Raw genomic sequence first — 57,671 nt, forward strand, 5'->3', positions numbered from 1 at the left:
TTCGATTATGTAGAGATGTTTTATAATGCTAAACGCCGCCACAGTGCCTGTGAGGATCAACCCCCTGCAGTTTATGAAAGTGCCTGGTTCATGAGGCACGGAACCGTCTAGGAAATCCGGGTCTATTCAATATTAATAAGCCAACACTTATAGATGGAAGGATTCAAGCCAAAATAGAAAAGCTTGGTAAAGATATGCCTAACGGAAATATGGCAACGGCTCATGCTGAAGTAGGAGTGATCCAACAGGCTTATGAAAAGGGTATGACTCTAGGTCGTGAGATGACCATGACTGTGTCAAAAGAACCTGTCTGTGGCTTCTGTCGCGGAGATGTAGCTGCAATGGCTGAACAATCTGGATTGAAATCGCTCACTATATATGAAGAGCAGACAGGGAAAGTTCTGTATTGGCAGCCTGGAATGAAGTCTCTGAAGGTGAGGGAGTAATTATGATTTTTTTATCTAGCTGGACATTGCATGGCAAGGGTGGAAATAAAAAAACTTCCCAATGGGAGGATATATCGCTTCTATTAAAAGGGCTTAAGGATGAAGCTGGGACATTAACACTTGATCGGATAAATACTGATAATACAGGCCCTGAAATGTTACAAGTTAGAACTGAGAAAGGTAATTATCTACTGATGTTGGGGGAAACAACAGAAGATGACTATGAGGTACGTTCTTACTGGGATAAAAGCCTGCCAGAGGAAAAGATAGATATCTTGGGTGATTATTGGTCAGCAAGGCAGGTAACAAAGGACTTTGATCTTGTTGTCAGGGTCTTTAAAGAGTTCTTCGATACTGGCAATGTGTCGACGGATCTTCTGAATTAAAACAGTAACCCCGGCCTGGGTCGGACGCGATGGCGCATGCGGTGCTGGGTGCGGTGACGGCGCAACTGAACAACCAGTCGGCAGTCGCCGGCGGGTTGGGTGCCGGCGGCGGCGAACTGGCAGCGCGGGTTATCGCCAGTCAGCTGTTCCCAGACAAGAAACTGGACCAACTGAGCGAAAGCGAGAAACAGCAGGTGAGCGCCCTGAGCCAACTGGCCGCAGGACTTGCAGGCGCTCTGGTGACGGGCGATACTGCGGGGGCAGTGACAGGCGCTCAAGCTGGCAAAAATGCGGTTGAGAATAACTTGTTGGCGGTTCCAGTGCCGGTTCCGCCACCAATTGCCGTGCCTAATACGGTCGTTAACGGAGCCGGAGGTAATGAGGCATGGGACGCGGATGATGGCTCAGATCCGAGTAAGTCGCGTGAAGAGAATGCGCGCAAACCGAATATAGCCAAAGATCTGACGGATGAAGATAAAGCGGATTTGGGTGGTTCGGGATCAGGAACGCCGGGTGGCTGGGAGCCTCAGGATGAGGAGAATGCGCGGAATAACGAAAGTGATCAGACTAAAGGCAACCAAATCGGTAAATGGACTGTCGATGAATTATCCGAAGGTGCGAAACATACTGATCCAGCTTCGAAAAAAGGGGACCTAACATTAGCCGGTCGTGCTCTCCAAAAGCATGGTAGTCGTGAAGGAAGTTCATTCCCTTCCGCTAAGGGAAACCCGTCTGCTATCAATGAGCAAGGCCAGAAAATTGTAGATAGCATCTTGAATGACCCAAATAAGACTGTAATTCAAAATAATACGGGGCGTTATGGGCAAGTAACGGATGTGATCTCGTCCAGTGGACGTGGATTACGTTATGACGCACAGGGCAAACTTATAGGTTTCTTGGAACCACCAAAATGATGAATAAATTAACAGCACAAATAGTGAGTTTACCGGATCGAGAGAATGTTGTTTATGAGATCTACTCTGGAACTAATCAGGTCGCAGAAATATCAAATGAGCCTGATATTGGCTTGCGAATAGAGATTTTTAATAGCGCTGATGGGAGTTGGAATTTTAACTTTAATGAGTTCCGTGCTCTTGTTGAACAAGCGGAAAGAAACCTTACTTAATTAATCCCCGGCCATCGAGCCGGGGTTGTTACTTCTAAGCCCTAAAAACTCCCCCTTCCCGCCGTTGCAACCGGAGCACTCCAGGTGCGGCGGTGATCTCCAGCTGTTCCGCGTCAGTGATCCCGGAATCAATGAGCCAATCCCCGCCGATAATCACCTCGCCGTACTCCCGTACCCAGTCCGCTCCCAAATCTTGCCGCTGCTGACTGGCTTCGCATACGGCTTCCCAAGTGGCGTCATCGGTGACGACGGCGATCTACAGGCCATCGGATCTGAGCGTAAGCTGCAACGGTTCACCGAGTCCAAAACCCAGTTCAGCCAGCATAGCGCCTGCGATCGTCAGCTCCGGGATAGGTTCTGAGGTAAAGGTGATGTTCATCCAGCATCCTCCGGGGTCGGCTCAAGCACCCCCCAAATATTTATTGATGTAGGTAGAGCCGGGTTGAGCTCCGGAGACAATAATGAGCATGTAATCCAGTGAATACGGGGGTTTAGGAGAGTGTGGGAGGTATGGATTGGCGGAAGATCACAGGAGTGATAAATTAACTATATCATATTGATATTGATTGTATTTTTTAATACAAAAATCCATTTTATACATCTCGCTATACACAAACACTGCCATGAACAATTTTGACTCACCCCCTGCAACTCACCGCTGGTCAGAAAAAGATTTATGGCAAAACAGGTCACAGTAGTCACTTTTTTATTTTTTCAAAAAAAATCATTAAGTTATGACGTGAACGGTTATTTAAAACTATACATAACCGTTCACTTTAGAGTGAACAGCGGCAGTCAGCATCCACCTACCCCACAGACCAATTTGCTCCCTTCATACGCTTATGAAGCGCCCCATATTGCCTGGTTTAAGGCTCAGACAACCCGACCATTATGCAAATGTTAGGAACAACACCACTAGAGATAGCTATTGTGATAATAACCATGAGAATAAAAATATATCTAAATAACCTGACACCACGTCTCCGCAGTTCCGACTTATAGCCTATTGCAAAGTTTCCAGATGAAAACCTGGGGTCGGGATTTTTTCCTGATATATTTTCCACTTACTTTATCCAGCATCCAGGATACATTACCCCTCTTACCACTGTTTACTCTGGCATGGTAACGTTGCTGAAGAACAGGAGCATATTTTTTGTTGGCGGCCGGAGAATCCGGCAGCACAACATTTTCTGACTTGGCTCCATTAACACGAAAGAACCGACTTTTGCGTCCCCCCAGATAAACAGAATGTTATTGATATCCCAGAACAACAACACCGCTTCCGCTGTAGTTACCGGCTATCGGTTTTGCGTCCGAAGAGAGTGTAGATGTTATAGGAAAAGATTGGCTCCCTTGCGAAACCGAAATTTTAGCCCCCGTAGATAAATCAGTATCATTGATGAATAATTTGGAGGCTATCCCCCCACCTAGCGTTATACTCCTCTCCCCGACGAGGGTAATAATAATATTCGCAGTAGCAGAACACTGCACATTAATATATTCAGTTTTACTTGAGCCTTGCACAGCCCCTGCAGAGATAGAGCCGTAATCGAAAACTACATCCCCCATCAACTCACACTTAGTAGTCGGAGGCGGTGGTTTGCCACAGTAAGAGCCTGGGATCACTAAACCAGTATAATTTCCATTATTGCTGCCTTGCCAATACAAAATTCCAAAACAAGTACTTGGATCATATAATACCGGTGTTATGGTACTCCAATTACCGCTATTGCCATTTTTATTCACAAATGCAATATGGGCATCCTTCACAGTAGCATTACGAGGTATTACAACCCTTGAAGAAGTCGCTGACGGGTTCACACATTTTTCTGATGCAGTCGCTGAATAATGGCATACAGCCACAGAACAATCAGCAGCATTGCAAATTACCATATCGCTTTCTTCAGTAGGCCATGAAAAATCTCCTAGGTATCCATTGCTGGTCCTTGTGTGAGGAGAAACCCATGCGCTAGCCTCTGTATACGGACTCCAAAACAAGTAACCGATAGTTACTATAAAAGTCACAAAGAGGATTAAAGCCGAACGCACTGATAAATATACGCGACCATCCAACATATAATACCCTTGAATATCTTTCATTTCACCTCTCAAAATTCCCCCTGTTATAAAACCACTCCCATAAAAAATATTTTTTACACTTGTAGTTTATTTTCAACATTTCATTTCGGTAACCAATTTAACCTATGACAGGAAAACTATTCACTGTTGTTATGTATTTTTATTGGGATAATTAATGCTTACTCATATTCCAGGTGGAAGGTCGCCACCGCACTGAAGGGCCCGCGTTCGATACGCTGCTCCCTAAGGGCGTCCGGCTCACCCTGCACATAGGCCTTCAGCGCAATACTGTTGCTCCCTTCCTGCAGCAGGGATTTATTACTCGCCTGATTGAGCGGCAGCGGTTGGGCCGACGGCGTCTCAAGCCCGATGGCAATCCCCGTGGCCTCACTGCCGCCGTCCAGGGCCAGCAGGCCCGGCAAGGCAGTGCTTTCCGTGCCGGTAAAGCGCACACTGACCGTCTTGCCCAGCGTCAGGTCGCATTCCTCCAGGTGTATATCGAAGGCTTGCCCCAAAGTGCGCGTGTTCAGGTACAGGTACTTGTCAATGATGGTGCCAAAATCCAGCGTGATGTCTTCATCGCCCGGCAGTATCACACAGGGCTCTGCGACCAGGGCGCCGTGCAGGTGCACGTTGTTGTCATCCGCCGCCAGGCTCGGTAGCGGTATCGCAATCAGCGCCTGTGCCAACAGCAGGGCTACCGCCTGGGTGCGTGGATGCCCTGAACGCGCACGCGTGCCCGATTTTCCTTTCATCTCGCGCTCCTTATTCATAGTCGGCACGCAGCGTCGCCCAGGCCTCAAAGACCCCTTCGGTTAGCGTGGCACCGGCTTGTTTTATCGGCACCGCGTCCAGACGCGGCGGGTTGGCCAGGCTTATCTTCACCGTGCTGTTCGGGGTGAAGGGTTTGTCGTTCTGGTACACCCGTATGCCGAGGCTGGCCTTGTCCGTCAGCAGGGCGTCATTGTCGAACCCGGCCGCACTGCCACTCAGGCTGAGCGTCAGCGCCCAACTGCCGCCGACGGCTTTGTCACAGGTGATTTGGTAATTCAACGGCTGGCGGTAGTTCAGCCCGTCCACCTTGTTGATGCCCACCCGCTCGCCGAAGTCGACATCCACCTGATTACCGTCGTTTATGGTGCAAGGCGGCGGCTCTATCAGGGTACCGTGAAACGTCATGTCCGCCTCACCGTCCTTGGCCTGTGCCGGGGTAATGCCCGCCATCAGGCCGCAGGTCAGCAACAGGACTCCTATCGTTCTGGTCATGCTCCGCTCCCGTTACTGGTAAGCCACTTCCATCGTGGCACCCGCACTGAATTCGCCCCCCGTCAGGGTTGCGCCACGTTGTTTCACCGGCACCGCCCACAGTTCAGGCTTGTTCGGATAGGTGAAGTTTAGCCAGCCGTTGACCGCCAGCTTGCTGTCGCCCTGGCGCAGTTCGATGCCGAGATCTGCCTTGTTGCTCTGCAGCACCGTGGAGTCAAACGCCGCACCCGTACCCTTCACCTGCAGCTTCATCGCATTGGAAGGCGCGCCGGGGCATGACAGCATGTAATTGACCGGCATCTTGTAGTTGTCGCCGTCCACCCGGGTGGTCATCACGTCACCGAACTCCACTTCAATCGGGCGGTCATCGTTTATCACGCAGGGCGGCGGGGCCACCACGGTCACCTTGACCGTGACCGTGGCCGAGCCCGCAGCCCATGCCAGTAGCGGCAGCGCGGACAGTAAGGCGGACAGTGTCTGCCAGGCCTGTCGCTGCCGTATCAGGGTTTCCTTCATCGTCCTGCCCACCTCAGTCATAACTCAGATGAAAGTCCACCACGGCCCGATAACTGCCAGCCATCAGGGGAGCGGGGGTGCGTTCCGGGGTCACGGTGTAGCTCAGCGTGTTCTGCCCCGGCGTCAGCAACAGCGGCTTGCCCTGGCTGCCCAGGCGTACGTCTTCGCCCTGCGCGTTCTCCAGCCGAAGTCCCAGCCCCGAGACGCCCTGCGCCTTCACCAACTGCGGGTTATCGGCGTCACGTGGTGCGTTAAAACTCACCGTCACCGCTGGCTGATTATCTGCCCAGGTCAGACCGCCGGTGCGCACGTCACGGCTGCCCGCCGCGCTGCGCAGGCAATCCGCCAGGCGCAGTTCGACCCGGACCGGTTCTCCGCGGGCGCCAAGGGTCTGCAGGCGCCCCGTCCCCACCTCGCCCAGCGCAACATCCTGATGGGCGCTGGTCATGTCCAGCCGACAGGCGCTTTCCGTCAGTGCGCCGTGTACATACAGAGAGCCATTGGCCCCTTCAACATCCCAGTTATCTGCCTTCGCCTGCGCACCGGGCAACAGCCACAGCATGGTGCCCAGCGTCAGCGGCACCATCAGCGCCAGCCCGCCCAGCGTGGCGTAGTACTTCAGCTCGGTTGCCCCACGCGGGTCCTGCCGGTGTCTGCCTGTCTCGTGTGTCATGCCCATATCCTGTCTCCCTTCGCTTCGCCGATGCCCGGCACCACCCGCCGATACTGTTCTGCTACGCCTTCTTCGCCGGTATCACGGTGCAGGTGCTGCCGTTGCAGCTGAAACTCAGCTGCGGTCGGCCGCCGTAGTCGTTGACGTAGGTGAGCACTGGGCTGTTGCCCACCGCCGCCGCACTCACCGTCAGCGGCAGGTTACCCTTGGGCGGCACCATCATCGGCTCGAAGTTTTTGATGCCCGGGCCGTCTTTCTTGTTGCTCGCGTCAACCAGGGTGACGTAATACGGCGTCGGATTGTTCACCACATACTTGTCGCCCTGTTTGCTCAAAGTCAATTGCTCCTGTGGCGGAGATGCGCTCTTGTCCATCGCAATGGCCGTCGGGCGGTAGAACAACTTGATGCGCGTCTGCAGCGCGATTTGCAACGTGTTCGGCTTGGTGCTCTTCGGTGGGATTTCCCGCAGGTTGAAGTAATAAATCGTCTCGCGGTCCTGCGGCAGCATCTTCACCACCGGCAGCGCCTGGATTTTCACCTGGCTCGGCTTGCCCGGCTCAATACGTTGCACCGGGGGCAGCACCGTGAGGGGGCTCTGGATTTTGTTGCCCTGGTCGTCTTCTATCCAGCCCTGTGCCAGGTACGGCAACTGTTTGTTCTGGTTGCTGACGTTCAGGCTCACCGACGTCTGGCTGCCGTCAAAAATCACCCGAGTACGGTCCAGGGCTATCGCTGCCTGAGCCTGCTGGGCCACCATGCCACCCAGCAGGGTGACAGTCAGCAGCGCGGTCGTGCCGGCGCTGCTGCGTGAAGGGATAGTCGTTTTTAATAAGTCGTTTCGCATTGTCTCTTTCCCGGCCTCAGGGCCTGTGAAATAGGTTAGTTAACACCGCATACCGCTCTCGTCACTCAGCGGTACAGGCTTGTGTTGTCACGCCGTGGGTTTATCTCCGTCAGGCTCTGGGGCGCCGGCGCTCACCGGATGGCACGGCAACAGCAGCGTATTCATCAGCATGTCCGCAGGCAGGGGGGTCGGCATCCGCACCTCGCACTGCGCGCCACCGTTCCAGTGCACCGTCATGGCGTCACCGGCGTTAATGCCGCTCAGGTAGACGCTGCCGCCGTCGTTGACCAGGCCAGTCTCCTGTTTACGCGCATTCATCACCGTCGCGCCAAACGGCGGCTCGCTGCCATCGGCCAGTTTGATCACCGCCATCGCCTTGGCGCCGGCAATCACGTCGAATTGACGGTAACCAATCGCGCCTTCGGTCAGCGTCGCCTGGACCACCGATTTGGTGGCTTCGGCATTGTCACCCAGTTGGTTCACATCGATGCTCGCCTTGTTGCGGTAGTAGCTGTTCACATCGCCGATGACCGCCTTGCCCCAGGCGTTGGTCCGGCTGGTGCTGCCATAGCCGCGCACCGGCACGTCCGCCACCCCCTGGGTATCAATCAGCATCCGGGTGCCGCCCGCCGTGCCGGCACGGTGCAACGCGCCCCCGTTCGCCGTCAGCGTCATTCCGCCCTGCATCGACATCCCGACGGCGCTGTAGCGCCCTTCCTGGTAGCTGGCATTGCCGCTCATGCGCGCCGTGTCGCCTTCATGGTTGTAATACCCGCTCACGTTCACCCCGCTGCGCGAGGTCCCGGTGCTCAGTTGGTAGTTGTTGTGTTCGTCAATCCGGTCGTAATACCCCACCCGGTGGGTGGTGTCGTTGCGGTTCACCGTGGTGTTGTAACTCACCGTAGAATTGTCACCCCACGGCATCGACAGCGACAGGTAAGCCCCGTCGTCTTTGGTGCCGTTATATTCATTGCGGTACGCCGACAGCGACAGGCTCAGGTTTTTAAACCGGCCCACGTCGAAATAACGCGACACCGTCAGGTTGTAACGATCGTTGGCCGGCCGGTCCCAGTAGGTCTGATGGCTGTAGTTGATGTAGCTGCTCAGCCCCCAGTCGCGGAAGTGCTTGTTGAAGGTGACGGTATACATCTCCTTACCGTTGCCGGTCCGGGTACCGTAGTATTTCGCATCCAGGTACTCGCTCATGCTCATGAAGTCCTGCTCCGAGAAGCGGTAGCCGGCGAAGGTCACCTGGCTGTCGTACTCGTCAAAGTTCTTCGAGTAACTCAGGCGATAAGAGCCGCCACTGAGCGTGCCCTCTTCCTGCGACAAGCGCGCCCGGGACTGCGTGGCGTCGAACGACAACGCCCCCAAGAGCATCAGGTCACGCCCGATACCCAGTGACAACGCGTTATAATCCCCACCCGCCAGCGCGCCCCCGTACAGCGACCAGCCGTTGCTGATCCCCCAGGAAAACTCACCGGTGCCGAACACCGGGCCGCGCGAATGATGCTGCCAGTCCGACGGCTTACCCGCCGCCAGCTTGAAACGTACCGCCCCCGGCCGCGTCAGGTACGGGATGTTCGCGGTGTTCACCACAAACTCCTGCACGCTGCCGTCCTGCTCTTCCACCCGCACGTTCAGCTCACCGCTGACCGCATCGTTGATGTCCTGAATGCGGAACGGCCCCGAGGCCACGGTCGTCTCGTACAACACCCGCCCCTGCTGGCTGATGACCACCTTAGCGTTGGTCTTCGCCACGCCCACTACTTCCGGGGCGTACCCACGCAGGTTAGGCGGCAGCATGTTGTCGTCCGATATCAGACTCGCCCCGGTAAAGCGGAAGCTGTCGAACATGCCCGAATCCAGGTAGCTCTCCCCGACTGTCAGCTTCGAACGCAGCGACGGCACCGCCCGGTAGGCGTAATACCGGCTCCAGTCCAGTTGCTTACTGGTCGATTGCCCCGCCCCGGTCTGATGGTTGAGGTTGGCCTGCCAGTCCGCCCGCAGGCGCCAGGCCCCCAGGTTCACCCCGGTCGTGCCGTTGCCACTCAGGTTCTGTGTGCTGCTGCCACCTTGCTGCTGACGCTGGCTGCGGGCATTGACGTTGTAGTCAAACAGCAGACCCGGAATACCCTCGTCCCAGCGTGACGGCGGGTCCCAGTTCTCGTCGCTGTACTCCAGGAAGGCCTGCGGGATGCTCAGGTACAGGGCATTGGTGGCCAGGTCACCCCGCACCTCCATCCCCGGCACGCTGCTCTCATCCAGACACTCACCGTCATGCCACCAGGTCAGATCCTTGAACACGCCTTCCTTGAACCCCAGCTCATTCGACAGCGCTTTGCTGATACAGGCCCGGCTGCCGTTCGGGTCATCCTTTGGTGCATAAAAAGGCACTTGCTGCTCCGGTAGGTCATTTTTGTTGACATGTACCACCATGCCGTAGGTACCCGGCATGATGTAACCACCACGGGAAAACTGGCTCAGGTCAATATTTTTTCGGTCGTTGACGTCCAGCACATCCGTATTGAACTGAATGTCGTCTGCCGCGTAGACCACGGTCATCGGCGTGCCCAGTGCCAGCGAGACGCACAGTCCCACCGCCTGGAGTCGAACCAGTTTTCCTGTTGGTGACAATCCCATATCCTTACCTTTTTATTTTAAATAATCGTTTCCGACGCAGTGCCCGAGGTATTCAGAAATAATCCAGTTTGAAACGAATTGACGAAAAATAATCACCGGACTTCAAAGCGTGATTATTCGCCACCAGTTTCAGGGAGTAATTCAATTGCATGCTGCCGGGAATAATATCGACAAACGGCAAGACTTTTCCGGGTAACGCAATATTCCCCGAGCCATCAGAAATTTGCAGTCCCACGCCGGACGCGCCGCCGCGAACACCAAATAAATCCCCTTCCGTGTCACCGTCGAAGGTCACCTGGAATTGTTTCCAGTCCTCTTTACCCGGGCGCTCAAGCACACAATCAACCAGATCGATGGAAAAAGGTTTACTGCGCCCCTGACCATCACGAATAATATCGGCCACGGGAATAACTCCCATATCGATACTTTGCTCACGACTGTCCACCGCAATAGCACAGGCGGTATCGATAATACTTCCCTGCATATTAACCCGTCCCCACCCCGCCAGGTCACCGGCGGCATACGCAGAAAATAATACAGGGGGAAACAGGCAGGAAAATACGATTAACGTTTTTCTATTAATGTGCATCTTCCATTATTCCTTTGGGCGACTCGCATAAAAAAGGCATGCGGGAACCCCGCATGCATAGACACACCAATATTTAAAATAAAGGGAATAAAAGGGGCTTAGTTGTACGCCAGGGTGAAGTCAGTCACAGCCTGGAAGTCACCTTCAGTAATGGTCGCTGACGCGCCATCACCCTGCATGTAAGCAGCGAACCTCAGCGTGTTGTTACCGTCCTGCAATGTATGTTCTTTGGTAGCCTGACCCAGTGTGATGACTTGACCATCAGCCTGGGTGATAGCGACGCTGGCGCCCTTGGCATTACCGGTGATCCCCAGCAGACCGTTACCCGCCACAGATTCCATGCCGGTGAAGGTCACTTGTACCTTGTTCTTGGCAGCCGGGGTGCCGAATGAGCAATCTTCCAGTTTAATATCAAAGTTTCTTGGTGTGGACTGGCCACTGTCTTTCAGCGCAGCATTAGAAATCTGCCCCATATCAACGGTCTGATCGATAGACTCCGGTGCGATAGAGCAAGGTGCATCGATAATAGAACCGGTAAAGGTGACTTTGCCGTGACCCTGGTCAGCGGCATGTGCCATAGAAGCTGAACCAAACGCAATTACGGCAGCCAGAAGTGTCTTATTCAGGTTCATTTGTAAATTTCCTAATGATAATTAATGATTAAAGTTTTATTTCCGGACCCCGGACTGCACAATCCATTACGCAAAAACAATAACTCAAAAAGAGATAAAATCGACTCACGTTAAAACAACATGCAGATCCAGAATAAGAACAAAGGACACCCTCGTTCTGAAATTAATTATTGCAAAAAAAATATTAAACTGAGAGCTTTTTTATCAAAACCAAATAAAAAAACAATATAAAACTAGCAACCTTTTTTTTTGAGGTAAAAATCAAAATATACGATCGTGAAAAACACTATTGCGACATAATCAACTGAAATTATATTGATATGCGATTTTATAGATCGCCAAAACACAAAATTGCACTACAATGAACCACTAAAGGGGCGCATTCCCACATTCAGCGACACATAACGGCATTGGGTGTGGATGGGATCATGGAGCGAATACAATGGCGGAGCTAAAGGTCACACGCAGAGAAAGCCTTCGGCTACAGCACGCGTTACTTATCGCTTTGCAACAGTTAGCACCGCCAGTAACAAACAATAGGTTACCACCGCAGGCGAGCTGGCCTTCTACGCGGCAATTGGCGATGGCTCTTGATATCGGGATTTATCGAGCACGTTATTTACTACTCGATATGGTTAGAAAAAATCATGTCGTCGTCAGTAATAGAGCAGTAAACAATTCGCTACGCTGGTTTCCGATAGAGAAAATCATCCCCTCTCCAGTCGATAATTTTTTACAGGCAAAAGCCATTAATAAATAATAAATAGCGAGGAGTTAATATTGGCCTTCTATGTCAATATTCTGATATGTCTGGGACTGTCCCTGGGGTTGTTTGGCTTTTGGTTTCGGCGTGCCGCAAATTATCGCGCGATTATAGTCTCACCTGCCTTGGCCTATTTTACTGCGGGAGTTGTCGTATTGGCCTTCCCGTTAACCTATACAACAGACATGCGAGTTACGGGTGCCGCCTGGCGGGTTGGCGGTACCGTACTTGGACTATTTTGGTTTGTTTCGTGCCTGCAAATACACTGGCGCCGATGTACGGTGCTTGCGGCACTCTATGGCTTACTCTTTTTGGTTGCTGTACAGGCCGTTATTGCCGGACAGCAGTGGCTTGTGCCTGATAATGCCTGGGTCCCTCTCTATGGCAACCGTGTCTACGGCTCATTCTTTCAGCCGAACGTCCTCGCCAGCTTTATCGCTACCGGCGTTACCCTGACCCTTGCATTGCTGCTGCTGCCTGGACTGGCCTCAAAACGAGCCAGGAATGAGCACGCACGCCAGTGCGGCTTGCTGATCCTACTGGCGATGCTTTCTGCCGTTCTGATTTGCATTCAGTCCCGGGCTGGTTGGTTAGGTGGCATCGCCGCAGTATTGCTCCTTTTTCGTTTTGGTCGTCTCAACTCGCCACGAACGGTCCGTGCCATTGCAGCACTGACCGCTGGTGTAATCCTGGGTGGTACATTGCTGCTCTTGGGGCAATCCCTTGTTCCCCTGGTCGACCACTCTCACAGCAACCTGTCTCGCTGGACCATGTTACGCGATACGCTCGCCATGATTGCTGACAGACCCTGGCAGGGTTGGGGGTATGGCGGGTTCGAGTATGATTTTCAGCACTTTCGCGTTTCCCAGGCTTCGCCCACTCAGGTGACCGAAATTGCTCGCCATCCGCATAACGAAATATTGCTGTGGGTCGTTGAGGGTGGCCTGATAGGGCTAACTGGCATGACGCTGGTTCTTATCGGCATAGGGACTATTGTCAGGCAGGCTATAAAACGGGACCGTTCTGCTCTAATGGCCGGTCATCGCATGGCCGGGGTGACGACAGCGCTGAGTATTGCCGCATTGCCCATGGCTATCCACAGTCTGCTGGAGTTTCCGTTCTACCTCTCGACGCTGCATTTCGTCATATTCCTGCTTTTGCTCGCCATGGCGGACCGCCTCAGCACAACAGAGGCAACCCTAAGCACCTTGCCGAACATCTCAAGCAGAATACTGAATCGGACCCTGACTGTTCTGGCGCTGGGTATTACCGTGCTGACCAGCTTTACCCTTAAGGGAGGGCTTACTCTCACGCAAGTGGAAAGGTTTGGCATGGAAGATGTCACCCCCTTAAAGACGTTACCCTCTCTGACTCGTCAACTGCTTCAGGAACGTATTACCTTTGATGAGCAGGTCGGTGCCCTGATGACATACAACCGGACGCGTGATGAACGTCTACTGGAAGACTACAGCCAGTGGGCACAAACCTACCTGCAACAACGCATCGATAAGAACGTTTACGCCAACCTGATCCCCGTATTACTGCACCAGAAACACCCAGCAACCGCAGAGCGTTATCGCCGTGAGGCGGCATTGTTTTTCCCGACCGATATTCGTTTCTCCCTCCCTTCAGTCGATAGCACTGCAACGCAAAATAACCAGGAAAGGCGATGAAAAAAAACCACGTCAATATCTTTATACAAGACCCCAATCAATATTTTGCACAGGGCCTCAGTGCCCTGTTGCAAATGGAGGAATTGTCTAGGGACACAACAGTCACCTTTTTAACTCATCAGAATCGCTATCTGGCCGACCTAATAATAGTAACGGATGAGCCCTCCACGTTCTTCAAGGCCTATTCGACAGCCATGATGAATGCCCGGCGAAATGTACTTCTGATCCAGGATAACCTCCGATACCGGGCAGTTTCACAAACGCTGTACCGGGCCAGCATCATCAAACGCCGCGACAGCATAAACACCGTGCGGCAGTTAATTGAGACGGCATTCAAAAAACACAATGACAGCGCTACCGCTGATGCCCTGTGCAAAAATCCGCCACTAACGTTCCGAGAAGGCCAAATTTTGACCGCCATTGCGCAGGGGCTGCAGCCTAAGCGAATAGCCATGCAGCTCGGTGTGCACATCAAAACGGTCAGCGCCCATAAATGTGCCGCCATGCGCAAGTTGGGGCTCTCTCGTAATTACGAATTGTATCTCTGGTTGTGCAACCAGAACGGGCTGCCGCAGAGCCTCATCGAGGCCCAATCACTGTCTCCTCCTCGGAAGAGTAACGCCAATCAAGCCACACCTCGGTAACGAGTTATATCATCATGATAAATGAAGAAAAAACCCACTCAACAGGATGCGCACCAAGAATGAACAAATCGGTCAGTCACACAATTCGTATGGGCATCGTGTTCCTTATGGTCCTCGGTTCTATAGCCTGCCAAACGCAAAAATCAGGCAAGCCAACCACCAAGGACCCTGCCACCACAGAACAAAACATCACCGAAGATGCCCAGCTCAAGCACCGTGAGATCGAGCGATTAACGCTGTGCCAGGAGCAATTAGGCGCGTTGATTAAAATTAACCCAAAACAGCATCAGCAGTACAAACAGGCCTTCGACAACCTGATGAATGGCGCCTCACAGTATGCGAGTCTGCGCGTTCAGGTGAACAACAATACCCAGGAAACGGTAGATGCTCTATATCGTTACAAGATCAACTACCTGTGCGCCGGAGTCAGTCAAGCCGTGTTGACTGGCCTGGCTGAGCGAGCGGAGCAGGTTAAAGAGGAAACGGTGAAATGAGTCAACGAAAATGGCTGTTCACCCGAAGTTACACGGCATTAGCAGCCCTTATGATAACCGGCAGCGTCTCAGCGGATGACGGTGTGCCTGCGTTATTACAGTTTGCCGAACAATATCAACAACAGGTGCTTGAAAAGCCGGCGACCACAGAAAAAGCGTCGACGTCAGGCGTCGCCGTATCGACGAAAAATCCGGCACAGCCCGCCCGCAGGCCGGAGAAACAGAGCACCGTAGCCCCGCAGGGTAAACCCAGTACGCAACATCAATCGCTGCTAGCCAGTAAACAGCAACTTGCACGGCAACACATCGAGCTGGAAACGCTTCGTAAGGAAGTTAGCGCTTTGCGTGCAGAAAAAATCTTACTACCCGCTGTTATCCCCCCCCAATTGCCTGACCTGCAACCGTTGAAACAATGGGTCGTCAGTCTGGGAGACGCCTGGCGTGGATCACCCGATGCACAACGAACTACCGCCCTGCTTCGTGAGGCGGCACAACAGACAGATCGGGCACAAAAAGCGGCAGCCCTGGCCAACGAACAGATCAAGAGTCTCAACGTTGCAGCGCAAAAGGCCGAAGGTGAACGTGAAAAACTGCAGCAGGAGACTGAAAATACGTTACAGGCCTTGCGCGCAACGCTACTGGACAATGAACAGAAATTGGCCAAGCAGAAGGAGGTAACAAACCAGGCGCAAACAGAATTGGCCGCGTTGCGTAAACGGACTTCATGGAATATGACACCAGAGCAACTGGCGCAGGAGAAAACCCGTCTATCCTACGCCGCGGGTTCAACGCTGGGTCAGGATATTCAGGCGATGATAGCCGAGCGCCAAGAATGGGGAGTCGCCGTGGAGCGGGATGCCTTGCTGGCCGGCGTTATCGACAGCGTTACAGGGCACTTGCAGCTGCCGCAGGAGCAACTGGCCCAATTAATGGTAAAAACAGATGCCACCGCCAATGCGGCACGCGATAAACGACTTCATGCACAAGCGATCCGCGATGACGACTATCTCGCTAAGTTTAAAAAAATGAAAGGTGCAACCCTTTCTCCGATGGGGTTCTGGTATCGAGTCGATTACGTCGGCGATAGTGAACTTGCAAAGGATGCAGTCATTGACGTGGTGGTGAAAGAAACCTTGACCGACAACACCGTCATTCAGGACATGGATCTTAATGGAAAGGTCTTGTCACAACCGCTTTCAGCGTTTCCACCGCTATTCCGGGAGGCGATAAGCTATATCCGGAACCACGGTTCACTGACCCTGGTGGTTCCGCCAACACTGGCCTATGGGGAGACCGGCTATCCGCCTAAGGTGCCGCCTAATGCCACCATGGTCTATACGCTACGTATTGACAATAGCCATGCCCCGCAATAAACCGTTTCGATATAAATAGCCACACGCCCCGTCAGCAGTATTATCGCTGACAGGGGGATTCATTTGCGACGGAAGCGTGGGGGAAAAATATCACAGAACTAACAACACATCATTATTTGATCAACGCGTCACGCAACGGCAATACATGCAAAGAGTTTGCCTGGCGTGATTTATTATAATATCTACGGAATAGAAAATAGCATAGACCCAGGCCATTATGTTTTTTCGAAACATCGCGGCAACATCGAGTACAGGTCATCACATCGACAATACAGACCACAAGCACTATCGGGATAAAAATAAAGACTCAATCTACAAATGAAACATTACATAGTTGGGTGTCAACATTGAACAGATGGCAACAATAAAACAACCTAACTTGCGCAAGCTCACGCAACATAAGAAAAAATAAACATGTAACTACATTCAATTACAATTAATACAAACCCTCCGCAACCTATAAAATAAAAGGTTGTGTTCGCATGTAAACATCACGGTCAAAGCTTTTTTCTTTCATGTCAAAGAAATCACTGTTCAGGCAAAGACCAAAGCCCTTGAGGGTCAGAATAAAATCCGACGGAAATCCATTATCATTTAGAGCGCGCCGCGTTTTGAAAATAAGTTGATTATAACGAGCCTCCATCAAGTCATGGTTCTGCTTGGGCCATATATATTCAATCAATAACGCCTTTTCATTTATTTTATTCATTAGACAGTATATCAGCAGGGCCTGATTTTTACTCAGAGCAACGACGATATTTTGGCCCTTGAGCTGCAGCACCCGAGATTTCAGAAGTAACGCATTATTTTCAAAAAAAATATGATTTGGCACAGAACCCCCTCTCGTTTAGAACGTTTCATTAGTCCAAGGGTGGATACCCAGGATAGTTTCAAGTTGTCTGGTCACATTCACTTACTCGGAATATCCGCAAGCCATGCATCCAGCGTCAAAGCATGAGAGAGGTTACCACTTAAAAACACGATTTGGTTTTATATAATCAATACAACACCATTCATAGATTAATATTCTGCTTTATAGTTTTTTATAGGTTTATCTTTCATATAAATGTAACTCATCGGAAAAGGTTTACCACCGTCGTAAATCTTGGCGGCATTGGCATAGCAGCGTTCATTTTTATCCTGTCACCTGGAGCCAGAATAGCTTGGGCACTGACGGATGATCTCTGCCTGTTACGTTGACCGTGACCAAGAAAATCTGCTGAAACAGGCAGTGCGAAAAACAGGCATGGTGTAGAACATCACCAATTTTATAGGGTGGCAATTACAATTCTCCACTCTATCCAAACTCCCAATATTAATCTTCAGTACATAGCATCAATGTTTCATTAGGGAGCGTCAGGACAAAGTCCGAAGAATTAATCGCAGTCACTTTTAACTTTATATCGCGGTATGTTAAAACACGAAATATGGCTTCAAGTTGCGGATTCCGTTCCTTCATATGGATAGAATAGTAATCGCCATTTTTAATATAACTGAAATTCATTATGCCATCGACACTCTTCGGTGATGAGTTTTTACATGACCATTCTCCAGAGACAAGAATATAGCCTTCCCCACCGGAGTGCATGGATAAAAAAATATCATACACGCTCTTTCCATTGCAATTTCCCACATTACCCTGGGTGTGCAAGCGCGCCCAGCAATTAAAGCCTTTGTCGTTGTGGAAATTTATCCAATAAATTACACAAGCCGTTAAAACGAGAAAAAAAACTACAAGTTTAGTTTTTATTTTCATATACACCTTCGACTCTGGAGTAAATGTAATTTTCACAAGGCGCCTTGCTTTTATAAGTACAGTAACCGAGCAGTTCTAAAAAGACATAATTATCTAACGTATTCTTTTTTTTGTCTACTGAAAAATAAACGTTCGTTTTAATGGCGCAGTTTATTTTCTCATCCTTAATAATGGCATTAATCCTGTTAATCACCCTACCTCTATCAAGTCGGCGGGTCATATCATCAATAAGATAAAATCGGCATTGCTGGTAACGAAAAATCTCACTCCTTACCGAGTTGAGTCTCAGATTTTCGTGTATATAGGCTGTAGCCGCTGCAGTGAGTAAAACTAAAAAAAAGGTCGTTATTTTTATTTTTTTGGATAAAAAAAAACCACTCCCCATCCATTTACCTTTATGACCTACTGGCGGGCTTGGGGATTGATTATATTCAGTAACGTCAGGTGAGATCACAGAAGGAGTGATATATATAATATCTGCTTCAAATAAAAAACCATGCTTTGGAATCGTGGAAATGACACCAGGGAAACCGCATTGTGCCAGTGCCTTTCTCAGCATAGAGACATAGTTATTGAGGTTATTATTAGACGCGCTCAGGCCTTTTTTTTCCCATAGCTCATTTAATAACTTATCTCGGCTTATCGGAACGCCAACATTTTGGATAAACAACAATAACAATTCATTACTCACCCGATTAAGTGTGATCATATCAATACTGTCATCCTGGCAAAACAACGTGCCATCCGATGAGTTAAAACTCACATAATTGTTTATTATGTACTCCATACACTCCCCTTCAGAATTAACGACCACACAACATTATTTAATCAGAGATTATAAAGTCCATTCTATAAGAAAACTCTGCCATATTTTAATATAGTGATCATTTTCGTTGAATGCAAATTATTGGGATTGCATTTATTAAAAATTTAAATAAATTTATAATGAGGAATTGCATGTACGCATAAAACTTAGTATATAAAAAATCAAAGTGGGATTGTTTTTAGTTACTTTCAATCGCTCTGCGCAGGAGTGTTCGACGACTCTTGCTGTTGTACGCTGTTGTTTAAAACGACAGTCCTGCCGCATTAGTCTAGGTAAACCGGAAAGTTGCATTCACCTGTTTTTTGGGCTGGCACCAGATAAAATTGGTAGCTTAAATCATCAACGCAACGCTTAATTCACGAGGTTCAGTTGTACTAAAACGCGATCATAAAAATCTAGTTATCGCATTGAATTATTTTGTTTTTTATGATTTTGCTAACCAAAGAAAAACGCTGTGGGGCATTGATTGCAGAGGTATCGATAAAGGGCTCAGCTTGGAAAACAGAAAATATCCGACGCTAAGAACGTTTTATATGCAGATTTTACGTAAGCTCTCAAACTGCAATTTACGGTTTCATTTTTCATCGGGTAAACCTATTATGCCTCGAAACACATTAGTACTCCAAAACAATATGGTATTGCTGAAGCCAGAGGGTTGGACTTGATGCTGATGTATATATACTCACATTTCTGCTGATAATCTAATTATCATAAATTATTTTATAAAAAATTGGTTATTTAACGAAGAAACATTATCGAATTGATGAAAAATATTTTCAATTACATCCCAACCCTTATCAAGTTTAATAAACGATAAGTAGTCGTGAATATTAGACCCAACAGCATCATTTCATATAACAATCCGCACGAATCCTGTGGTTGGTTTAATATTAATAATGTCAATATGAAAAATAACTTCAGGAGATTTTCCATAGTTATTAATGAAATAAGCCATTGAGTTACTTGCTCCCCATAAGCTCACTATTAACAGTTCCGTACGTCACACAATCCTTATGAAAAATATCAGCCAACACATCAACATTACCGCTGCGTAAAGACTCGACATATTTTGTAGCTGCTTCAATAACATCGTTGTGCTCATTAGCTGATACCGTACTTTGATTCACATCCTGCTCATCATAACTAATTTTGTAGAAAAAATTGAAAATTAAGCACATAACACTCAGTTGGTGATAGCAATCATCAGGCTACTGGTAGACTGGCCCCATAGATCACTAGACACTTCGCCTCTCTTAAAATAAGAGTTAGTCTTAGACCTATGTTTAACACCAGTCAGAATAATAAGATGGTTGAAGTGTTATCAGGACCAGAGCGGCGCCAGCGTCGTACACCTCAGGAAAAAATTGTCATTATTCAGCAGACTATGGAGCCCGGTATGACCGTGTCTCATGTCGCTCGCCTGCATGGTATCAATGCCAACCAGATCTTCAAATGGCGCAGGCAGTATGAAGACGGTTCCCTGACTGCCGTGGCCTCCGGCGAAGAGGTCGTACCCGCTTCCGAACTGTCTGCGGCCAACAAGCAAATCCGCGAGATCCGGCGCCTTCTGGGTAAAAAGACGATGGAAGCTGAAATACTTAAAGAGGCCGTGGAGTTCGGCCGGGCAAAAAAATGGATTGCGCATGCGCCCTTGTTGCCCGGGGACGACGAATAGCCGACATCTGCCGGAGCATTGGAGTGTCGCGTACGCAACTGAGTATCAGGGTTCACCGACAGTCTGACTGGCAAGACCGCAGACAACATTCCAGTTTTGACGATACTGCTGTGTTGTCCCGGATAAATACCGCCGTGGCTGACCTGCCCACGTGCGGTTATCGACGGGTATGGGCGCTGTTGCGGCGGGAGTCTGAGTGGGACGGACAGCCTGTTGTTAACGCAAAACGGGTGTACCGCATTATGAGCACCCACCATCTGCTTCTCGAGCTTAAGCCTGCTGATAATCATCGGAAGCGGGCCCATAAAGGACGCGTGGCGGTGGCCGAGAGTAACCGGCGCTGGTGCTCAGATGGCTTCGAGTTCCGCTGCGACAATCGCGAAAAGTTGCGGGTGACCTTCGCACAGGACTGCTGTGACCGGGAGATCATCGACTGGGCAGCGGGCACAGGTGGCTATGACAAAGAAACCGTGCAGGATGTGATGCTGGGAGCGGTGGAAAAGCGCTTCGGACAGCAACTGCCGTCAAAGCCGCTGGAATGGCTGACGGATAATGGTTCGGCCTACAGGGCACATGAAATGCGGGCGTTCGCCCGGATGCTGGGGCTTGACCCGTGCACGACAGCAGTACACAGTCCGGAAAGTAATGGCATAGCAGAAAGCTTCGTGAAAACGATCAAGCGAGATTACATCAGTATAATGCCGAAAGCAGATAGTCGGTCGGCGCTGGTGAATCTGGCGATAGCGTTCAGTCATTACAACGAGCATCCCCCCCACAGTGCGCTGGGGTACCGCTCACCACGGGAATATATACGCAGGAAGTTATCGCAACCGTAAGAGAGAAAAAGCGTCTGGATATATAGGGCCAAATCCAACTGGTTTGCGGCTATGATGCTGCCGCGATCGATTTTTAAGTTGATGTCATTGCCAGATGAAAGTCGCAAGTTAGTCACTTTTATTCTGAGCATAGTCTGTCACATGGTATTGAAATCACGCGCGATAGCACTCACGCCATTTTCGGCACTTAGCTTTTTAAGGACAATTACCCGTTGTTTTTCGTTTAGTGCCGGTACGTTTACCCGTGGCTTAGGCTCATGCAATATCTAAATATAAGTAATTAAGCAACAAATTCCATTCAAATTCCACTACAGCGTAAATCACCTACTTCGTCATTTTCCAGCCAGACTGGTCAGCCACCAGTCTCGTAAAAAATATCCAGATCAGGCGTGGCGCTGGCCGGAATTATGCGGGTGGTACAATACGTATCGGTCTGAAGCACGATAATCTCCCTGAAAACGACGCATTTAACATATTGCAATTATCTGAACTTAGATCAGCGTTGACACTTTGCAGAGTTTGACGTAAATACAAAAAACCGGCCTGAGCCGGTTTGGGGACTACTTTTATTATAATATCAGCCACAGTATGGCTTTCGTGAAACCCTGGTATTGCCGTGTGTTTTGTTCCTAGCCACTTTAGGCAACCTCATTTGTTGGCGTCCAATGGGTTCGGCAGATCAATAACCGCCGATTGATCGGCCACACCGATCGTCAATGCCCGATTATGCGCTATCACACTTGGGCAACCAGTCAGCCTCGCACTCTTCACTCAACGTCAGGTTGGTCTGCATACCCTGATTCGTTCTGCGTTTAAGCAACGTCAGCTCATGCTCCCTGAGCGTTTGCGGTACGGCCAACCCGAATGAGGTCAGGTTCATGGTATTTTGATGCCCGCGTGCCTCCATAAACGACAGGTAGGCGTGATAGAGGTAACGGCGCGGATTGGCCGGTCTGATATTCCCGTTCCCCATCAACATGCCCACCGGGGTACTCAGGGTTGTCAGGTAACCGCAGAAATCCATTAGCGGGTCGGACTGGCGTTTGACGGCTAATGCTTCCTCTGAACTCTGCTGCGCCTGGAGCAACTCACGGGCATCGTTCGGGTTGGCAAAGTGTTGCATCAGGTGACGGACAATGACCGCCAACTCCCCACTGATTTTCTCCAACAGCTGCGGGTCACGCTCCTTCGCCGGTATCGCTTCGGGAAACGTGATAATCACCCGACGACGCGAGACACCGCCGCTGCGGTCACTGAAGCGCATCGGGTTGTTATTCACCGCCAAAATCACGGCCGGGATGTAGGTTGAGTAGGCATCGCGGTATTTCGGATCGATAGCCACCGCGTCGCCCCCGGTGATGGCCTTGATACCTGCACCGTCACCGCTCCATTTCTCCTGGTCGGGCAGGATTATCAGCGAGTACCCCACTACAGAAGCACGTTCCCGCGCCGATTCCAGATTATCGATGGTCGCAGAGGTGGTGTTGTCGGCACCCGCCAGCAAGCGGGCAATGGAGGCCATCACGCTTTTACCGCTGCCACCGGGGCCGGTGACTTCCAGGAACAGTTGCCAGTCATACCGGTTCGCCAGCACCATAAACAGCGCCGCCAGAATGCGTTCCTGCTTGTCGTGGCTGTTCCCGGCCGCCCGCGTCAGCCACTGCCAGAAATGCGGCGCATGGTCGGCCAGGTTTTCTCCCGTGCGCGGCGGCGTGTAGTCCACGCTGTTGACGGTGCGCAGCCAGTGTTCTTTACGGTGTGCGCTGAATTGTCCGCTGACGGTATCAAACACCCCATTGCGGAAGCCTATCAGGCGTCTCACCGGTTCGCCCATTTGCGGCACCATCAGCTTGAGCGTATCCAGAATGCTGCTGATACCGGCCGCCGAGAACGGCGCACGGACCTTCTGAAACAGCGCGGCAATCTCCCGGCTGAGCTGCCGATGGGGCAGCACCTGCCAGGCACCCTGCGTATAGCGGCACAGTTCTTCACCAACTAATGGCACCGCCAGGGTATTGCCATAATGCTCTGACAACAGTTCAGCCTTTTCACTGGCACTCAAGGCTTTCAGGTCGGCATCGCTAAGCGTATCAAACGGGCTGGGCTGCTGGGGCTGGCTGAAAGCCGTCAATTGTACGAGCGCGGCCAGTTTGCCCTGTTGCAGGTAAACGTCGTTCCAGTCACCGGTTTCTGCGGGCAATGCAAGCTTGCCGCAGCTCAATTGGGCAGCCTCGGCAGCTCTGGTCTGGCCGGTGCCGTTTTCGTCATTATCCGCCGCCAGCAGCAACGCCGCATCAGGGTAGCGGGTGCGCAGCTGCTGTGCCATTAAGGGCATGTTATTGGCACTGAGAGCCACGCAGACACTTTCCCCTGTCAATTGATGTACGGTCAGGCCGGTGGCATAGCCCTCGGTCAGCCAGATAACGTCAGTATTCTGACCAGACAGGAAATGGCAGGCGTCTTTCACCTGCCCCCCGGCCAGCGTGCGCTTGTCACCTGCGGCGTTAATCAACTGGACGTTGACCACCTCACCGGCGCTGTCGGTCAGGGGTAACAACAGGTCGCCGGGCTGGTAAGTGATGCCGCCCACGCGCAGTGACGGACCCTGAAGTGTCAGGGTATCGGTGTCCGGCCAGCCTTTGGTGGTCAGGTAGGCATTCCCGGCTTGTTGCCGGGCGCTGGCAAATAGCTGTCTGGCCTGCTGTGCCGCATGATGGCGCACCTGTGCTTTGTCTTGCTGTTCCTGTTGAAGGTTCTGCTCCGACCATACGGGTTCGGTTTGCTCACCCAATACCCCGGCCACTTTCACGGCGGCCTCTTTGGCGGTCACGGCCAGTGCTTTCTCAACCAGATTCAGACCATCCCCACTGCCGCACTGATTACAGAACCAGGTGCCGCGCCCTTGTTGGTTATCAAAGCGAAAACGGTCTTTACCGCCGCAGGCCGGGCACGGTTGGGGCTTGCCGTTCGGTTGCAGGGCAATGCCGAGGGCCGGGAGTATCACCGGCCATTGGCCGGTGGCGGTGCGTACGGTCTGTGATACGAAGTGGGCATTCATCATCTTGCTCTCCCTTAATGCACAGTGGCGTGACTGGCAGTTGCCAGGTGGTCGCAGCACAGCTCGTCCATCAGTTTTTGTCCCAGTACGGTCAGGCGCGGCGGTGCCACCAACACATCTGGTTGCACCATGTCGCTGAGCATCGTGCACGCCATATCCATGCCTGCTTCCGCACCGTGCTGCTGCACAAAGTACCCTTCCAGGCGCAGGGCAATCAGCATCTGCAACTCGTCCAGCGTGTAACCAAGGCTCACCCGGTAAAAGGCACAGGTGTCGCTATAGGCCTGTGCCACAGCGCGGCGGAAAACGGCGGTACGGACTTCAATCGGTAAACAGGATTGGGTACTCATGCGGCGGGTGCCTCCATGCTGGCAAGAAGTTGAGGTTCACAGGTGTTGACGACGTGGCCGAGCTGGTCAGTCAGCACGGCAATGACTGAGGCAAAGGCCGCCTGTTGAAAACAGTCGGGACGTTGCCCACTCAGGTCAAGGCTGTCCAGCATGTCGAGGAACAGCACGCCGGTAGAATGTGCGTGCTGAAGACGCAGGAAGTCCGCATGCGGGATGGCGTAATGGGTTTTACTGTGGAAACGGGCGGCCAGCGTATTCATGCCACCTCCTGTACGGGCAGGCGACCGGCAAACGCCAGAATGTAGTCACGCGCCAGCAAACGTCGGGCACTGTGTTCGGAGTCTGCCACAGTGCGCAGCATGCACGGGGTTGCCGTCAGAGCAGTACGGCGAATGGCCGCAAACAGGAAACAGAATTTGGGGTGAGCTGGGGTAAGGATAGTAGCCATGGTGGCAGCCTTCTTAGAGTAAAGGTTATTGCTACCACCGAAGTTTCCACGCTTATGGGTGGTAGCCCAGACGGGGGTGGAAATACCGGCCTCTAAGAATACCGGCCTGACCGAAGTCAGCCCCGCCTGAGCCACCATTGTTTGACTGCTGCGATAGCATAACATCCATCGCGCAAAAAATGAGCGCACACAGGCTGCGACGAAAAAAAACACGCCTGGCGCGTGTTGTGTCGCCTTAGAGTTACTCGGGTTTCCACGCCCGGCTGCCGATTGTGCGACAGCGGGAGGACTATAGCGCAGGGCCGGACGTGGGTGCAAGCCGTAAGACGCCCCCGGACGTTCAATCGATCGCATAGTGATCAATGACCGGTTTGCAGGTCGTGGTGGGTACGGACTGCCACTTCGGTCAAAGGTACCGGCCCGGCGTAAAACAGGTGCGGTTCGGCCTGGCGACGGCTTAAACGGATAACGCCGTGTTTAGTGCTGCGGTGTTCCGGTAAGACAAAATCCGGGTGCTGGCGTTGCAGCAGGATAGCTTCGGCCACAAACAGCGCGTCGTTATCGTTCAGGGTAAAACTCTGTCGGCCCAGGGTTAACTGCATCATGCGGTGGCCCCCTGATGACGGTTGGCAATGCGCTCATCCATCCACTGCTCCACTTCGGAGGCCAGCCAGGCGACGTTCTTGCCGCCCAGCGAGATTTGGGCCGGAAACTGCTTGCGGGTCATCATCTCGTAAACGGTAGAGCGTGACAGACCGGTGGTGTAAAGCACTTCCAGCAGACGAATAAAGCGTTCGCGTGGGGTGTAATCACTGTAAACAACTGGGGCTGATGTGGTGTTAACGGGACGGGAAACTGAAAGCATGTATTGCTACCTCTTTGTGTCCGGTCAGCTCTGGCCGGGACTTTGTGAACTCTGGTAGCGCCCTATTATGTGAATATTTTGGGGGTTGGCAACAAGGGGATGTTGTGTGGTGGCAGAGCTTTTCTGCTTATTTTTCAATCAAATGGGAACATTGGTTAATATTGGCCATTATTGACAATCGTTGGCAACACCATAGAAAAGAATAAGCAATGGATAATGGCTTATTAATAGGTAAAAACAGGCTAAAGGAACAACTACAGGCTAGCCAGAGAAAAGGGCCTTTTTAGCCGGGTGAACAGCAGTGAACACCGAGTGACGAGTTAGAGATTCACTGTTCACAGACTTATTTATTGATTTAACTGTCTTTTTTACTTAAGTGAACAGTAGTGAAGAGTTTATATAAGAACTAAAATCACAATGGTAATTTTTCAGTCATTTTTAGAAGGGTTATCAAAAGGAAAACTCATACGGGATAGATAACGATATCTGGTGGGCAGTCAGCAGATAGATTCTATAGTCTGAACAAAAGACCAATCTCGGACATCGCCATGATGGGGTAACCAGGCTCACTTCCATAGCGATCCTGCGCCCCCAGCCCTCACCCAAAACAGCCTTTTTCCTGGCTAGCCTGTGTCAAATTACGCTTGCATGCATAGGGTGCATGATTTTGCATGCAATAAAATGCACGTTGTACACCCTGCCGCGCCAGTACTGGCGCGGCTTATAGCCCATCATGCACCTGCATGAAAAGCGACACATAAAGCGGGCAGGCGAGGCGGGGGTAGCATTGCGCGCCAGAGGGTTTTAACGATTTATTGGCGGTGAGGCCGCTGGGCCAGGCCCGCGATAAAATCGGCGTACCACTGCAACATGTCACGACGCTTCTCAAGGTACTGGGCATGGTTGTATGTGCCACGAATGCCGTTCTTGTCTACATGGGCGAGTTGCATCTCTATCCAGGCAGAGTCAAACCCTTGCTCATGCAAAATAGTAGACATCGTATGCCTGAAACCGTGGCCAGTGGCTCGTCCCTTATATCCCAGCAGCTCTATTACCTGATTCACACTTTCCTTACTTATGGGTTTCCTACGGTTGTTTCGTCCAATGAAAATGTAAGGATAGTGACCGGTGATCGGTTGTAGCTGTTTGAACAGCTCAATCACCTGAGTAGAGAGTGGCACCATATGGGGGCGACGCATTTTCATGCGTTCTACAGGGACCTCCCAGATGGCACGTTCAAGATCGATCTCATCCCAAGTGGCAAAGCGCATTTCTTGCGTTCGCACGCCGGTCAACATAACGATCTTCGCGGCATTCTTAGTAATGATGCTGCCGGTATATCCTTCCAAATCCTTAACAAAGTAAGGAAGCTCATCGGCAGAAAGAAACGGGTGGTGCTTTTGCTTAGGAACGGCTAGCGCGCTGGCGAGATCTGGGGCTGGGTTGTACTCCGCCCTACCGGTAATAATTGCATAACGAAATACCTCCCCACAGCGCTGGCGAATCTTGCGGGTCTTCTCCAATGCTCCGCGTTTTTCAATACGCCGCAGTACTTCCAGCAGTTCCAAGGGCTTAATTTCGGCAATAGGGCGTTGGCCAATATGAGGGAACACATCCTGCTCAAAGGTACGCATGATTTCTTCCCTGTAGGCTAGAGTCCAACGGTCAGATTTATTCGTATGCCATTCACGGCTAATCGCTTCAAAGGAGCTCTCGAAAGAAAGTTTCTGCGCGAGCTTTTGCGCCTTTTTATCTGCCACTGGGTCAATGCCATTCACAACCTGCTTACGGGCTTCCCCGCGCTTTTCTCGCGCCTCAGCCAACGTTACCAAGGGGTAGGTGCCAAAGGACATCAACTTGGCTTTTCCAGCGTAGCGATAGCGAAAACGCCAGCCTTTACTGCCGTCAGCATTGATAAGAAGGGACAAGCCTTGACCATCATTGAGGGTATAGGGCTTTTCTTGCGGTTTGGAACGTCGGATTTGTATGTCAGTTAGGAGCATGTGTATAAGTGGATTCTGTGTATAAAAAATCTATACGCACCACTATACACATTTTTCACGGATTCAGGCAGTCACATACGGACTTATACGGACAAAGAACCGAATCAATGCATTGATTTAATGGGTTTTTATGGACGCTACGGGAGCTATCAGGACAAGCATTGGCGGAAGATCACAGGAGTCGAACCTGCCCAGGACCGCTGGCGGCCCCAACCGGATTTGAAGTCCGGCCGCCCCACCGGGGACGAGGATCTTCCTTCAGGAACAGGAAGCAAGGGACTGATTATAGCGCAGTTTACCCTTAGCGCTAAGAGGGAAATAGCGCTAGCCCCCGGCACCCTGCCGGAGGCAGGCAGGGTTAAGGCTTCAACAGTTCCTTCACGTCCAGCAGGATAAACTCGTTGTCATCCGCCACGTTCGGCTGGCGGCTGGAGGAGAACGGGAAGTTATTATCGTTGCCGACGATGATATGGCTGCCGTCCACCACGTCCACGTTTTCAATGGTGAAGAACGGAAAGGTCAGTACGCCGTTATTCAGCGGTTTGCGCGCCAATTTGTTCGGGTCCTGAATGTTCATCAGGTCAATATAGGCCAATTTATCGACCGGTTTACCGACGTTGTCGTCAGAAAAGGCAATTTTATATACCCGTTTAAACTTCGCCACCTGACTGAAGCAGTTGTCTGTGGGGGCACCCGCAGCGCAGGCTTTGTCCGCCGTGCCTTCGTTATTATCGCGCTCGATCACCAGGCCATGAGTGGCGTCTATCATATTAAAATCGCCGATGGCGTTCTGGTTGTCTTCCAACACGTATTGCCAACTACGCCCGGTCCAGGCCTGTTGTTTCACGTCAAATTCCAGCACCCGCAGGTAGCGTTTGCCGTCGATGTTCTCGAATTTTTCACCGTCCCACAGCGCACCTTCCAGCAACGGGTACAATTTGCTGCCGTCCGGTGATGCCGCCATGCCCTCAAAACCCTTGGAACGCGCCACCTGGAAGTTCTGTTTGCCGTCCGGCGCACCCGGCAGGGTCAGCGTCGGGTTATCCGGCGACTTCACCACCTTGCCGTCGACCTTGGTATCGAACACCGCCAATACCTTACCGTTCAGATCGGCCTTAATCAGGTAGGGGCCGAACTCATCGCCAATCCACAGGGCATTATCGGCAAACTGGAAGCTTTCCGGGTCAAAGTCGCTGCCGGTCAGGTAACGTTTATCGGTGCTCTCATTGATGATATGGAAGGGGACATTTTTGTCCGGATCGTGCAGAAATACCGTTTTCAGCGGCGTCACCGTGCCGTTGCCGAAGTCGATTTTGTAGTGATTGAGGTACAGCATGGCATCCGGCGAATTGGCCTTGCTGCCGAAGCCGTTGTCGGTCAACACCCAGTAGGTGCCGTCGGGCATATGTTTAATGCCGGAATGCCCCTGCAGCGGCTGGCCGTTGATCGGCAGGCCAATACCGGTCATGCGATCGGCGGATTTACCCGCCACGCTGCCCAGTTCGGTCACGCGTTTGCCGCTGGTGTATTTTCCGCTTTGCTGTAGATCGGCTGGGGCATCCTGCGGTGCGGCAACGTTGGATTTCACCGCCAGTAACGCGTGCCCGGCCAGGGTCGCCGGCACCGGTTGGGCTTGCGCCCACAGGTTAGTGCTCAGCGCCATACAGCCGGCCAACAGTGCCAGGCGGGTTTTGGTTGTGTGCATGTCTTGGTTCCCTTTTTGTTGTTATCACCCAGAAGTAAAAGCAACGTCACTATAGGGAACCGCAATGACAGTAATATTATTCGGCGAACGCCCGCCGGTAGCTGCGCGGATGGAAGCACCAGGTGATGGCGATCAGCACCACCACCAGCAGCGCATGGATTTGCCAATCCAACACAAAGCCGCCGCTGTAATCACGCAACAGGCCAGAAATATAAGGCGTGGCTCCCGCCAGCAGGAAACCAATGCCCTGCATAAAGGCCACCAATCGCCCCGCGGCCGCCGGGTGCGGAATATGATCGAGCGCCAGCACCAGGCACAGCGGGAAGGCGCCGCCCAGCCCCAGGCCGGAAACCAGCACCCAAAGCCACGGCAACGTCTGCGGCAGATAAATCAGGCCGATGAAGCCGATCAACTGCATGACTAATGCCAGCAATAATAACGGCCGCCGATCCAGCGATCGCGCCAGCGCCGGCAACAGTAGCGCCCCGACGACCTGCCCGAAGGTCATCAGCGCTAACAGCGATCCGCTGGCCTGCGGCTGCCAGCCGAGCTGCATATAATACGGCGGTAGCCAGGCGATCAGGCTGGTATAGCCGCCATTGATCAAACCAAAATAAACGCCGAGCAACCAGGCACGACGGTTGAACCACAGGCTCGGCCCGGAGGAGGTTCCGGACGGTGTCAGGCGCGCCAGGCCACGGCTGACCGGCCACCAGGCGATTAACGCCACCAGTGCAGGTAGCGCCCACCAGGCCAATGCATTGTGCCAGTCATGGCCGACAGTCATCAGCCAGGGGGTAATCGCCGCCCCCAGACCGCCACCGCCCATCAGAGCCGCCGACCACAGCCCGGCCACCAGTGCCATCTGCTTGAGAAAGTGATGTTTGATAATGCCGGGCATCACCGCCTGGATCACCCCAATCCCCAGCCCACCCAACACCGCGCTCAGCAGCAATTGCGTGCTGCCCGGTGCCAGCTCGCGCCAGGCAGCCCCCAGGCCAATGGCCAACAGGCTCAGCACTACGCTGGTACGCTCGTCGAACAGGCGGTTGATCGCCCCACCCGCCAGCGCCATCAACCCCATCATCAACACCGGCAAGGTGGTCAGCAGCGCCGCACCGCCAAAGCTCAGTCCGGTGGCCTGCCGCAACGTCGGCAACAACGGGCCGATCGAGGTCAACAGCGGCCGCATATTCAGGCCAATCAGCACCAGCACCCACAGCAGGGGGTTGAACCAGCGGCGTAGGAAAGGGGGAGCAACAACTTGATTTAACACGGTCTATTCCTGAACTTCCGGGATGAAGAGTGCGGGGTCACAGAGTGGCGGCCGCAACGTTGCCTTACTCTAGGCTTCCCCGTTAGTATTGGGAAATTAAATAATAAAATAGCCAACAGTGGAAAAATGAATCGTTACCCGATGTTCAATCCGCAGTTACTGCTCAGCTTTGTCGCAGTATGCGACAGCAACAGCTTCACTCGCGCCGCAGAGCGGGTGTTTTTGTCGCAGTCGACCGTCAGCCAACAGGTGCGCCGGTTGGAAGATATGCTGGGTAAGCCCCTGTTTGAACGTTCTTCCCATCAGGTACTGCTGACCGAGGAAGGCGTCAAGTTGTTGAGCTATGCGCGGCGCATCATCGCGCTGAATGAAGAGGCGCACGACGCCTTGACCGGCATCTGGCGCGACGGCGTACTGCGGTTGGGGATGCCGGAGGATTTTGCCGCCCCCACCACCGAACTGCTGGCAGAATTCAGCCGGGCGCATCCGCATCTGCGGCTGGATGTCACCAGCGGCCTGAGCGCCGATCTGCACAGTGCCTACGCCCGTGAAGAACTGGATCTGATCCTGGTTAAACAACGCCGTAGCCAGCCGCCGCGGGCCGCCCGGCCGGAACCGCTGCTGTGGCTGGACAGCCGGGCCTTCCCGGCAATAGAACAGTCGCCGGTACCGCTGGCGGTGTTCCCGCTCAATGGGTTATATCGCGATGATTTGTGTCAGGCGCTGGATAACCTCGGCAAGCGCTGGCGTATTGGCTACAGCAGCGCCAGTCTGGCCGCACTCACCGCCGCGTCTGCCGCCGGGCTGGGCATCACCCTGCTGCCGGCCAGCTGCCGTTTGCCCAGCCACCGGGTACTGGGCAGTGCCGAAGGTTTACCGCCGATCGACAATATTGAGCTGGCGCTGTATTACCGCGACGGTGCCCCCGCCGCTACGCCCGCGCTGGCCGAACGGTTAAAAGCGTTTTGTGGGCTGGCGTGAGGAAATCTGTAGCTGGATTAGCTACATATGTAGCCATAACGGCTACACCCACCCTAATACCCAACCTCGCCATAACGCCCACGGTAATCTTTGGGGGTCATGTCATAGCCCTTCTTGAACACCGAATAAAAATACTGCAGTGACGGGTAGCCGCACATCTGTGAAATCTCGTTGATGGTCAACGAGGTAGCCGTCAACAGGTTGCGGGCGCGATCCAGCTTTTCCTGATGGATCACGTGATGGATAGTTTCGCCGGTCTCATCCCTGAAACGTTTTTCCAGATTGGAGCGCGACAGGCCGATCGCATCCAGTACCTGCTCGACCTTGATGCCCTTGCAGGCGTGATGGCGGATGTAATGCATCGCCTGAATCACCGCAGGATCGCGTAGCGAGCGGAAATCGGTAGAACGACGTTCAATCACCTTCACTGGCGGCACCAGAATGCGCTGCAGCGGCAGCTCACGGCGATCGAGCAGTTGGTGCAGCAGCTTGGCGGCACGGTAGCCCATCTGGCGGGTGCCCTGCGCTACCGAAGACAGCGCCACCCGCGACAGGTAACGCGTCAGTTCTTCATTGTCGATGCCGATGACGCACAGCTTTTCCGGCACCGCGATGTCCAGATGTTCGCACACCTGCAGTAAATGGCGCGCCCGCGCATCGGTCACCGCGATGATGCCGGTCTGCTGCGGCAGGGTCTGCACCCAGTCCGCCAACCGGTTCTGCGCGTATTGCCAGTTATCCGGCGCGGTGGCCATACCCTGATACACCACGCCCTGATACTGCTCCAGCGCGACCCGCTGGCGGAAAGCATGCTCACGCTCCTGCGCCCAGCGTTTACCGCCTTCACTGGGCAAACCATAGAAGGCAAAACGATTAATGCCTTTTTCTTTCAGGTGACTGAATGCCGCCTCCACCAGCGCCTGATTGTCGGTAGCAATGTAGTGCACCGGCGGATAGTCCTCATCACGGTGATAAGAGCCGCCCACCCCGACAATCGGCACCCGGACGTTATGCAGCAGTTGCTCGATGGCTCCATCGTCGAAATCGGCGATCACCCCATCGCCCAGCCAGTCCTTGATGTTGTCGATACGGCAGCGAAAATCCTCTTCGATAAAGATGTCCCAATCACATTGTGAGGCCTGTAAATACTCGCCTACGCCCTCGACCACCTGACGGTCGTACACTTTATTGGCGTTGAACAGCAAGGTAATGCGAAAGCGTTTTTCGAACATGGGCATCCCCGGTAACCCCCAGTGACTGTAGGGGGCGAATAAATTCGCCCCGATTAAGGCGGGCGCAGCATGCAGCGCCCCTACAATGTCTGGGGATAGGCGAGTGAGTCGCCTGGCTGCAACCTGAAAGCTACAGGGTATTATCTGCAAGAACAGCAGGCATCACCTCATAACTGTGACCGTGGCCGCTTTTCTTATGCCCGGCGCTTGGTCGCAGAGTCCATCCATACCGCCAGCAGTAAAATGGCGCCTTTGACGATGTACTGCCAGAAGGTCGGCACATCCAGCATGCTCATGCCGTTATCCAGCGACGCCATAATGAATGCGCCCATCACCGCGCCGGCCACGCTACCGATCCCCCCGGCCAGGCTGGTGCCGCCAATCACGCAGGCGGCGATGGCGTCCAGCTCGGCGATATTGCCCGCCGAAGGCGAACCGGCCCCCAGACGTGAACTGAGGATCAACCCGGCAATCGCCACCATCAGGCCGTTGATGGCGAACACCGCCAGCTTGGTGCGCTCGACGTTAACGCCCGACAGCCGCGCAGCGTCAATATTGCCGCCAATGGCGTAGATCCGACGGCCAAAAGCGGTGCGGGTGGCCATAAATATCCCCGCCAACATCAGTGCGGTGAGGATCAGCACCGGCGTCGGTACCCCACGGTAATCATTGAGCAAATAGATAGCCCCGAGCACCAGCAGCGCCAAAATGCTTTGTCGGGTGACGTCACCGCCGGCTGTCGCCACCGGCAAACCGAGCTGGGCACGCCGACTGCGTCGCCGCCACTGCCAGGCGACAAACAGCATCAACCCAACGGCACCGATGCCAAAACCCAGGCCGTTCGGCAAATAGCTCTGGCCAATTTGCGACATCGCTCCGCTGGTCGGCGCGACCGTGGTGCCATTGGTGATGCCGATCAAGATGCCGCGAAAGGCCAGCATCCCGGCCAGGGTAACGATAAACGACGGAACCTTGCGATAGGCGACCCACCAACCGTTCCAGGCCCCCAACAGCAGACCGGCCAGCAGCGTCACCACGATGGTCAGCGGCAGTGGCCAACCCAGCCAGACGTCAAAAATCGCCGCCGCCCCGCCCAGCAGGCCCATCATTGAGCCGACCGACAGATCGATTTCTGCCGAAACAATCACGAACACCATACCGACCGCCAAAATGCCGGTGATCGCCGTTTGGCGCAGCAGGTTGGAAATATTACGCGCGCTGAGATAGGCCCCTTCGGTGGTAAAGGTAAAGAACAGCATAATGACGACTATCGCCGCCAACATCACAAACACCCGCAAATTGATGGATTTTAGTTTCACTATGGGATTTTTCTCCACCATTACCGGCACGATCGCTTCAGATTGCGTGTTTTTCGACATCTGTTTCACTCCTCAATGCAGCTTCCATCACCTGTTCCTGGGTCAGACCCTGGTTGACCAACGAAGCCTTGATTCGCCCCTGGTGCATCACCAATACCCGATCGCTTAATCCCAACACCTCAGGCAGCTCCGAAGACACCACGATCACCGAAATGCCCTGCTGTACCAGCTGATTGATTAACTTATAGATTTCGTGTTTGGCCCCGATATCGATACCGCGCGTCGGCTCATCCAGAATGAGAATTTTCGGTTTCAGCAGCAGGCACTTGGCAAGTATGGCCTTCTGCTGGTTACCGCCGCTCAGCCGGGCTATCGCCAGTTCGGGCGAGGAAGTCTTCACTTTTAACTGCGCCAGCGATTGGCGAATGATCGCTTGTTCCCGGGCATCATCAATCACCGTCAGCACGCCGCTAAAGTCGCTCAGCGCCGCCAACGTCATGTTGGCCCCCACCCCCATCACCGGCACGATGCCATCACGCTTGCGATCTTCCGGCACCATGGCGATGCCATATTGCATCGCCTGGCGGCAATTGTTGATGACGGCCGGCTGGCCATTGAGGCTAATGCTCCCCTGCCAGCGGCCAGGGTAGACGCCGAACAGGCACTGCATGGTTTCGGTGCGCCCGGAGCCGACCAACCCGGCGACCCCGAGGATCTCGCCGCGCCGCAGGCTGAATGAGACATCGTCCACCCGACGAACGTGACGATTCACCGGGTGCCAGGCCGTGAGATTATCCACCTGCAGGATCACCTCGCCGATATCATGCTGTTGCTGCGGATAGAGCTCGGTTAATTCGCGTCCAACCATCATGGCGATAATGTCGTCCTCGCTCATTTCCGCTGCCGGGCGCGTACCGATATGCTTGCCATCGCGGATCACGCAGATCAGATCCGAGATCGCCTTCACCTCATTGAGCTTGTGCGAAATGTAAATGCAGGCGATGCCGTGATCGCGCAGATCCTCGATGATCGCCAGCAGCGTAGCGGTTTCACTTTCGGTCAGCGACGCCGTCGGCTCGTCCAGCACCAGCAGCCGCACCTGCTTGTTCAGCGCCTTGGCAATTTCCACCAGCTGTTGCTGCCCCAGGCCCAGTTCGCCGATGGGAGTGTTGGGATCCACCTCCAGCTTGACCTGCGCCAGCATCCGTCGGCAGCGCAGATACATGGCGTCATAATCCATTACGCCGTACCGCCGCCACTCATTGCCGAGAAACATGTTTTCCAGCACCGTCATCTGCTTCACCAGCGCCAGTTCCTGATGAATGATGGCGATGCCTTTCTGCTCGGTATCGCGAATATTTTTCGCCGCTAATAAATCATCAGAGAAATAAATATCACCCTGATAACTGCCGTGCGGATATATACCGCACAGCACTTTCATCAGGGTGGATTTTCCCGAACCGTTTTCACCACACAGCGATAATACCTGGCCTGCCTCTAACCTCAGGCTGACATTATCTACCGCCTTGACCACACCGAACTGCATGGTGATATTCTTCATTTCTAATAGGCTGGGCATTATTCCCCCGTATTACCGGTTAGCGAAATTAATTAATCTCGGCTTTTTTATGGAAACCGTCGGCAACAATGGTGCTGTCGATATTCGATTTATCGACCGGGATAGGGGTTAATAACCAGGATGGCACGTCTTTGCTGCCGTTATTTAATGTGGCGTTGGCCTTCGGCTGTTCACCCTTGCCCAGTTGCACCGCGATGCCCGCCGCCTCGTCGGCCAGCTTGCTGATCGGCTTATACACCGTCATGGTCTGGGTACCGGCGACAATGCGCTTCACCGCGGCCAAATCAGCATCCTGACCGGAAATCGCCACCTTGCCCGCCAGGCCCTGTGTGGCCAACGCCTGGATCGCGCCGCCGGCGGTGGCATCGTTGGACGCCACTACCGCGTCAATCTTGTTATTGTTGGCGGTCAGCGCATTTTCCATAATTTTTAATGCGTTCTCCGGCAACCATCCGTCGACCCACTGATCGCCCACCACTTTGATTTTCCCACCGTCAATCAGCGGCTGCAGCACCTTCATCTGCCCCTGACGGAACAGCTTGGCGTTGTTATCCACCGGCGAGCCGCCCATCAGGAAATAATTGCCCTGCGGCACCCGTTGCACCAGGCTTTGCGCCTGCAGCTCACCGACCTTTTCATTATCAAAGGAGATGTAAAAATCGATATCGGCGTTATTAATCATGCGATCATAAGCCAGCACCTTAATGCCTTCCCGCTTGGCTTCACTGATAACATTGCTCAACACCTTGCCGTTGTAGGGAATAATCACCAGCACGTCGACGCCACGGTTGATCATATTTTCAATCTGCGCCATCTGGGTTTCTTCATTGCCATTGGCCGACTGAACAAACACATCCGCCCCCAGCGCTTTGGCTTTGCTGACGAAGATGTCGCGGTCTTTTTGCCAGCGCTCCAGGCGCAGGTCGTCGATCGCCATACCGATTTTGACTTCTTTGCTGAACGCCGGTTGGCTGGCCAGCGCCAGCAGTGCGCAGACCGAAAGGAACACAGGTTTGAATTTCATCTTATATACCTTTGTTATTTAACGTATAAGGAGATAATTGAAATAGGCTAGTGACGCAGCTTAGAGCGGATTGTTATCGGTTATTTAATATTCAGCAATTACTGATTTTTACCGGCCAATTATGATTTTTGGTTTAATGTTATTTTTATGATGGCGGTCATGCTTTCACGCTGAAAAACAGCAGGTCGACAAATAAAAATGAATTAAACCTTAAATAGACTGCGGTTAATAACCGATTATGCGATCTGTCGCACATTTAATAATTCTGTGAATTTAACTGTGAAATAACGTAATTGAGCAGCCTGTCGCAAACTCCGAAGATAAAGCCATCCCGTAAACCGGGCATTGCTACCCAGGAGTCGATAATGCAATCTTATTTTGATCAGCTTGAGCAAGTGCGCTACGAAGGCCCCACCAGTAATAATCCGCTGGCCTTTCATCATTACAACCCGGATGAACTGGTGCTCGGCAAGCGCATGGCGGAGCACCTGCGCTTTGCCGCCTGCTACTGGCACACCTTCTGCTGGAACGGTGCGGACATGTTCGGCGTCGGCTCCTTCGATCGCCCCTGGCAGCAGCCGGGCGACGCGCTGACGTTAGCCAAACGCAAGGCCGACGTGGCGTTCGAGTTTTTCCACAAGCTGAACGTCCCCTATTACTGCTTCCATGATGTCGACGTGTCGCCGGAAGGCGCCTCACTGAAAGAGTATCTGCACAACTTTGCGATCATGACCGAGGTACTGGAAGAAAAACAGCACAGCAGCGGGATAAAACTGCTGTGGGGCACCGCCAACTGCTTTACCCATCCGCGTTACGGTGCCGGTGCGGCCACCAATCCGGATCCGGAAGTCTTCAGTTGGGCGGCCACCCAGGTGTTCACCGCCATGAATGCTACCCAGCGCCTGGGCGGTGAAAACTACGTGCTGTGGGGCGGCCGTGAGGGTTATGAAACCTTGCTCAATACCGATCTGCGCCAGGAACGTGAGCAAATTGGTCGCTTTATGCAGATGGTGGTGGAGCACAAGCACAAAACCGGTTTCCAGGGCACCTTGCTGATCGAGCCAAAACCCCAGGAGCCGACCAAACATCAATACGATTACGACGTCGCCACCGTTTACGGCTTCCTCAAGCAGTTCGGTCTGGAAAAAGAGATCAAGGTGAATATCGAAGCCAACCACGCCACGCTGGCGGGCCATTCGTTCCACCATGAGATCGCCACCGCCATTGCGCTCGGCATCTTTGGTTCCGTCGATGCCAACCGGGGCGACCCACAGTTGGGCTGGGATACCGACCAGTTCCCGATCAGCGTGGAAGAGAACGCCCTGGTGATGTTCGAAATTCTCAAGGCCGGGGGCTTTACCACCGGCGGGCTTAACTTCGATGCCAAGGTGCGCCGTCAAAGCACCGACAAATACGACCTGTTCTATGGCCATATTGGGGCTATGGATACCATGGCGCTGGCGCTCAAGGTTGCGGCAAAAATGGTGACCGACGGCCAGTTACATCAGCAGGTATCAAAACGCTATGCCGGCTGGAATGGTGAATTGGGCCAGCAAATTTTGCAGGGCAAACTGTCGCTCGAAGCGCTGGCGCAGTACGCTGAAGGACATGCACTGGCGCCACAGCACGTCAGCGGCCGCCAGGAACAGCTCGAAAACCTGATGAACCGCTATCTGTTCGGCTAACTGACCCCGCGCGGCACTCGCCGCGCCTTTAAGGATCTTTTCCATGTATATCGGCATCGACCTCGGCACGTCCGGCGTAAAAGTCATCTTGCTCAGTGAGCAGGGCCAATTGCTCGCCAGCCACGGTGAGTCGCTGCCCATCTCCCGCCCTCATCCCTTATGGTCAGAGCAGGCACCGCAGGACTGGTGGCACGCCACCGATCGCGCCATGCTGGCACTGGGCAAACAGCACAGCCTGCAACAGGTGAAGGCCATCGGTCTCAGTGGCCAGATGCACGGCGCCACCCTGCTGGACGCACGGCAGCAGGTGCTACGCCCGGCCATTTTATGGAATGACGGCAGAAGCGGCGCGCAATGCCTGGCGCTGGAACAGGCGGTGCCGCAATCGCGGCAAATCACCGGTAACCTGATGATGCCGGGCTTCACCGCCCCTAAACTGCTGTGGGTGCAACAACATGAACCCCAGGTGTTTGAACGCATAGATAAAGTGCTGTTGCCCAAAGATTATTTACGCTGGTGCATTACCGGCGACTTCGCCAGCGACATGTCGGACGCCGCCGGCACCGGCTGGCTAAACGTGGCGCAGCGCGACTGGAGCGACGAGATGCTGGCCGCCTGCGGCCTGACCCGCCAGCAGATGCCGCAGCTGTTCGAAGGCAACCAGGTCACCGGGCAAACGCATACCGAACTGGCCCGGCGCTGGGGCATGTCCCCGGTACCTGTCGTGGCAGGTGGCGGCGATAATGCCGCCGGGGCGATAGGTGTGGGGCTGTATCAGGCCGGGCAGGCGATGCTGTCGCTCGGCACCTCGGGGGTTTATTTTGCCGTCAGCGACGGCTTTCTCAGCAATCCGGCCAGCGCGGTGCACAGCTTCTGCCATGCGCTGCCCAACACCTGGCACCTGATGTCGGTGACCCTCAGCGCCGCCTCCTGTCTGGACTGGGTTTGCAAACTGACAAACGTCGAAGACGTCGCCACCCTGCTGCGCAATGTCGAACAGGCCCCCCCAGCGGCGGCTCCGCTGTGGTTTCTGCCCTACCTGTCCGGCGAACGGACGCCGCATAACAATCCGAACGCCAAGGGGGCATTCTGGGGCCTCACCCACCAACATGGGCCAAACGATCTGGCACGGGCGGTGCTGGAAGGCGTCGGTTTCGCTCTGGCTGAGGGCATGGACGTGCTGCACGCCAGCGGCCTGCAGCCCTCCAGCATCACCCTGATTGGCGGCGGTGCGCGTAGCCCGTTCTGGCGGCAAATGCTGGCGGACATCAGCGGTCAACGGCTGGAATACCGCACCGGCGGCGACGTCGGCCCGGCGCTGGGGGCCGCGCGGCTGGCCCAGATCGCGCTGAACCCGCAGCGTTCACTCGGCGAACTGCTGCCTGAATTACCGCTGGAACAGGTACATAGCCCAGATGTCGAACGCCACCAAGAGTACGCTGCGCTACGCAACACCTTCCGCGAACTCTATACTCGCTTGTTGCCGCTGATGTAATACCCTGCATACTTGAAGCTGCATCTTTGTTGGCTGCCATTACTCGCCCCAGTCACATAGTGGACTATGCTCCTGGGAACTCGCGCAGTTGCCGCCGCGATGCAGCTCCAATTATCTTGGGTATAATGCCGGAAGGCACTAGCTCTGCCCCTTATTATTGCCAAATCGAATAGTCTCTAGTGGCAAATGTCACTGCCAACCCGTCTGCTCCTCTCCTAAATTGGTGGCTGTCTTTTGACGCACTTCACCTCTGGATTAAGGAACTGAACGTGGAAAAAAACCAACAACAAAGCCGCAGAGCTTTCCTCAGCCAAACCGGCAAAATTACCACTGCCTGCGCGGTGATCGGCCTGACCGGCGGCGTGGCGCAGGCTGCCGTCCCCACCGGCAGCCCTTGTTTACCGGAGGCCCACCCCATGACCCTGACCGACAGCCACTACTGGCTGAGCGATGTGCGGCTGGAAGAGGGTTTTGAGTACGATGGCGACACGGTGATTGGCACCCGTACCGCGCTCTATCAGCTTGAAATCAAAGACGGCAAGATTGCGGCCATCCACCCGAAGGAGGCAGCGGCACCCGCCGGCGTACCGCGCTATCAGGCGCAGGGCCAGTTGCTGTTACCGGCATTTCGCGACATGCATATCCATCTGGATAAAACCTTTTACAGCGGCCCATGGCAGGCACCGCGCCCACGCCAGGGCAAAACCATCATGGATATGATCGCGCTGGAACAAACATTAATCCCCAAACTGTTGCCCACCTCGCAACAGCGCGCAGAAAACCTGATTGCCCTGCTGCAATCCAAAGGCAGCACCGTGGCGCGCAGCCACTGCAATATCGATCCGGTCAGCGGGTTGAAAAGCCTGGAACACCTGCAACGGGCACTGGAAAAACATCAGGCGGATTTCAGCTGTGAAATCGTCGCTTTCCCGCAGCACGGGCTGCTGCATTCCAAAGTCGACGGTTTAATGCGCGAAGCCATGCAGATGGGGGTGCAATACGTTGGCGGGCTGGATCCGACCAATGTCGACGGGGCGATGGAGCCGTCGTTGGATGCCATGTTCCAGATTGCGCTCGATACCGGCAAAGGCGTCGATATCCACCTGCACGAAACCAGCCCGGCCGGGGTGGCCGCCATCAACTACATGATTACTACCGTAGAAAAGAACCCTTCGCTGCGCGGCAAAGTCACCATCAGCCATGCCTTTGCCCTGACCGCGCTAAACCCGAATGAACTGGAGGAAACCGCTACCCGACTGGCGGCGCAGCAAATCACCATCGCCTCAACGGTGCCGATTGGTGGGCTGATGATGCCACTGCCGCAGCTCAGTGAGAAAGGGGTATTTGTGATGACCGGAACCGACAGCGTGATTGACCATTGGTCCCCGTTCGGCACCGGCGACATTCTGGAAAAAGCCAACCTTTACGCCCAACTGTATCGGGGTTCCGACGAGTTCCATCTGTCACGCGCCATGGCGATTTCCACCGGCGGGGTGCTGCCGCTGAATGACAAAGGCCAACGGGTGTGGCCCAAAGCCGGGGACAGCGCGGAGTTCGTGCTGATCGACGCCAGTTGCTCCGCCGAAGCGGTGGCCCGTCTGCCGACGCGCCGCGCCACCTTCCATCAGGGGCGACTGGTGGCCGGTCAGGTTAGCAAAGCCTGATGCTGGTCCGCTAATGCCACCATGATGGCCGTTTTTGGCCTTCTTCCTTACAGGATAACGGCTCAGTATGGCGTTATACCTAATTGGCGGAGGGCCGAAAATGTCACATAGCGCGTTATTGATCATCGATGTTCAACAATCATTCCAGCATCGTCCATTCTGGCAAGAGCAGGATCTCCCCGCTTTCCAGCAGGCGCTGAGCAGGCTGATCGAAGGCTGCCGCCAGCAGGGCGTAGCGCTGGTTGATGTATTTCATGTATCGCCACAGGGGCCATTTTCGTTGGCGTCCGGCTGGGTAAAGCGCCTGCCGTTCCTCGACCATCAGGCCGATGTCACCGTACACAAACAGGTACACAACGCGCTGACAGAATCCGGCCTGGACGCCTGGCTGCTGGAGCGACACATCAAGCATTTGATTATTTGCGGGATTCGTACCGAACAGTGCTGCGAAACCACCACCCGGGTGGCGGCCGATCTCGGCTATCGGGTGACTTTCGTGACCGAGGCCACGCTGACGTTCCCGATGCAGCACCCCGACGGAGAAGTCTTTACCACCGAACAACTCAAGCGGCATACTGAAACGGTGCTGGTCGACCGCTTCGCCCGCATCGCCAGCGTGGATGAGGCTCTGGCGCAACTCTCACAGGAGTAACCATGCCGCAGGCCGTCTATTTTCTGATACTGCCCCAGGTACTGTCGCTGGACGTCAGCGGCCCGGCCGAAACCCTGCGCCTGGCCGGGCAGTTCAACCTGCACTACATCAGCCCAGTGCCGCAGGTTACCTGCTCGGTTGGCATGACGTTGAGTCAGCTCCAGCCGCTGCCTGACCGGCTGGAAGACGGCGCTATTTTAGTGGTGCCGGGCGTCAGTGATTCGCAGCATTTCTTCGCCAATGCGCCGGCCGAACAGGCCCGTTGCTGGCTGGCCGCGCTGCAGCCCGATCTGCAGCAGCAACGTATCACGCTGGTCTGTGTCTGTTCCGGCGCCCTGCTGGCGGCACAGGCCGGTTTACTCGATGGTTACCAGTGCACCACCCATCACGACGTGATCGAACGCATGCGGCAGCAGGCCCCGGCAGCGCAGGTGAAAGAAAACCGCATCTTTGTTGAAGATCGCAGCGTTTACACCAGCGCGGGTATCACTGCCGGTATCGATCTGGCGTTGCACCTGATTAATCGCCAATGCGGCGCTACTCGGGCGATGGAAATTGCCAGGGAAATGGTGGTGTATTTTCGCCGTTCCGGCGACGACCCGCAGCTTTCACCCTGGCTCCGCTACCGTAACCATCTGCACCCGGCGGTGCACCGGGCGCAAGACGTGATGGCCGCCGAACCGGAAGCAGAATGGTCGGTGCCGCAGGTGGCGGAAAAGGCCCACGTCAGCAGCCGCCATCTGGCACGGCTATTCCGCAGCCATGTTGGCATCAGCGTGCGTGAGTACCATGAGCAACTGCGGCTGGCGGTGGCGCAGCAGCGCCTGCAGCAAGGCTATGGGCTGGAGAAAGCGGCGTTGGCCGCGGGGTTTTCCTCCGGCCGCCAACTGCGCCGCGCCCAGCAGCGCGGCTCAATCGGGTTATGACACCAGCCGCCGAGAGTCTATTTTCTGCAGGCCTATCGACAGCAGCAGGCTAAGCGCCAGCGCCACACCGAACACCCAGAAGATATCCAGCAACGGATGATGGGTCAGTTCCAGGTGTCGGTTGCGCATAAAGTTAACGATAATGGCGTGAAAACCGTAGATCGCCAGCGAATGGCGTGAAAAAACGCCCAACCAGCCAATCGGCTCCGGCAGGCAGTTTTTAAACCAGATAACCAGCGATACCGCCGCGATAAACACCAGCGGGCCGCAGTAAATGTAATAGGTATCGGCGAAGTTACCGTTAATGAACATCTGGCTTTTGGTGCCGTGAATAATCAACGCCACGCAGGACACGAAACCAAACGCCGCCAGCCCACTGACGCCCCGCCCCTGGGTGTCCATCATGCCAATCGCCCGTCCGGCCAACGCATACAGCAGGTAATAGAAAGTATCGCCGTAGATATACAGATTCACCGGTAACAGGTGCGTGTTACCCAGGGTCAGCGGGCTGGTATTGGGGTTGGCGATCACCGCCAGGATCACCAGCACAGCGGCCAGATAACGGCGCGATACCGGTTTGATGCTGACCAGCGGCGACAGCAAGTAAATGACCGCAATCGCATAGAAGAACCACAGGTGATAGAACACCGGCTTGAGTAGCATGCCGCGCAGCGACGGCCAGAAGCCGATTTTGGTGAACGTCGCGATATAGACCAACGCGATGGTGCTGTAGAACAGGATGCAACAGCCAATGCGGATGAAATGTTTCTTGCCGGCGCTTTTCTCGCCGAAAAACAGATAGCCGGAAATCATGAAAAACAGCGGCACCGAGACGCGTGACAGCGAGTTCAGCACGTTGGCGATATCCCAGTTGTGTTCCCCTACCGCCACCCCGCTGGTGACGTAATAGGTGGTCGCGTGGATCATCACCACCATCATGCAGGCCACCGCACGCAAGTTATCTATCCAGCCAATTTTATTACTCAAAAGGTCGCCCGTAATATTTACCCTATAGCTTTCAAGTTTGCAGCTAGGCGACCAGCTCGCTCATCCCCAGGCGCTTACTCAAGTAAGTAACTGGGGTGAGCGACAAATCTGTCGGGAACAGATTTGAACGCTGCTTGCAGCGGCCCTGAAAGGGCAAGGACCATGGATGGGCCTTGTAAGCAGGTAACAACGCTGCAACTTGAAAGATGACGGGTATTGTCATCTTCGTTTGTTATAAAGAGGTTAACCAGCGAAAGTGTGGGTGGCAACCCTGATGGGCAATATCAGAATGTGCTGAAACAACACCTTATGATTGCCAAGGTGAACAATTGGCGGCAAAATAGCCGCCACAACTCGCTCAGATAGCGTTCCTCGCCCTGACAGTTCCTTATTTCTTCTTCACTTTCAGTACGATAACTATGAAAACAACATTACCACCTGCGGCTCGCTTGGGTCGACAGGCGCTTTTATTCCCTCTTTGTCTGGTGCTGTTCGAGTTCGCCACCTATATCGCCAACGATATGATCCAGCCTGGCATGCTGGCGGTGGTGGCAGATTTCAACGCCGGAGAAGAGTGGGTGCCAACCTCAATGACCGCCTATCTGGCCGGCGGTATTTTCCTGCAGTGGCTGCTGGGGCCGTTGTCGGATCGCCGTGGCCGTCGCCCGGTGATGCTGGCCGGCGTGGCGTTCTTTATCGTCGCCTGTCTGGCGATTTTGCTGGTGACCAGCATCGAGCAATTTATCTTTATGCGCTTCCTGCAGGGGATTGGCCTGTGCTTTATTGGCGCGGTCGGCTACGCCACGATACAGGAATCTTTTGAGGAATCGGTGTGCATAAAAATCACCGCGCTGATGGCCAACGTGGCGCTGATCGCCCCGTTGCTCGGGCCATTGGCCGGTGCTGCGCTGATCCACGTCGCGCCGTGGCAGAGCATGTTCGTGCTGTTCGCGGCGCTGGCGGCCTTTGCCTTCTATGGCCTGTGGAAAGCGATGCCGGAAACCGCGTCGCTGCAGGGTGAAAAACTCTCGGCCGCCAACCTGTGGCGCGACTATCGCCAGGTGTTATCCAACCGTCGTTTTGTCTGTGGTGCGTTGGCCATTGGCTTCGCCAGCCTGCCGCTGCTGGCCTGGATTGCCCAATCACCGGTGATCCTGATCAGCGGCGAGTCGCTGTCGACGCTGGATTATGGCCTGTTGCAGATCCCGGTGTTCGGCGCGCTGATCCTCGGCAACCTGACGCTGGCGCGCTTGACCGGCAAAAACAGCGTACAACGGCTGATCAAACTGGGCGCAGGGCCAATGATGGTGGGGCTGCTGATCGCGGCGCTGGCAACCCTGTTCTCGACCCACGCCTACCTGTGGATGACCGCAGGCCTGAGCCTGTACGCTTACGGTATCGGGCTGGCCAACGCCGGGTTGTATCGCCTGACGCTGTTCTCAAGCTCCGTCAGCAAAGGCACGGTTTCCGCCACCATGGGCATGCTGAGCATGATGGTGTTCACCGTCGGTATCGAACTGGCAAAAGTGGCCTACGTGTGGGGCGGCAGCGGGTTGTTCAATTTGTTCAACCTGATTAGCGGCCTGTGCTGGTTGGCGCTGGTGGCGCTGTTCCTCAGCAAACGCCGCAGCGGCGACGCAACGCCGACGCCTAACGCCGCGTTGTAATGATCAGCACGTGAGGAGAGGTTATCTCCTCACGTGCTGTAAAGTTTGCATTGGATTCAACACCCTCAACTCCGTTTGTCAGCATCCAAATTTATCGCCCATGCTTGCACTTCCTCATGGCTGATAATATTCAGCTGTTCTACATCATTAAGTGCCTCTAGCGTCAAACGTCGCTATTCTTCCTCTCGAACAGTTTTGTCAGTCCCTACGTTATTTTTTGCAACTAGCAGAAAAGTATTAATATTCATCCTGATCGCCTCGTCCCTAAACCAAAAAACGTAAGATACCCAAAATAATTGGAGTTGCATCACAACAAAGCCACGGCTTTGTTGAACAGCGCTTGCGCTGGCCCCAACGGGGCGAGGCTTTGCCGAGTAACGCGGCAAGAGCATGAGTCCCCAGGAGCTTACTCAAGTAAGTGACTGGGGTGAGTGCTCGTAGCCAACACAGAGGCAGCTTCAAGTATGACGGGTATACAACCCACTGTCGCGCAGCAGGTGCTGGTTGCCCTTGCGGCGGGTGAAGCCGCTACGATCGAAGAACTCCAATACCTGAATAGCCAGCTTGCGACCCACGCCGAGCCGATCGCGAAAATCGGCCGCATTGGCACTGCCCTGCTCCACATCAAGCTCACGGATCAGCGCAGCGAACTGTTCAATACGTCGGCTTAGGTAGTAACGATCCACCACGACTGCCGTGACATGCCCCAACTGTGCCGCCTTACGCAACGTCGCTCGTACCCGGGCCTCGCTTTCGCCCAGTTCGGTCGCCAAATCACGTACCCACCAGGCCTCGTCGCCAAAACGCGGTTCGATAGTTTCCCACAGGGCCAGTTCTTCAGCACTGAACGCCAGGCCGTGATCCGGCAGGTGCAACCAACCCCGGGTATTGTTTATTAACCCCTCGGCCAGTAGCCGATCGATCATCATAAATACCAGCAGCTCAGAAAGCTGCGGCAGTGCCATGCGCCGCAGGCGCGCTCGCCCCAGACCGAGTTGATCGGCATGTTGCTGGTGGTAGTCGGCCAATACCTGCAACAGACGCTGTTGGCCCAGCTGCACATTCTCCTGCGCCAGCGCCATATCGCCGGCAAGCAGCAACTCACAGCCCACCAGCAGTGCTGCCAGTTCGCCTGCGGTCAGTTGCCGGGCCCAGGCAAAGGCGGCCAGATCCAGTGCGCCATTAGGCAGATGCAATGCCAGCACCTGCCGGTCATCGTCGGCCTGTGCCAGCGCCGCCAGCCAGGCCAGATACTCAGGTTGGCGCTTGCCTCGCTTCGGGGTGGTCAAACTCAGGACTCTGGCCCCCCCAGCGTGTGCCGAGCGCCAATATCCCGCAGCACCAGCCGATCGTTTTCCGCCAGCCAGAGTGGACGATCGAGGATCAGCTCTGCCAGCCCCTCATTGAGCAGCGAAATGCGCCCGGTGATATGGCTGGCGGCATGATGCAGATGCAGCGGTTGCCAGTGCTTTATCGGTTGGTCAGCATCCAGCGCGACCAAAATGCGCTCGGCAGCGGCCAGCGGCTTTTGCGCCAGCAGCCAGTCACCGCGCGCCACCTGTTCCTTACTGACGTCACCGCTGATATTCAGCGCGATACGCTGCCCGGCCTGCGCCTGCTCAACCGGCTGATTTTGCGCGTGCAGGCCTCGAACCCGCACCGGGGTATCGGCACCGGTCAGCCACAGCGAGTCGCCCACCGCCACCTGCCCACCCAGCGCGGTACCTGTCACCACCAGACCCGCACCCTTCACGCTGAACGCGCGATCCACCGCCAGACGGAAGCGACGGCTTAACGCATGTTCGTCTGGCCGCAACGCCAACAGGTGCGCACGCAATGCCTCGATTTCCCGCGCCTGTAGCGCTGCGGTGACGAACGTGGGCACCTGATGCCACCCCTGGTGCGCCAGCTCGTCACTTAGCTGGCGTCGTACCTCTTCAATGCGGGCTTCATCCACCCGATCGGCCTTGGTCAGCGCCACCGTCAACGTTGGCCGCCCACTCAACCGCAAGATGGCCAGGTGCTCACGGGTTTGCGCCATCACGCCGTCGTCGCAGGCCACCACCAGCAGCGCATGGTCAATGCCGCCGACGCCTGCCAGCATATTGGCGAGGAATTTTTCATGACCGGGTACGTCGATAAAGCCCAACACCCGGCCATCGGGCTGCGGCCAGTAGGCATAGCCCAGATCTATGGTCATGCCACGGCGTTTTTCTTCCGGCAGGCGATCGGCGTTGATCCCGGTGATCGCCTGCAGCAGGGTGGTTTTTCCATGATCGACATGACCGGCGGTAGCGATAATCATGCGCTCAGCGCCTCAATCAATGTGTCTTCCTGCTCCAGGCAGCGCAGATCCAGCCACAGCCTGCCGTCGTTAATGCGGCCAATCACCGGCTGCGGCAGAGCGCGCCAGCGTTCCGCCAGTGCCTCCAGCGTCGCACCGCGGCCGTCCTGCGGCGTAAAGGTCAATGCGTAGCTGGGCAGCCGATCCACCGGCAATGAACCACTGCCGATCTGCGACCAGCACGGCTCGGCACGCAACTGGAAATGCCCGGCAAATTGCGGCGTCAGCGCCTGTAACAGTCGCTCGGCAGCATCCTGCATCGCCTGCTGTGGACGCGTGAGCAACCGCAGCGTCGGCAACTGTTGCCCCAGCAGTTCGGGTTGTTGATAGAGGCGTAAGGTGGCCTCCAGCGCCGCCAGCGTCAGCTTGCCGACGCGCAGCGCACGCTTTAAAGGATGCTGCTGCAGCCTGGCAATCAGCGCCTTTTTGCCCACGATGATGCCGGCCTGTGGGCCGCCCAACAGTTTGTCACCGGAGAAGGTCACCAGATCAACCCCGGCAGCCAGCAGCCGCTGCGGCATAGGTTCGGCCGGCAGGCCGTACTGCGCCATATCAATCAGCGAGCCGCTGCCCAGATCGGTGGCGGTCGGCAGGCCGTGTTCGGCACCAAGCTGCGCCAGCTCGGCTTCGTCCACCGCAGCGGTAAAGCCCTGAATGCTGTAGTTGCTGGTATGCACCTTCATCAACAACCCGGTCTGATCGTTAATCGCGTTACGGTAGTCTTTCAGATGAGTGCGGTTGGTGGTACCGACTTCGACCAACTGGCAGCCCGCCTGACGCATCACGTCGGGAATACGGAACGCGCCGCCAATTTCCACCAGCTCACCGCGCGACACCACCACTTGCTTGCCGGGGGCGATCGCCGCCAGCATCAGCAGTACCGCGGCCGCATTGTTATTGACGATGCAGGCGTCTTCCGCGCCGGTCAGTTGACACAGTAAATCTGCAACGGCGCGATCGCGATGCCCACGACCGGCACCATCGAGATCGTATTCCAGCGTCACCGCCGCGCCCATCGAACGCGTCACCGCCTCTATCGCCGGTTGCGCCAGCAAGGCCCGGCCGAGATTGGTGTGCAACAGGGTACCGCTCAGATTGAATACCGGGGCCAACGACGGACGCTGCTGTTGTGCCAGCCTGGCACCAAGCGCCTGCGGCCAGTCGGCACACCAGTCGGGCAGCCGTTGATGCTGTTTAATGGTCTCACGCGCCTGCCATTGCAGTTGGCGCAGTAGCTCGCTAATCAGCGTCTGGCCATATTGCGCCACCAGCGGTTCGATAGCGGGATCGCGCAATAGGCGGTCAATGGCGGGTAACTGGCTGTAAAGATGCTGGGATTCAGTGCTCATGGTCGCTCGGTTTTAGTGTAGTGGTCTCGGCATAAAGCAAAACCCCGCAGTTGCGGGGTGAGGGCGATCAGGGGGGCGAGGTGCGGGCAAAGCTTTCGCGGGCAAACAGCCGTTCGGCCAGTTTGATCAACGCCGGTCGTTCAACGCACCAGTTGGGCATAATGCGACGGAAGTTGAGGTAGCCCAACGCGCAGCCGGTGGCGATATCCGCCAGCGTCAGCGTTTCGGAGTTCAACAGCTTTTTTTCCTGCGCCAGCTTTTCCAGCGCATCCAGCCCGTGCGTCAGCTTGGCGCGTTGGCGCAGGATCCAGTTTTCGTCCTGTTTGTCCGACGCCCGTTTGCTCTCGCGATACAGCGTGGCAGCGGCTTCGGTCACACCATCCGCCAGGGCTTCCACCTGACGTATGCTCAGTGCTACCGCGCGATCGGCAGGCAAAAACGCCGGGGCGACAGGCAGCAACTCAAGGTATTCGGCGATCACCCGCGAGTCGTAAAAGACGCCGCCGTCGTCAGCCACCAGCACCGGAACCTTGGCGAGCGGATTTAGCTCCACCACCCGACTGCCCGGCTCATACGGCGGATCGTTAACGAATTCGAACGCCATTCCCTTTTCCAACAGCATCACGGAAATCTTGCGGACAAAAGGGCTGGTGTAACTGCCAATAAGCTTCATCAGTCTTCCCCTCGGCTTGCAAACCTCAGCGTTGTTAGTTCACCGCCAGCGTATCGATAATCTGCTGCACCAGCGCCTGGTGTGCCTCCGGCGTTTTGGCCGGCGACAACATTTGCAGCGTCACCACCCGCTTATTGAACACCGTCAGCATGATGGTGGATACCACCTTCTGCCCGTTAATGCTCTGCTCGGTATCCAGACGATGGAATTTCTGTTTACCGACGGTGAAGTTCTCTTCTTTGGTGGTCTGGATATTCTGATAACGGTCGGCCAACTCGGTAATCATGCTCTGCGTCAGATCTTTGAGCATTTTATCGCTGCTGTTGAGCTTCATGTCGTCAGGCGGGATCACTTCGGAAGAGACGGTGCTCTGGCGCGATTTGCCGTCCAGGAAGCGCTGAATGGTGGATTTGCTGTCGTTGACGATGCCGCTGTTCTCGGTCTGATCGCTAAAACCCGATGGCAATTCAAAGGTGATTTTGCCCTTTTGCATCGAGACTTTCAGGCCCGGAGGCGGTGCGGGTTTTGTCTCCACCACCGGCGGTGGCGGTGCAGGCTGCGTGACGACCGGCTTGGTATCCGGCTTTGGCACTTCCGGCTTGGTGTCGTCCTTGTTGTCACAGGCCGCCAGTCCGATGGCCAAAACGGCAACCGCCGTGAATTTCGCAATGGTCTTCAACATCGTCAGTCCCTTTCCTTTCGCTTCGCGCGTCATGGCGTAAACGTAGCAAGTCGCCCCGGCGAATGCCAGAAGCCCAGTCCGAAATTAATGGTTATTTACGGCCCTAAAGGCGTAGCGGGCAAGGACAGTTTGAGTGCGGACAGCGCGCAGGCCCCGGAGCGTACACGCAGTACGTGAGGAGGCCGAGCACTGCCCAAGGTCAAAATGTCGCAGCCCGGTAGCCGAGCATTATTCCCCCGGGAACAGGAACGGGTTGATGCTGCTGCGGGCAAAGCCTTCATCTTCCATTTTGGCGTCGAGCACCAGCGTGGCCAGATCGTCGGCAACCGCCTCAACCTGCGGGTCTTTTTCCTGATATAAAATCTTCAGGTAAGTGCCGCAGTCACCGCAGCTTTCCGCTTTCACCGCCGCCAGTTCGCTATCCAGCGACCAGTAGTTGAGGTCACGCGTCTGCTCGCAGTTGCTGCATTTGATTCGCACTACGTGCCATTCGCTTTCGCACAGGTTGCAGTGCAAATAACGCAGGCCACTGACGGTGCCGATATGCACCACGCTGGAAACCGGAATACTGCCGCACACCGGGCAAAATTGGCGATGCTCGCCATATTCGGCGCGTGCCTTGCCGGGGATTTGCCCGGCCATCTGCGCCCAGTAGAGCGACAGCGCAGCCCAGATAAACGGCGCTTTCTCGCTGCCAATCTTGCCGAAATCCTGGTTAAGCAAGGCGTCTGCCAGCAACTCCAGCTCGTGCGACGAGGCCTTTTCCAGGTTATCCAGCACCGCCAGAATGTGTTCCGGCGCCTGCGGGCGCAACTCGGCAATCAGCGAAGCCAGCAGTTTGTGCCAGTGGTCACTGCGCGGAAAAACGCTCAGATCCAGCGGGGGTTTGCCGCTGGCTGCGCCCTGCTGCAACGCTTCGGTCAGATCCAACGTCAGCGGGTTATCGTGCAGCGCGTGATGCTGCGCCTCGGCCAGTTGGGCGGCGAAGTTCAGGTAGTCGCCCAGCGGGTTGTCGGTCGCCAGCTTGCGCAGGCGTTCAGCGCGGCGGCTGTAAAGGCTTTTCAGATTCGCGAAAAGTAACGGCGGGATGGTTTCCGCCGTTGTGGACTTCTCACGCTGTGCCCCTAACTGCTCTTTAGGAACAATGCGGATGCTCATCAGGGTTTGTCTTCCTGTTGTTTCTCGCGGACCTCTCGGTACCAACGCGGGTGATGTTTTTTAGCCCAGGCCGCCGGTACCCAGCCTTCCACCATCGCGGTAATGGTGCCTTTTACCCACAACGCGGCGTAAATATGCACCATAATCACAATGATAAGCCCCACCGCCGCCAGCGAATGCACCAGCAACGCGATACGGATCAGCGGTATCGGAAATGACGGCGCAAAGTACGGCCGCCAGATCACCACACCGCTGGCCAGCAACAGCACCAGACTAATGATTGCCGCCCAGAATACGCACTTCTGACCGAAATTATAACGCCCGGTGTCACCCACTTCCTCGTTCATGACGATTTTTTGGATGTTTTTGGCCCAGACGATGTCTTCGCGGTTGATCAGGTTATGCTTCCAGTAGCGCAGGAACATCAGCAGGAAGGCCGCAAACATAATCACCCCAACGAAGGGGTGCAGAATACGCGCCAACTGCGGCGTGCCGAGAATGTTCATCAACCAGTTGAAGGAGGGGAAAAAGAACCCCAACCCGCTGATGGCGGCGAACACAAAGCAGAACGCCACAATCCAGTGGTTAATCCGCTCCGGCGCGCTGTAGCGCTGAATACGCTTTTCCTTCTTCATTTGCGCGTCTCCTCATCGTGCAGCTCGTCGTTGTCTTCCTCTTCGACGCGGTTAGGACCGACGCCGACATAGTGGAACACGCTCGCTGCAAAGGTGGCGGCAAAGCCGATGGCCGCCAGGGGTTTCCACACGCCTTTCCAGAACGTGATTGCCGGGCTGATGGTCGGGTTATCCGGCAAACCGTGATACAGCTGCGGCTTGTCGGCATGGTGCAGTACATACATCACGTGAGTGCCGCCCACGCCCGCCGGATCGTACAAACCGGCGTTCTGATAACCACGGGTGTTCAGCTCGCTGACCCGCTCGGCGGCGATCTCCTTCATCGCGTCCTTGGTGCCGAAATGGATGGCACCGGTCGGACAGGTCTTCACACAGGCCGGTTCCTGGCCGACATCAACCCGATCGACGCACAGGGTACACTTGTACACCCGGTTGTCGTCCTTGTTCATGCGCGGCACATCGAACGGGCAACCGGCGATGCAGTAACCGCAGCCGATGCAGTGTTCGGACTGGAAATCGACGATGCCGTTGGCGTACTGGATGATGGCCCCTTCCGATGGGCAGGCCTTCAGGCAGCCCGGATCGGCGCAGTGCATGCAGCCATCCTTGCGGATCAGCCACTCCAGCTTGCCGTTTTCCTCCACCTCGGAAAAGCGCATCACCGTCCACGACTTGGCGGTCAGATCGGCGGGGTTATCGTACACCCCGACGTTGCTGCCGATTTCATCGCGGATGTCGTTCCATTCGGAACAGGCCACCTGACAAGCCTTGCAGCCGATACAGGTGGTGACATCGATCAGTTTGGCCACTTCCTCCTGGTGGTCACGGGCGCGCGGCGCCGGCGTGAAACCATTGGTGGCGGATTTACGAATGATGTCCTGAGATTGCATTGCCATAATTCGTCTCCGTTACACCTTTTCCACGTTGACCAGGAACGCCTTGAACTCTGGCGTTTGCGTATTGGCATCACCGACAAACGGCGTCAGCGTGTTGGCAATAAAGCCTTTCTTCGCCACCCCTTCGTAACCCCAGTGGATCGGGATACCTATGGTGTCGACGTCCTGGCCGTGCACCTGCAGGGTACGAATACGCTTGGTCACCACCGCCTTGGCCTTGATAAAGCCGCGGTTGGAACTGACCTTCACCGTATCGCCATGCTGAATGCCTTTTTTCGCCGCCAGCTTCTCGCCAATCTCCACAAACTGCTCCGGCTGTGCGATAGCGTTGAGTATCGCGTGCTTGGTCCAGTAGTGGAAATGCTCGGTCAACCGGTAAGTGGTCCCGACGTACGGGAACTTGTCGGAGGTGCCCATTGCCGCCAGATCGTCCTTGAACACCCTTGCCGCCGGGTTGGAAACCACGTTCGGGTGCAGCGGGTTGGTACCGAGCGGCGTTTCAAACGGCTCGTAGTGTTCCGGGAACGGCCCTTCGGCCATTTTATCGGTGGCAAACAGGCGGCCCATGCCTTCCGGCTGCATGATGAATGGCCCCACGTCACTGCCCGGTGCGGCGGCGCTGTAGTCCGGGATATCCACCCCGCCCCACTTGGTGCCGTCCCATTCCAGCAACTGACGTTTGGGATCCCAGGGCTTGCCCTGCGGATCGGCGGACGCACGGTTGTACAGAATGCGGCGGTTGAGCGGCCAGGCCCAGGCCCAACCCAGCGTATTGCCGAGGCCGGACGGATCGGCGTTATCGCGCCGCGCCATCTGGTTACCGGCCTGCGTCCAGCTACCGGCGAAGATCCAACAGCCGCTGGCCGTCGTGCCGTCGTCACGCAGGTGGGCAAAGGTGCTGAGTTGCTCACCTTTTTTCGCCAGCACTTTGCCGTCGGCGTCGAGAACATCTGCCAACGCCTTGCCGTTGCTTTCCATCGCCACTTCTTCAGAAGCCGGATTTTCCGGCGTCAGGTAATCCCAGGTCATGTTCAGCACCTGTTCAGGTACCGCACCGCCTTCACGCGCGTACATCTCACGCAAACGGATAAAGATACCCGCCAGGATTTCCCCGTCGTTCATCGCTTCACCCGGGGCATCCGCCCCCTTCCAGTGCCACTGCAACCAGCGCCCGGAGTTGACGATTGAACCGTTCTCTTCGGCAAAGCAGGTGGACGGCAGGCGGAACACTTCGGTCTGAATCTTCGACGGATCGACGTCGTTGAACTCGCCGTGGTTCTGCCAGAAGTTGGAGGTTTCGGTATTGAGCGGATCAATGGTCACCAGGAACTTCAGTTTTGACAGCGAGGCCACCACCTTGTTCTTGTTCGGGAACGACGCCACCGGGTTGAACCCCTGGCAGAAGTAACCGTTGACCTTGCCTTGTGACATCAGCTCGAAGTACTGCAGCACGTCGTAGCCTTTGTCCCACTTCGGCAGCCAGTCAAAGCCCCAGCCGTTTTCCTTCTGCGCCTTGTCGCCGTAGAAGCTCTTCATCATGCTGACGAAGAATTTCGGGTAGTTGCTCCAGTAGTTCACCTGGCCCGGCAGCAGCGCCTTCGGCGTATTGGCTTTCAGGTAGGTGTCGATATCGGTCTGTTTCTCCGACGGCAGCGTCATATAGCCCGGCAGGCTCTGCGACAGCAGGCCCAGGTCGGTCAGACCCTGAATATTGGAGTGGCCGCGCAGCGCGTTGACGCCGCCGCCCGCCATGCCCATGTTGCCGAGCAACAGCTGGATCATCGCCATGGTGCGGATGTTCTGCGAGCCGACCGAGTGCTGAGTCCAGCCCAGGGCATACAGGAACGACGCGGTTTTATCTGCCACGCAGGTTTCGGCGATGTATTCGCAGACCTTGATGAAGTCTTCGGTTGGCGTACCGCAAATGTTGTTCACCACCTCCGGCGTATAGCGGCTGACGTGCTGTTTCAGCAGGTTCCACACGCAACGCGGGTCCTGCAGTGTCAGATCGCGCTTGGCAAAGCCGTTTTCATCGAACTGATAGTTCCAGGTGGTTTTATCGTACTTGCGGTTTTCCGCGTCATAACCGCTGAACAGGCCGTCTTCAAAGGTAAAGTCTTCCCGCACCAGCAGGCTGGCGTTGGTGTAGGCGTGGACGTATTCGTGGTTAATCTTGTCGTTGGTCATCAGGTACAGCAACACGCCCGACAGGAAGGCAATGTCGGTCCCGGAACGGATCGGCGTGTAGAAATCCGCCACCGATGCGGTACGGGTAAAGCGCGGATCGATGACGATCAGCTTGGCTTTATTGTGTATTTTGGCTTCCATCGCCCAGCGGAACCCCACCGGATGCGCTTCCGCCGCATTACCGCCCATGACGATAATCAGATTCGCGTTCTTGATATCAACCCAGTGGTTGGTCATCGCACCGCGACCAAATGTTGGAGCAAGACTTGCTACCGTTGGTCCGTGTCAGACACGTGCTTGGTTGTCTACGGCAAGCATGCCGAGAGCGCGACTAAATTTTTGCGTTAAATAACCGGTTTCGTTACTGGAGGCGGAGGCACACAGCATGCCGGTGCTCAGCCAGCGGTTAACGGTCACGCCCTGTTCGTTGGTTTTAACGAAGTTGGCGTCACGGTCTTCCTTCATCAGCTTGGCGATGCGGGTGAAGGCGTCGTCCCAGCTCAGGCGCTGCCATTTATCGGAACCCGGCGCGCGGTACTCCGGTGACTTAAGACGGCTTTCACTATGGATGAAGTCGACCAAACCTGCGCCTTTCGGGCAAAGCGCGCCGCGGTTGACCGGGTGATCCGGGTCGCCTTCAATGTGGAAAATGCTTTCTTTGGCGTTTTTGGCGCCATCACCAAGGCTGTACATCAACAGCCCACAGCCGACGGAACAATACGTACAGGTATTACGGGTTTCACGGGCGCGCAGCAGTTTGTACTGCCGGGTTTCCGCTAACGCCACTTCCGGGGCAAAGCCCAGAGCAGCCACCGTCGTCCCTGCCATACCGCCAGCGCAGATCTTAAAGAACTGCCTTCTGCTGACCTGCATGGGGGTCTCCTTTCACTTGCGATTGTCACATTGTTTCAAATGGCGCTTTCCCCCTGGAAGCGGGAAGCGCTAAAATTACTGTTGTTTTTACGCGGCAATATTACCACAGCGTATATGTGGTTGTTACAAACAGGTGCCACTTAAGTGAACAATATAAACCCAGACCAACATATCAATGATATCAATGAGACCTTGCTCACAGGGGTAACCCGGTCTCAGGTATATCAACGCGGGCAACTCGCCACCGCACAGCAGGATTGGCTGGCGGAAGAAGTCCCGGTCGCACTGGTCTATAACGGCATTTCTCACGTGGTGATGATGTGCACCCCCAAAGATCTGGAGGCGTTCGCCCTGGGTTTTTCCCTCTCTGAAGGCATCATCGAGTCACCGCGCGATATCCACAGTATAGAGATTAACCAAACTTGTAACGGGCTGGAGGTGCAAATTGAGCTTTCCAGCCGTCGCTTTGCCGGTTTGAAAGAGCGCCGCCGTGCCATGGCGGGCCGCACCGGCTGCGGCGTGTGCGGTATCGAACAGTTGGCAGATATTTTTCGCCCGCTGCCTGCACTGCCGTTTACCCAGACCTTTTCCCTCACCAACCTCGACTGCGCGCTGGGGCAGCTCAAGCAGGTGCAGACCGTCGGCCAGTTGACCGGTTGCACCCACGCCGCCAGCTGGATTTCGCCGCAGGGGGAACTGCTGGGGGGCTGTGAAGACG

The 57,671-nt window shown here is 54.9% G+C and carries 51 protein-coding genes, 1 tRNA gene and 2 pseudogenes (1 of these 54 running past the window's edge); 18 read left to right on the forward strand and 36 right to left on the reverse strand.

What is annotated here, in order from left to right:
• Positions 1 to 194 precede the first annotated feature (194 nt).
• Genes OCH02_RS25505 through OCH02_RS20835 form a run of 4 tightly spaced genes read left to right on the forward strand, consistent with a single transcriptional unit; the run spans position 195 to position 1,958 of the window.
• Positions 195 to 446 carry a deaminase gene (locus OCH02_RS25505; protein WP_410001270.1) on the forward strand — a complete coding sequence of 84 codons (252 nt, stop codon included), beginning with the start codon at positions 195 to 197 and terminating at the stop codon, positions 444 to 446.
• Positions 407 to 832: a DUF6911 family protein gene (locus tag OCH02_RS20825; RefSeq protein ID WP_410001271.1), complete on the forward strand. Its 426-nt coding sequence runs from the start codon at positions 407 to 409 to the stop codon at positions 830 to 832. The genes OCH02_RS25505 and OCH02_RS20825 overlap by 40 nt, the downstream gene beginning before the upstream one ends.
• A gap of 29 nt (positions 833 to 861) precedes the next feature.
• Positions 862 to 1,746 carry a VENN motif pre-toxin domain-containing protein gene (locus tag OCH02_RS20830; RefSeq protein ID WP_261432778.1) on the forward strand — a complete coding sequence of 295 codons (885 nt, stop codon included), beginning with the start codon at positions 862 to 864 and terminating at the stop codon, positions 1,744 to 1,746.
• Positions 1,743 to 1,958, forward strand: coding sequence for a hypothetical protein (locus tag OCH02_RS20835; RefSeq protein WP_261432779.1), 216 nt, complete (start codon positions 1,743 to 1,745; stop codon positions 1,956 to 1,958). The genes OCH02_RS20830 and OCH02_RS20835 overlap by 4 nt, the downstream gene beginning before the upstream one ends.
• A gap of 34 nt (positions 1,959 to 1,992) precedes the next feature.
• On the opposite strand, the pseudogene OCH02_RS25450 reads toward OCH02_RS20835, so the two are convergent.
• The 10 genes and pseudogenes from OCH02_RS25450 to OCH02_RS20880 all read right to left on the reverse strand — a co-directional run bounded on the left by OCH02_RS25450 (position 1,993) and on the right by OCH02_RS20880 (position 11,200).
• Positions 1,993 to 2,337: pseudogene (locus OCH02_RS25450) on the reverse strand (hypothetical protein).
• Between the two features lie 872 nt (positions 2,338 to 3,209).
• Positions 3,210 to 4,058 (reverse strand): DUF4402 domain-containing protein, encoded by an 849-nt coding sequence (locus OCH02_RS20840; RefSeq protein ID WP_255851287.1) that lies wholly within the window; start codon positions 4,056 to 4,058, stop codon positions 3,210 to 3,212.
• Between the two features lie 158 nt (positions 4,059 to 4,216).
• On the reverse strand, positions 4,217 to 4,792 hold the full coding sequence (locus tag OCH02_RS20845) for a fimbrial protein (RefSeq protein WP_261432780.1): 576 nt from the start codon (positions 4,790 to 4,792) through the stop codon (positions 4,217 to 4,219).
• A 10-nt stretch (positions 4,793 to 4,802) separates the two neighbouring features.
• The gene (locus OCH02_RS20850; RefSeq protein ID WP_261432781.1) at positions 4,803 to 5,303 is read right to left on the reverse strand and encodes a fimbrial protein; all 501 of its coding nucleotides are present in this window, start codon (positions 5,301 to 5,303) and stop codon (positions 4,803 to 4,805) included.
• 12 nt (positions 5,304 to 5,315) lie between these two features.
• Positions 5,316 to 5,819 (reverse strand): fimbrial protein, encoded by a 504-nt coding sequence (locus OCH02_RS20855; protein ID WP_261432782.1) that lies wholly within the window; start codon positions 5,817 to 5,819, stop codon positions 5,316 to 5,318.
• Positions 5,820 to 5,832: 13 nt separating this feature from the next.
• Positions 5,833 to 6,492, reverse strand: a complete 660-nt coding sequence (locus OCH02_RS20860) for a fimbrial protein (RefSeq protein WP_255851284.1) — start codon at positions 6,490 to 6,492, stop codon at positions 5,833 to 5,835.
• Positions 6,493 to 6,553: 61 nt separating this feature from the next.
• Positions 6,554 to 7,336 carry a fimbria/pilus periplasmic chaperone gene (locus tag OCH02_RS20865; protein WP_410001272.1) on the reverse strand — a complete coding sequence of 261 codons (783 nt, stop codon included), beginning with the start codon at positions 7,334 to 7,336 and terminating at the stop codon, positions 6,554 to 6,556.
• An 87-nt stretch (positions 7,337 to 7,423) separates the two neighbouring features.
• On the reverse strand, positions 7,424 to 9,979 hold the full coding sequence (locus OCH02_RS20870; protein WP_255851283.1) for an outer membrane usher protein: 2,556 nt from the start codon (positions 9,977 to 9,979) through the stop codon (positions 7,424 to 7,426).
• A gap of 52 nt (positions 9,980 to 10,031) precedes the next feature.
• The gene (locus OCH02_RS20875; RefSeq protein WP_255851282.1) at positions 10,032 to 10,568 is read right to left on the reverse strand and encodes a fimbrial protein; all 537 of its coding nucleotides are present in this window, start codon (positions 10,566 to 10,568) and stop codon (positions 10,032 to 10,034) included.
• Between the two features lie 98 nt (positions 10,569 to 10,666).
• Complete coding sequence (locus OCH02_RS20880) at positions 10,667 to 11,200, reverse strand: fimbrial protein (RefSeq protein ID WP_261432784.1); 534 nt, start codon at positions 11,198 to 11,200, stop codon at positions 10,667 to 10,669.
• A 442-nt stretch (positions 11,201 to 11,642) separates the two neighbouring features.
• Here OCH02_RS20880 and OCH02_RS20885 point away from each other — a divergent pair, with 442 nt between their 5' ends.
• Genes OCH02_RS20885 through OCH02_RS20905 form a run of 5 tightly spaced genes read left to right on the forward strand, consistent with a single transcriptional unit; the run spans position 11,643 to position 16,147 of the window.
• Positions 11,643 to 11,960 (forward strand): hypothetical protein, encoded by a 318-nt coding sequence (locus OCH02_RS20885; RefSeq protein ID WP_261432785.1) that lies wholly within the window; start codon positions 11,643 to 11,645, stop codon positions 11,958 to 11,960.
• Positions 11,961 to 11,980: 20 nt separating this feature from the next.
• Positions 11,981 to 13,636, forward strand: coding sequence for a PglL family O-oligosaccharyltransferase (locus OCH02_RS20890; RefSeq protein ID WP_261432786.1), 1,656 nt, complete (start codon positions 11,981 to 11,983; stop codon positions 13,634 to 13,636).
• Positions 13,633 to 14,280, forward strand: coding sequence for a helix-turn-helix domain-containing protein (locus tag OCH02_RS20895; RefSeq protein ID WP_261432787.1), 648 nt, complete (start codon positions 13,633 to 13,635; stop codon positions 14,278 to 14,280). Before OCH02_RS20890 ends, OCH02_RS20895 begins: the two co-directional genes overlap by 4 nt.
• A gap of 14 nt (positions 14,281 to 14,294) precedes the next feature.
• Positions 14,295 to 14,774: a hypothetical protein gene (locus OCH02_RS20900; protein WP_261432789.1), complete on the forward strand. Its 480-nt coding sequence runs from the start codon at positions 14,295 to 14,297 to the stop codon at positions 14,772 to 14,774.
• Positions 14,771 to 16,147, forward strand: a complete 1,377-nt coding sequence (locus OCH02_RS20905; RefSeq protein ID WP_261432790.1) for an FKBP-type peptidyl-prolyl cis-trans isomerase N-terminal domain-containing protein — start codon at positions 14,771 to 14,773, stop codon at positions 16,145 to 16,147. The genes OCH02_RS20900 and OCH02_RS20905 overlap by 4 nt, the downstream gene beginning before the upstream one ends.
• A gap of 457 nt (positions 16,148 to 16,604) precedes the next feature.
• On the opposite strand, the gene OCH02_RS20910 is transcribed toward OCH02_RS20905, so the two are convergent.
• The 3 genes from OCH02_RS20910 to OCH02_RS20920 all read right to left on the reverse strand — a co-directional run bounded on the left by OCH02_RS20910 (position 16,605) and on the right by OCH02_RS20920 (position 18,612).
• On the reverse strand, positions 16,605 to 16,979 hold the full coding sequence (locus tag OCH02_RS20910; protein ID WP_261432791.1) for a transcriptional regulator: 375 nt from the start codon (positions 16,977 to 16,979) through the stop codon (positions 16,605 to 16,607).
• A 483-nt stretch (positions 16,980 to 17,462) separates the two neighbouring features.
• On the reverse strand, positions 17,463 to 17,903 hold the full coding sequence (locus OCH02_RS20915) for a hypothetical protein (protein ID WP_261432792.1): 441 nt from the start codon (positions 17,901 to 17,903) through the stop codon (positions 17,463 to 17,465).
• The gene (locus OCH02_RS20920) at positions 17,887 to 18,612 is read right to left on the reverse strand and encodes a transcriptional regulator (protein ID WP_261432793.1); all 726 of its coding nucleotides are present in this window, start codon (positions 18,610 to 18,612) and stop codon (positions 17,887 to 17,889) included. The genes OCH02_RS20915 and OCH02_RS20920 overlap by 17 nt, the downstream gene beginning before the upstream one ends.
• A 1,423-nt stretch (positions 18,613 to 20,035) precedes the next feature.
• Between OCH02_RS20920 and OCH02_RS20925 the strand changes: the two genes are divergently transcribed.
• Positions 20,036 to 21,240 (forward strand): IS3 family transposase gene (locus tag OCH02_RS20925; protein ID WP_261432880.1). Its coding sequence is split into 2 segments (ribosomal slippage): positions 20,036 to 20,354 and positions 20,354 to 21,240, totalling 1,206 coding nucleotides; the frame shifts between segments, so codons are not numbered across the junction.
• 724 nt (positions 21,241 to 21,964) lie between these two features.
• On the opposite strand, the gene OCH02_RS20930 is transcribed toward OCH02_RS20925, so the two are convergent.
• The 10 genes from OCH02_RS20930 to OCH02_RS20975 form a co-directional block, all read right to left on the reverse strand.
• Positions 21,965 to 24,298: a primase-helicase zinc-binding domain-containing protein gene (locus OCH02_RS20930; protein WP_261432881.1), complete on the reverse strand. Its 2,334-nt coding sequence runs from the start codon at positions 24,296 to 24,298 to the stop codon at positions 21,965 to 21,967.
• A gap of 14 nt (positions 24,299 to 24,312) precedes the next feature.
• A complete protein-coding gene (locus tag OCH02_RS20935; protein ID WP_149543048.1) occupies positions 24,313 to 24,648 on the reverse strand; it encodes a DUF5375 family protein in 336 nt (111 codons plus the stop codon).
• A complete protein-coding gene (locus OCH02_RS20940) occupies positions 24,645 to 24,908 on the reverse strand; it encodes a hypothetical protein (RefSeq protein ID WP_261432794.1) in 264 nt (87 codons plus the stop codon). Before OCH02_RS20940 ends, OCH02_RS20935 begins: the two co-directional genes overlap by 4 nt.
• Positions 24,905 to 25,450, reverse strand: coding sequence for a host cell division inhibitor Icd-like protein (locus tag OCH02_RS20945; RefSeq protein WP_261432795.1), 546 nt, complete (start codon positions 25,448 to 25,450; stop codon positions 24,905 to 24,907). The genes OCH02_RS20940 and OCH02_RS20945 overlap by 4 nt, the downstream gene beginning before the upstream one ends.
• A 5-nt stretch (positions 25,451 to 25,455) precedes the next feature.
• Entirely contained in the window at positions 25,456 to 25,701 is a 246-nt protein-coding gene (locus tag OCH02_RS20950; RefSeq protein ID WP_261432796.1) for a hypothetical protein, read from the reverse strand.
• Positions 25,698 to 25,961, reverse strand: a complete 264-nt coding sequence (locus tag OCH02_RS20955) for a helix-turn-helix transcriptional regulator (RefSeq protein ID WP_261432797.1) — start codon at positions 25,959 to 25,961, stop codon at positions 25,698 to 25,700. The genes OCH02_RS20950 and OCH02_RS20955 overlap by 4 nt, the downstream gene beginning before the upstream one ends.
• An 812-nt stretch (positions 25,962 to 26,773) precedes the next feature.
• The gene (locus OCH02_RS20960; RefSeq protein WP_261432798.1) at positions 26,774 to 27,964 is read right to left on the reverse strand and encodes a tyrosine-type recombinase/integrase; all 1,191 of its coding nucleotides are present in this window, start codon (positions 27,962 to 27,964) and stop codon (positions 26,774 to 26,776) included.
• 162 nt (positions 27,965 to 28,126) lie between these two features.
• A tRNA-Sec gene (locus OCH02_RS20965) sits at positions 28,127 to 28,221 on the reverse strand.
• A gap of 101 nt (positions 28,222 to 28,322) precedes the next feature.
• Entirely contained in the window at positions 28,323 to 29,669 is a 1,347-nt protein-coding gene (locus OCH02_RS20970; protein WP_261432800.1) for an esterase-like activity of phytase family protein, read from the reverse strand.
• A 76-nt stretch (positions 29,670 to 29,745) separates the two neighbouring features.
• On the reverse strand, positions 29,746 to 30,945 hold the full coding sequence (locus tag OCH02_RS20975) for a CynX/NimT family MFS transporter (RefSeq protein ID WP_315899234.1): 1,200 nt from the start codon (positions 30,943 to 30,945) through the stop codon (positions 29,746 to 29,748).
• A gap of 126 nt (positions 30,946 to 31,071) precedes the next feature.
• Here OCH02_RS20975 and OCH02_RS20980 point away from each other — a divergent pair, with 126 nt between their 5' ends.
• On the forward strand, positions 31,072 to 31,926 hold the full coding sequence (locus OCH02_RS20980; RefSeq protein ID WP_261432801.1) for a LysR substrate-binding domain-containing protein: 855 nt from the start codon (positions 31,072 to 31,074) through the stop codon (positions 31,924 to 31,926).
• A 53-nt stretch (positions 31,927 to 31,979) separates the two neighbouring features.
• On the opposite strand, the gene xylR is transcribed toward OCH02_RS20980, so the two are convergent.
• From xylR to xylF, 4 genes are all read right to left on the reverse strand, one after another.
• Positions 31,980 to 33,158 carry a D-xylose utilization transcriptional activator XylR gene (xylR, locus tag OCH02_RS20985; protein WP_174354770.1) on the reverse strand — a complete coding sequence of 393 codons (1,179 nt, stop codon included), beginning with the start codon at positions 33,156 to 33,158 and terminating at the stop codon, positions 31,980 to 31,982.
• Between the two features lie 194 nt (positions 33,159 to 33,352).
• Positions 33,353 to 34,537, reverse strand: coding sequence for a xylose ABC transporter permease XylH (xylH, locus tag OCH02_RS20990; protein WP_261432802.1), 1,185 nt, complete (start codon positions 34,535 to 34,537; stop codon positions 33,353 to 33,355).
• Positions 34,515 to 36,056: a xylose ABC transporter ATP-binding protein gene (locus tag OCH02_RS20995; protein ID WP_261432803.1), complete on the reverse strand. Its 1,542-nt coding sequence runs from the start codon at positions 36,054 to 36,056 to the stop codon at positions 34,515 to 34,517. Before OCH02_RS20995 ends, xylH begins: the two co-directional genes overlap by 23 nt.
• Before the next feature lie 28 nt (positions 36,057 to 36,084).
• A complete protein-coding gene (gene xylF, locus OCH02_RS21000; RefSeq protein WP_261432804.1) occupies positions 36,085 to 37,080 on the reverse strand; it encodes a D-xylose ABC transporter substrate-binding protein in 996 nt (331 codons plus the stop codon).
• Between the two features lie 365 nt (positions 37,081 to 37,445).
• Between xylF and xylA the strand changes: the two genes are divergently transcribed.
• The 5 genes from xylA (at position 37,446) to OCH02_RS21025 (ending at position 43,502) form a co-directional block, all read left to right on the forward strand.
• Positions 37,446 to 38,765: a xylose isomerase gene (gene xylA, locus OCH02_RS21005; protein ID WP_261432805.1), complete on the forward strand. Its 1,320-nt coding sequence runs from the start codon at positions 37,446 to 37,448 to the stop codon at positions 38,763 to 38,765.
• Positions 38,766 to 38,808: 43 nt separating this feature from the next.
• Positions 38,809 to 40,260: a xylulokinase gene (xylB, locus tag OCH02_RS21010; protein ID WP_261432806.1), complete on the forward strand. Its 1,452-nt coding sequence runs from the start codon at positions 38,809 to 38,811 to the stop codon at positions 40,258 to 40,260.
• Positions 40,261 to 40,529: 269 nt separating this feature from the next.
• On the forward strand, positions 40,530 to 41,924 hold the full coding sequence (locus OCH02_RS21015; protein ID WP_261432807.1) for an amidohydrolase family protein: 1,395 nt from the start codon (positions 40,530 to 40,532) through the stop codon (positions 41,922 to 41,924).
• Between the two features lie 100 nt (positions 41,925 to 42,024).
• On the forward strand, positions 42,025 to 42,576 hold the full coding sequence (locus OCH02_RS21020; RefSeq protein ID WP_261432808.1) for a cysteine hydrolase family protein: 552 nt from the start codon (positions 42,025 to 42,027) through the stop codon (positions 42,574 to 42,576).
• Between the two features lie 2 nt (positions 42,577 to 42,578).
• Complete coding sequence (locus OCH02_RS21025; protein WP_261432809.1) at positions 42,579 to 43,502, forward strand: GlxA family transcriptional regulator; 924 nt, start codon at positions 42,579 to 42,581, stop codon at positions 43,500 to 43,502.
• Here the strand turns inward: OCH02_RS21025 and OCH02_RS21030 are convergent.
• On the reverse strand, positions 43,497 to 44,489 hold the full coding sequence (locus tag OCH02_RS21030) for an acyltransferase (protein ID WP_261432811.1): 993 nt from the start codon (positions 44,487 to 44,489) through the stop codon (positions 43,497 to 43,499). The two genes, OCH02_RS21025 and OCH02_RS21030, sit on opposite strands and share 6 nt — an antisense overlap.
• A gap of 419 nt (positions 44,490 to 44,908) precedes the next feature.
• On the opposite strand from OCH02_RS21030, the gene OCH02_RS21035 reads away from it, so the two are divergent.
• On the forward strand, positions 44,909 to 46,156 hold the full coding sequence (locus OCH02_RS21035) for an MFS transporter (RefSeq protein ID WP_261432812.1): 1,248 nt from the start codon (positions 44,909 to 44,911) through the stop codon (positions 46,154 to 46,156).
• A 458-nt stretch (positions 46,157 to 46,614) separates the two neighbouring features.
• Here the strand turns inward: OCH02_RS21035 and selB are convergent.
• The 8 genes and pseudogenes from selB to fdnG all read right to left on the reverse strand — a co-directional run bounded on the left by selB (position 46,615) and on the right by fdnG (position 56,953).
• Positions 46,615 to 48,461: pseudogene (gene selB / locus OCH02_RS21040) on the reverse strand (selenocysteine-specific translation elongation factor).
• On the reverse strand, positions 48,458 to 49,849 hold the full coding sequence (selA, locus tag OCH02_RS21045; protein WP_261432813.1) for an L-seryl-tRNA(Sec) selenium transferase: 1,392 nt from the start codon (positions 49,847 to 49,849) through the stop codon (positions 48,458 to 48,460). Before selA ends, selB begins: the two are co-directional and overlap by 4 nt.
• A gap of 67 nt (positions 49,850 to 49,916) precedes the next feature.
• Positions 49,917 to 50,522, reverse strand: a complete 606-nt coding sequence (locus tag OCH02_RS21050) for a glutathione S-transferase (protein ID WP_261432815.1) — start codon at positions 50,520 to 50,522, stop codon at positions 49,917 to 49,919.
• Between the two features lie 34 nt (positions 50,523 to 50,556).
• On the reverse strand, positions 50,557 to 51,204 hold the full coding sequence (locus OCH02_RS21055; protein WP_261432816.1) for a DcrB-related protein: 648 nt from the start codon (positions 51,202 to 51,204) through the stop codon (positions 50,557 to 50,559).
• Positions 51,205 to 51,432: 228 nt separating this feature from the next.
• Positions 51,433 to 52,362, reverse strand: coding sequence for a formate dehydrogenase accessory protein FdhE (fdhE, locus tag OCH02_RS21060; RefSeq protein WP_261432817.1), 930 nt, complete (start codon positions 52,360 to 52,362; stop codon positions 51,433 to 51,435).
• Complete coding sequence (gene fdoI, locus OCH02_RS21065) at positions 52,362 to 52,997, reverse strand: formate dehydrogenase cytochrome b556 subunit (RefSeq protein WP_012004559.1); 636 nt, start codon at positions 52,995 to 52,997, stop codon at positions 52,362 to 52,364. The genes fdhE and fdoI overlap by 1 nt, the downstream gene beginning before the upstream one ends.
• Positions 52,994 to 53,893, reverse strand: coding sequence for a formate dehydrogenase subunit beta (gene fdxH / locus OCH02_RS21070; RefSeq protein ID WP_017891177.1), 900 nt, complete (start codon positions 53,891 to 53,893; stop codon positions 52,994 to 52,996). The genes fdoI and fdxH overlap by 4 nt, the downstream gene beginning before the upstream one ends.
• 12 nt (positions 53,894 to 53,905) lie before the next feature.
• Entirely contained in the window at positions 53,906 to 56,953 is a 3,048-nt protein-coding gene (gene fdnG / locus OCH02_RS21075) for a formate dehydrogenase-N subunit alpha (RefSeq protein WP_261432818.1), read from the reverse strand.
• A gap of 171 nt (positions 56,954 to 57,124) precedes the next feature.
• Between fdnG and fdhD the strand changes: the two genes are divergently transcribed.
• Positions 57,125 to 57,671, forward strand: the 5' portion of a protein-coding gene (fdhD, locus tag OCH02_RS21080) for a formate dehydrogenase accessory sulfurtransferase FdhD (RefSeq protein WP_261432883.1). Its footprint extends 263 nt past the window's final position; 547 of the gene's 810 nt are visible here — the first part of the coding sequence; the start codon lies at positions 57,125 to 57,127; the stop codon falls past the right edge of the window.

This window comes from Serratia quinivorans (assembly GCF_946227985.1).
GTDB classification, from domain to species: Bacteria; Pseudomonadota; Gammaproteobacteria; order Enterobacterales; family Enterobacteriaceae; genus Serratia; species Serratia quinivorans_A.

Excerpts from the sequence above, each read along its gene's own strand:
- OCH02_RS25505 (WP_410001270.1), top strand. The coding sequence starts at position 195 with ATGCCTAACGGAAATATGGCAACGGCTCATGCTGAAGTAGGAGTGATC.
- OCH02_RS20830 (WP_261432778.1), top strand. The coding sequence starts at position 862 with ATGGCGCATGCGGTGCTGGGTGCGGTGACGGCGCAACTGAACAACCAG.
- OCH02_RS20835 (WP_261432779.1), top strand. The coding sequence starts at position 1,743 with ATGATGAATAAATTAACAGCACAAATAGTGAGTTTACCGGATCGAGAG.
- OCH02_RS20840 (WP_255851287.1), bottom strand. The coding sequence starts at position 4,058 with ATGAAAGATATTCAAGGGTATTATATGTTGGATGGTCGCGTATATTTA.
- OCH02_RS20845 (WP_261432780.1), bottom strand. The coding sequence starts at position 4,792 with ATGAAAGGAAAATCGGGCACGCGTGCGCGTTCAGGGCATCCACGCACC.
- OCH02_RS20850 (WP_261432781.1), bottom strand. The coding sequence starts at position 5,303 with ATGACCAGAACGATAGGAGTCCTGTTGCTGACCTGCGGCCTGATGGCG.
- OCH02_RS20855 (WP_261432782.1), bottom strand. The coding sequence starts at position 5,819 with ATGAAGGAAACCCTGATACGGCAGCGACAGGCCTGGCAGACACTGTCC.
- OCH02_RS20860 (WP_255851284.1), bottom strand. The coding sequence starts at position 6,492 with ATGACACACGAGACAGGCAGACACCGGCAGGACCCGCGTGGGGCAACC.
- OCH02_RS20865 (WP_410001272.1), bottom strand. The coding sequence starts at position 7,336 with ATGCGAAACGACTTATTAAAAACGACTATCCCTTCACGCAGCAGCGCC.
- OCH02_RS20870 (WP_255851283.1), bottom strand. The coding sequence starts at position 9,979 with ATGGGATTGTCACCAACAGGAAAACTGGTTCGACTCCAGGCGGTGGGA.
- OCH02_RS20875 (WP_255851282.1), bottom strand. The coding sequence starts at position 10,568 with ATGCACATTAATAGAAAAACGTTAATCGTATTTTCCTGCCTGTTTCCC.
- OCH02_RS20880 (WP_261432784.1), bottom strand. The coding sequence starts at position 11,200 with ATGAACCTGAATAAGACACTTCTGGCTGCCGTAATTGCGTTTGGTTCA.
- OCH02_RS20885 (WP_261432785.1), top strand. The coding sequence starts at position 11,643 with ATGGCGGAGCTAAAGGTCACACGCAGAGAAAGCCTTCGGCTACAGCAC.
- OCH02_RS20895 (WP_261432787.1), top strand. The coding sequence starts at position 13,633 with ATGAAAAAAAACCACGTCAATATCTTTATACAAGACCCCAATCAATAT.
- OCH02_RS20900 (WP_261432789.1), top strand. The coding sequence starts at position 14,295 with ATGATAAATGAAGAAAAAACCCACTCAACAGGATGCGCACCAAGAATG.
- OCH02_RS20905 (WP_261432790.1), top strand. The coding sequence starts at position 14,771 with ATGAGTCAACGAAAATGGCTGTTCACCCGAAGTTACACGGCATTAGCA.
- OCH02_RS20915 (WP_261432792.1), bottom strand. The coding sequence starts at position 17,903 with ATGAAAATAAAAACTAAACTTGTAGTTTTTTTTCTCGTTTTAACGGCT.
- OCH02_RS20920 (WP_261432793.1), bottom strand. The coding sequence starts at position 18,612 with ATGATCACACTTAATCGGGTGAGTAATGAATTGTTATTGTTGTTTATC.
- OCH02_RS20930 (WP_261432881.1), bottom strand. The coding sequence starts at position 24,298 with ATGAATGCCCACTTCGTATCACAGACCGTACGCACCGCCACCGGCCAA.
- OCH02_RS20935 (WP_149543048.1), bottom strand. The coding sequence starts at position 24,648 with ATGAGTACCCAATCCTGTTTACCGATTGAAGTCCGTACCGCCGTTTTC.
- OCH02_RS20940 (WP_261432794.1), bottom strand. The coding sequence starts at position 24,908 with ATGAATACGCTGGCCGCCCGTTTCCACAGTAAAACCCATTACGCCATC.
- OCH02_RS20945 (WP_261432795.1), bottom strand. The coding sequence starts at position 25,450 with ATGCGATCGATTGAACGTCCGGGGGCGTCTTACGGCTTGCACCCACGT.
- OCH02_RS20950 (WP_261432796.1), bottom strand. The coding sequence starts at position 25,701 with ATGATGCAGTTAACCCTGGGCCGACAGAGTTTTACCCTGAACGATAAC.
- OCH02_RS20955 (WP_261432797.1), bottom strand. The coding sequence starts at position 25,961 with ATGCTTTCAGTTTCCCGTCCCGTTAACACCACATCAGCCCCAGTTGTT.
- OCH02_RS20960 (WP_261432798.1), bottom strand. The coding sequence starts at position 27,964 with ATGCTCCTAACTGACATACAAATCCGACGTTCCAAACCGCAAGAAAAG.
- OCH02_RS20970 (WP_261432800.1), bottom strand. The coding sequence starts at position 29,669 with ATGCACACAACCAAAACCCGCCTGGCACTGTTGGCCGGCTGTATGGCG.
- OCH02_RS20980 (WP_261432801.1), top strand. The coding sequence starts at position 31,072 with ATGAATCGTTACCCGATGTTCAATCCGCAGTTACTGCTCAGCTTTGTC.
- xylR (WP_174354770.1), bottom strand. The coding sequence starts at position 33,158 with ATGTTCGAAAAACGCTTTCGCATTACCTTGCTGTTCAACGCCAATAAA.
- xylH (WP_261432802.1), bottom strand. The coding sequence starts at position 34,537 with ATGTCGAAAAACACGCAATCTGAAGCGATCGTGCCGGTAATGGTGGAG.
- OCH02_RS20995 (WP_261432803.1), bottom strand. The coding sequence starts at position 36,056 with ATGCCCAGCCTATTAGAAATGAAGAATATCACCATGCAGTTCGGTGTG.
- xylF (WP_261432804.1), bottom strand. The coding sequence starts at position 37,080 with ATGAAATTCAAACCTGTGTTCCTTTCGGTCTGCGCACTGCTGGCGCTG.
- xylA (WP_261432805.1), top strand. The coding sequence starts at position 37,446 with ATGCAATCTTATTTTGATCAGCTTGAGCAAGTGCGCTACGAAGGCCCC.
- xylB (WP_261432806.1), top strand. The coding sequence starts at position 38,809 with ATGTATATCGGCATCGACCTCGGCACGTCCGGCGTAAAAGTCATCTTG.
- OCH02_RS21020 (WP_261432808.1), top strand. The coding sequence starts at position 42,025 with ATGTCACATAGCGCGTTATTGATCATCGATGTTCAACAATCATTCCAG.
- OCH02_RS21025 (WP_261432809.1), top strand. The coding sequence starts at position 42,579 with ATGCCGCAGGCCGTCTATTTTCTGATACTGCCCCAGGTACTGTCGCTG.
- OCH02_RS21035 (WP_261432812.1), top strand. The coding sequence starts at position 44,909 with ATGAAAACAACATTACCACCTGCGGCTCGCTTGGGTCGACAGGCGCTT.
- selA (WP_261432813.1), bottom strand. The coding sequence starts at position 49,849 with ATGAGCACTGAATCCCAGCATCTTTACAGCCAGTTACCCGCCATTGAC.
- OCH02_RS21050 (WP_261432815.1), bottom strand. The coding sequence starts at position 50,522 with ATGAAGCTTATTGGCAGTTACACCAGCCCTTTTGTCCGCAAGATTTCC.
- OCH02_RS21055 (WP_261432816.1), bottom strand. The coding sequence starts at position 51,204 with ATGTTGAAGACCATTGCGAAATTCACGGCGGTTGCCGTTTTGGCCATC.
- fdhE (WP_261432817.1), bottom strand. The coding sequence starts at position 52,362 with ATGAGCATCCGCATTGTTCCTAAAGAGCAGTTAGGGGCACAGCGTGAG.
- fdoI (WP_012004559.1), bottom strand. The coding sequence starts at position 52,997 with ATGAAGAAGGAAAAGCGTATTCAGCGCTACAGCGCGCCGGAGCGGATT.
- fdxH (WP_017891177.1), bottom strand. The coding sequence starts at position 53,893 with ATGGCAATGCAATCTCAGGACATCATTCGTAAATCCGCCACCAATGGT.